General features: G+C 69.7%; 48 protein-coding genes and 1 pseudogene (1 of these 49 only partly in view). 34 read left to right on the forward strand and 15 right to left on the reverse strand.

Going from position 1 to position 56,985, the window contains the following annotated elements; translation table 11 throughout:
* From FFS49_RS27950 to FFS49_RS27960, 3 genes are all read left to right on the forward strand, one after another.
* Window positions 1-708: class I SAM-dependent methyltransferase family protein (locus FFS49_RS27950; protein ID WP_171026849.1), on the forward strand; the 708-nt coding region annotated here is incomplete at its 5' end.
* Entirely contained in the window at window positions 705-2,114 is a 1,410-nt protein-coding gene (locus FFS49_RS27955) for a phosphatase PAP2/dual specificity phosphatase family protein (protein ID WP_105816841.1), read from the forward strand. The genes FFS49_RS27950 and FFS49_RS27955, both read left to right, overlap by 4 nt.
* On the forward strand, window positions 2,114-2,566 hold the full coding sequence (locus FFS49_RS27960) for a hypothetical protein (RefSeq protein WP_105816840.1): 453 nt from the start codon (window positions 2,114-2,116) through the stop codon (window positions 2,564-2,566). Before FFS49_RS27955 ends, FFS49_RS27960 begins: the two co-directional genes overlap by 1 nt.
* 80 nt (window positions 2,567-2,646) lie before the next feature.
* Here the strand turns inward: FFS49_RS27960 and FFS49_RS27965 are convergent, their stop codons facing one another.
* Window positions 2,647-3,669, reverse strand: coding sequence for a sensor domain-containing diguanylate cyclase (locus FFS49_RS27965; RefSeq protein ID WP_039347510.1), 1,023 nt, complete (start codon window positions 3,667-3,669; stop codon window positions 2,647-2,649).
* Window positions 3,670-4,149: 480 nt separating this feature from the next.
* Here FFS49_RS27965 and bcsB point away from each other — a divergent pair, with 480 nt between their 5' ends.
* From bcsB to FFS49_RS28010, 9 genes and pseudogenes are all read left to right on the forward strand, one after another.
* A complete protein-coding gene (bcsB, locus tag FFS49_RS27970; RefSeq protein ID WP_105816839.1) occupies window positions 4,150-6,459 on the forward strand; it encodes a cellulose biosynthesis cyclic di-GMP-binding regulatory protein BcsB in 2,310 nt (769 codons plus the stop codon).
* A gap of 3 nt (window positions 6,460-6,462) precedes the next feature.
* Window positions 6,463-7,683, forward strand: a complete 1,221-nt coding sequence (gene bcsZ, locus FFS49_RS27975) for a cellulose synthase complex periplasmic endoglucanase BcsZ (protein ID WP_105816838.1) — start codon at window positions 6,463-6,465, stop codon at window positions 7,681-7,683.
* Complete coding sequence (locus tag FFS49_RS27980) at window positions 7,668-11,549, forward strand: cellulose synthase subunit BcsC-related outer membrane protein (RefSeq protein ID WP_105816837.1); 3,882 nt, start codon at window positions 7,668-7,670, stop codon at window positions 11,547-11,549. Before bcsZ ends, FFS49_RS27980 begins: the two co-directional genes overlap by 16 nt.
* A gap of 17 nt (window positions 11,550-11,566) precedes the next feature.
* A complete protein-coding gene (gene bcsE, locus FFS49_RS27985) occupies window positions 11,567-13,534 on the forward strand; it encodes a cellulose biosynthesis protein BcsE (protein WP_105816836.1) in 1,968 nt (655 codons plus the stop codon).
* Window positions 13,531-13,749, forward strand: coding sequence for a hypothetical protein (locus tag FFS49_RS27990; protein WP_039347498.1), 219 nt, complete (start codon window positions 13,531-13,533; stop codon window positions 13,747-13,749). The genes bcsE and FFS49_RS27990 overlap by 4 nt, the downstream gene beginning before the upstream one ends.
* A pseudogene (bcsQ, locus tag FFS49_RS27995) lies at window positions 13,746-14,526 on the forward strand (cellulose biosynthesis protein BcsQ). Before FFS49_RS27990 ends, bcsQ begins: the two are co-directional and overlap by 4 nt.
* Window positions 14,523-17,060 (forward strand): UDP-forming cellulose synthase catalytic subunit, encoded by a 2,538-nt coding sequence (gene bcsA, locus FFS49_RS28000; protein WP_105816879.1) that lies wholly within the window; start codon window positions 14,523-14,525, stop codon window positions 17,058-17,060. Before bcsQ ends, bcsA begins: the two are co-directional and overlap by 4 nt.
* Before the next feature lie 27 nt (window positions 17,061-17,087).
* Entirely contained in the window at window positions 17,088-18,644 is a 1,557-nt protein-coding gene (gene bcsG / locus FFS49_RS28005; RefSeq protein WP_105816834.1) for a cellulose biosynthesis protein BcsG, read from the forward strand.
* Window positions 18,626-18,823: a hypothetical protein gene (locus tag FFS49_RS28010; protein ID WP_046545421.1), complete on the forward strand. Its 198-nt coding sequence runs from the start codon at window positions 18,626-18,628 to the stop codon at window positions 18,821-18,823. Before bcsG ends, FFS49_RS28010 begins: the two co-directional genes overlap by 19 nt.
* A gap of 77 nt (window positions 18,824-18,900) precedes the next feature.
* Here the strand turns inward: FFS49_RS28010 and FFS49_RS28015 are convergent, their stop codons facing one another.
* From FFS49_RS28015 to FFS49_RS28030, 4 genes are read right to left on the reverse strand one after another with little or no spacing between them, the layout of a single operon-like run.
* Entirely contained in the window at window positions 18,901-19,785 is an 885-nt protein-coding gene (locus FFS49_RS28015) for a pirin family protein (RefSeq protein WP_105816833.1), read from the reverse strand.
* Between the two features lie 31 nt (window positions 19,786-19,816).
* Complete coding sequence (locus FFS49_RS28020) at window positions 19,817-20,209, reverse strand: OsmC family protein (RefSeq protein ID WP_105816832.1); 393 nt, start codon at window positions 20,207-20,209, stop codon at window positions 19,817-19,819.
* Window positions 20,210-20,267: 58 nt separating this feature from the next.
* The gene (locus FFS49_RS28025; protein ID WP_105816831.1) at window positions 20,268-21,848 is read right to left on the reverse strand and encodes a Na+/H+ antiporter; all 1,581 of its coding nucleotides are present in this window, start codon (window positions 21,846-21,848) and stop codon (window positions 20,268-20,270) included.
* A 25-nt stretch (window positions 21,849-21,873) separates the two neighbouring features.
* Window positions 21,874-22,134 carry a XapX domain-containing protein gene (locus tag FFS49_RS28030; protein WP_071334320.1) on the reverse strand — a complete coding sequence of 87 codons (261 nt, stop codon included), beginning with the start codon at window positions 22,132-22,134 and terminating at the stop codon, window positions 21,874-21,876.
* Between the two features lie 287 nt (window positions 22,135-22,421).
* On the opposite strand from FFS49_RS28030, the gene FFS49_RS28035 reads away from it, so the two are divergent.
* Window positions 22,422-23,108, forward strand: coding sequence for a hydrolase (locus tag FFS49_RS28035; RefSeq protein ID WP_105816830.1), 687 nt, complete (start codon window positions 22,422-22,424; stop codon window positions 23,106-23,108).
* Window positions 23,109-23,179: 71 nt separating this feature from the next.
* Here FFS49_RS28035 and FFS49_RS28040 read toward each other — a convergent pair whose 3' ends face one another.
* Window positions 23,180-24,103: a LysR family transcriptional regulator gene (locus FFS49_RS28040; RefSeq protein ID WP_105816878.1), complete on the reverse strand. Its 924-nt coding sequence runs from the start codon at window positions 24,101-24,103 to the stop codon at window positions 23,180-23,182.
* A 99-nt stretch (window positions 24,104-24,202) separates the two neighbouring features.
* On the opposite strand from FFS49_RS28040, the gene FFS49_RS28045 reads away from it, so the two are divergent.
* From FFS49_RS28045 to FFS49_RS28070, 6 genes are read left to right on the forward strand one after another with little or no spacing between them, the layout of a single operon-like run.
* Entirely contained in the window at window positions 24,203-24,370 is a 168-nt protein-coding gene (locus FFS49_RS28045) for a DUF1427 family protein (protein ID WP_039347470.1), read from the forward strand.
* A 19-nt stretch (window positions 24,371-24,389) separates the two neighbouring features.
* Window positions 24,390-26,282 carry an amidohydrolase gene (locus FFS49_RS28050; protein WP_039347467.1) on the forward strand — a complete coding sequence of 631 codons (1,893 nt, stop codon included), beginning with the start codon at window positions 24,390-24,392 and terminating at the stop codon, window positions 26,280-26,282.
* A 1-nt stretch (window position 26,283) separates the two neighbouring features.
* The gene (locus tag FFS49_RS28055) at window positions 26,284-26,736 is read left to right on the forward strand and encodes a DoxX family protein (RefSeq protein ID WP_039347465.1); all 453 of its coding nucleotides are present in this window, start codon (window positions 26,284-26,286) and stop codon (window positions 26,734-26,736) included.
* Between the two features lie 26 nt (window positions 26,737-26,762).
* Window positions 26,763-27,677, forward strand: a complete 915-nt coding sequence (locus tag FFS49_RS28060) for a glyoxalase (protein WP_105816829.1) — start codon at window positions 26,763-26,765, stop codon at window positions 27,675-27,677.
* Window positions 27,674-28,372, forward strand: coding sequence for a YoaK family protein (locus tag FFS49_RS28065; protein WP_039347459.1), 699 nt, complete (start codon window positions 27,674-27,676; stop codon window positions 28,370-28,372). The genes FFS49_RS28060 and FFS49_RS28065 overlap by 4 nt, the downstream gene beginning before the upstream one ends.
* Window positions 28,369-29,907, forward strand: a complete 1,539-nt coding sequence (locus tag FFS49_RS28070) for an alginate export family protein (RefSeq protein WP_105816828.1) — start codon at window positions 28,369-28,371, stop codon at window positions 29,905-29,907. Before FFS49_RS28065 ends, FFS49_RS28070 begins: the two co-directional genes overlap by 4 nt.
* Before the next feature lie 113 nt (window positions 29,908-30,020).
* Here the strand turns inward: FFS49_RS28070 and FFS49_RS28075 are convergent, their stop codons facing one another.
* Window positions 30,021-31,607, reverse strand: coding sequence for an acid phosphatase (locus FFS49_RS28075; RefSeq protein WP_039347454.1), 1,587 nt, complete (start codon window positions 31,605-31,607; stop codon window positions 30,021-30,023).
* 221 nt (window positions 31,608-31,828) lie between these two features.
* Between FFS49_RS28075 and FFS49_RS28080 the strand changes: the two genes are divergently transcribed.
* From FFS49_RS28080 to FFS49_RS28090, 3 genes are all read left to right on the forward strand, one after another.
* Complete coding sequence (locus tag FFS49_RS28080) at window positions 31,829-33,178, forward strand: cytochrome c peroxidase (RefSeq protein WP_039347451.1); 1,350 nt, start codon at window positions 31,829-31,831, stop codon at window positions 33,176-33,178.
* A 126-nt stretch (window positions 33,179-33,304) separates the two neighbouring features.
* Window positions 33,305-33,691, forward strand: a complete 387-nt coding sequence (locus FFS49_RS28085; protein WP_039347448.1) for a hypothetical protein — start codon at window positions 33,305-33,307, stop codon at window positions 33,689-33,691.
* 11 nt (window positions 33,692-33,702) lie between these two features.
* Entirely contained in the window at window positions 33,703-34,173 is a 471-nt protein-coding gene (locus FFS49_RS28090; RefSeq protein ID WP_046545436.1) for an NUDIX hydrolase, read from the forward strand.
* A 145-nt stretch (window positions 34,174-34,318) separates the two neighbouring features.
* On the opposite strand, the gene FFS49_RS28095 is transcribed toward FFS49_RS28090, so the two are convergent.
* On the reverse strand, window positions 34,319-36,028 hold the full coding sequence (locus tag FFS49_RS28095; protein WP_039347445.1) for a glutamine--tRNA ligase/YqeY domain fusion protein: 1,710 nt from the start codon (window positions 36,026-36,028) through the stop codon (window positions 34,319-34,321).
* Between the two features lie 248 nt (window positions 36,029-36,276).
* Here FFS49_RS28095 and FFS49_RS28100 point away from each other — a divergent pair, with 248 nt between their 5' ends.
* Window positions 36,277-36,486, forward strand: coding sequence for an ornithine acetyltransferase (locus tag FFS49_RS28100; RefSeq protein WP_011351716.1), 210 nt, complete (start codon window positions 36,277-36,279; stop codon window positions 36,484-36,486).
* Window positions 36,487-36,667: 181 nt separating this feature from the next.
* Complete coding sequence (locus FFS49_RS28105; RefSeq protein WP_105816827.1) at window positions 36,668-37,222, forward strand: alpha/beta hydrolase; 555 nt, start codon at window positions 36,668-36,670, stop codon at window positions 37,220-37,222.
* Between the two features lie 98 nt (window positions 37,223-37,320).
* Here FFS49_RS28105 and FFS49_RS28110 read toward each other — a convergent pair whose 3' ends face one another.
* Entirely contained in the window at window positions 37,321-38,541 is a 1,221-nt protein-coding gene (locus FFS49_RS28110) for a CaiB/BaiF CoA-transferase family protein (protein WP_039347854.1), read from the reverse strand.
* 278 nt (window positions 38,542-38,819) lie between these two features.
* On the opposite strand from FFS49_RS28110, the gene alaS reads away from it, so the two are divergent.
* A complete protein-coding gene (alaS, locus tag FFS49_RS28115; protein WP_105816826.1) occupies window positions 38,820-41,444 on the forward strand; it encodes an alanine--tRNA ligase in 2,625 nt (874 codons plus the stop codon).
* Between the two features lie 127 nt (window positions 41,445-41,571).
* Here alaS and FFS49_RS28120 read toward each other — a convergent pair whose 3' ends face one another.
* Window positions 41,572-42,486 carry a LysR family transcriptional regulator gene (locus FFS49_RS28120; RefSeq protein WP_039347436.1) on the reverse strand — a complete coding sequence of 305 codons (915 nt, stop codon included), beginning with the start codon at window positions 42,484-42,486 and terminating at the stop codon, window positions 41,572-41,574.
* Window positions 42,487-42,609: 123 nt separating this feature from the next.
* Between FFS49_RS28120 and FFS49_RS28125 the strand changes: the two genes are divergently transcribed.
* The 8 genes from FFS49_RS28125 (at window position 42,610) to FFS49_RS28160 (ending at window position 49,620) form a co-directional block, all read left to right on the forward strand.
* Entirely contained in the window at window positions 42,610-43,857 is a 1,248-nt protein-coding gene (locus FFS49_RS28125; RefSeq protein ID WP_105816825.1) for a YbfB/YjiJ family MFS transporter, read from the forward strand.
* Window positions 43,858-43,978: 121 nt separating this feature from the next.
* Window positions 43,979-44,515, forward strand: coding sequence for an NUDIX domain-containing protein (locus tag FFS49_RS28130; RefSeq protein WP_039347430.1), 537 nt, complete (start codon window positions 43,979-43,981; stop codon window positions 44,513-44,515).
* Between the two features lie 139 nt (window positions 44,516-44,654).
* On the forward strand, window positions 44,655-45,092 hold the full coding sequence (locus tag FFS49_RS28135; protein ID WP_027787751.1) for a thioesterase family protein: 438 nt from the start codon (window positions 44,655-44,657) through the stop codon (window positions 45,090-45,092).
* 7 nt (window positions 45,093-45,099) lie between these two features.
* Entirely contained in the window at window positions 45,100-46,035 is a 936-nt protein-coding gene (locus FFS49_RS28140; RefSeq protein WP_071334919.1) for a branched-chain amino acid ABC transporter permease, read from the forward strand.
* Complete coding sequence (locus FFS49_RS28145) at window positions 46,028-47,257, forward strand: branched-chain amino acid ABC transporter permease (RefSeq protein WP_105816824.1); 1,230 nt, start codon at window positions 46,028-46,030, stop codon at window positions 47,255-47,257. Before FFS49_RS28140 ends, FFS49_RS28145 begins: the two co-directional genes overlap by 8 nt.
* Window positions 47,254-48,006 carry an ABC transporter ATP-binding protein gene (locus tag FFS49_RS28150; RefSeq protein ID WP_105816823.1) on the forward strand — a complete coding sequence of 251 codons (753 nt, stop codon included), beginning with the start codon at window positions 47,254-47,256 and terminating at the stop codon, window positions 48,004-48,006. Before FFS49_RS28145 ends, FFS49_RS28150 begins: the two co-directional genes overlap by 4 nt.
* A complete protein-coding gene (locus tag FFS49_RS28155; protein ID WP_105816822.1) occupies window positions 48,003-48,707 on the forward strand; it encodes an ABC transporter ATP-binding protein in 705 nt (234 codons plus the stop codon). Before FFS49_RS28150 ends, FFS49_RS28155 begins: the two co-directional genes overlap by 4 nt.
* A gap of 166 nt (window positions 48,708-48,873) precedes the next feature.
* A complete protein-coding gene (locus FFS49_RS28160; protein WP_039347419.1) occupies window positions 48,874-49,620 on the forward strand; it encodes a glucose 1-dehydrogenase in 747 nt (248 codons plus the stop codon).
* A gap of 53 nt (window positions 49,621-49,673) precedes the next feature.
* Here the strand turns inward: FFS49_RS28160 and FFS49_RS28165 are convergent, their stop codons facing one another.
* The 5 genes from FFS49_RS28165 to iolC form a co-directional block, all read right to left on the reverse strand.
* Entirely contained in the window at window positions 49,674-50,168 is a 495-nt protein-coding gene (locus tag FFS49_RS28165) for a heme-degrading domain-containing protein (RefSeq protein ID WP_105816821.1), read from the reverse strand.
* Between the two features lie 82 nt (window positions 50,169-50,250).
* Window positions 50,251-51,066, reverse strand: a complete 816-nt coding sequence (gene iolB / locus FFS49_RS28170) for a 5-deoxy-glucuronate isomerase (protein WP_105816820.1) — start codon at window positions 51,064-51,066, stop codon at window positions 50,251-50,253.
* A 60-nt stretch (window positions 51,067-51,126) separates the two neighbouring features.
* Window positions 51,127-52,056 (reverse strand): myo-inosose-2 dehydratase, encoded by a 930-nt coding sequence (gene iolE, locus FFS49_RS28175; protein WP_105816819.1) that lies wholly within the window; start codon window positions 52,054-52,056, stop codon window positions 51,127-51,129.
* Between the two features lie 61 nt (window positions 52,057-52,117).
* A complete protein-coding gene (gene iolD / locus FFS49_RS28180) occupies window positions 52,118-54,001 on the reverse strand; it encodes a 3D-(3,5/4)-trihydroxycyclohexane-1,2-dione acylhydrolase (decyclizing) (protein ID WP_105816818.1) in 1,884 nt (627 codons plus the stop codon).
* A 40-nt stretch (window positions 54,002-54,041) separates the two neighbouring features.
* Window positions 54,042-56,000 (reverse strand): 5-dehydro-2-deoxygluconokinase, encoded by a 1,959-nt coding sequence (iolC, locus tag FFS49_RS28185; RefSeq protein WP_105816817.1) that lies wholly within the window; start codon window positions 55,998-56,000, stop codon window positions 54,042-54,044.
* Window positions 56,001-56,317: 317 nt separating this feature from the next.
* Between iolC and FFS49_RS28190 the strand changes: the two genes are divergently transcribed.
* Window positions 56,318-56,985, forward strand: partial view of a sugar ABC transporter substrate-binding protein gene (locus tag FFS49_RS28190; protein ID WP_039347403.1) — the 5' portion only. The gene runs 259 nt beyond the window's last position; the window shows 668 of its 927 coding nt (coding positions 1-668); the start codon lies at window positions 56,318-56,320; the stop codon falls past the right edge of the window.

The following is a 56,985-nucleotide window of genomic DNA, read 5'->3' on the forward strand; positions in this document are numbered from 1 at the left end:
TATCGCAACCGCGCGCAGGGGCGGCTCGGCATCGGCGCGCTGATCGATCGCACCTATCTCGATTCGCCGGGCTGGGTCGGCATCCGCCAGCGCAAGGTGCATCTGCAGGAACTGATCGGCGCGGCGATCGGCCGCCTGCGCGGCCACGGCGCGCCGGTGCGGATCGTCGACATCGCGGCCGGGCACGGGCGCTACGTGCTCGACGCGATCGCGTCTGCCGCCGAACGCGACGGCGCGGCGCCCGACGACATTACGTTGCGCGACTACAGCCCGCCGAACGTCGAGGCCGGGCGCGTGCTGATCGCGCAGCGCGGCCTCGAGCCGATCGCACGCTTCGAGCGCGGCGACGCGTTCGACGAGGCGTCGCTCGCGACGCTCGAGCCGCGTCCGACGCTCGCGATCGTGTCGGGCCTCTACGAACTGTTCGGCGAGAACGCGCTGATCGAACGCTCGCTGCGCGGGCTCGCGCAGGCCGTGCCGCCGGGCGGCTATCTCGTCTATACGGGGCAGCCGTGGCATCCGCAGCTCGAGTTCATTGCACGTGCGCTGAACAACCACCGCGGCGAAGCGACCTGGGTGATGCGCCGCCGCTCGCAGGCCGAGATGGACGAGCTCGTCGCGCGCGCGGGCTTCCGCAAGCTCGACCAGCGGATCGACGAAATGGGCATCTTCACGGTCAGCCTCGCGCAGCGGGTCGACGCGTCATGAGCGCGCTCGGCGGCGGCGCGAGCGGCCTCGCCGAACCGGCCTCGGCGGCCGGCGCACGCGACGCGTCGTTCGCGCTGCGCTTCGGCTGGCTCGCGGTGATGGGGGCCGTGTTCTTCTCGACCTACGGCTTCGCGAACTGGCTCGCCGCGCGCCGCGCGGCGGTGCCGACCTTCGCGTTCGGCTGGGAGCATGCGATCCCGTTCGTGCCGTGGACGATCGTGCCGTACTGGTCGATCGACCTGCTGTATGCGCTGTCGTTCTTCTTCTGGACGCGCCGCGCCGAGCTGCTCGATCACGTGAAGCGGCTGTTGACCGTGCAACTGATTTCGGTCGCGTGCTTCATCGCGTGGCCGCTGCGCTTCGGGTTCGAGCGGCCCGACGCAGGCGGCGTGGCCGGTGCGCTGTTCACGCTGCTGATGGGCTTCGACAAGCCGTTCAACCAGGCGCCGTCGCTGCACATCGGGCTGCTCGTCGTGCTGTGGGCCGTCTATGCGAAGCACCTGCGCGGCACGCTCGCGCGGGTCGTGCTGCACCTGTGGTTCGCGGCGATCGGCGTGTCGGTGCTGACCACCTACCAGCATCACGCGATCGACGTGCCGACCGGCGCGGCCGTCGGCTGTCTCGCGCTGTTCCTGTTTCCGCTGCGCGATGCCGCGGGCCGGCTGCCAGGCGCCGATGCATCGCCCGGCGCGGCCGGCCGCGCGCTCGCGCGCCGCTATGCGCTTGGCGCGGCAGCGGTCGCGCTCGTGGCGCTCGGGTGCGTGCCGCGCGCACCCGGCTGGGCGCTGGCGGCAGGGTGGGTCGCGGTGGCGCTCGCCTGTGTCGCGTGGATCTACCGGCGCGGCGCGCCCGGCGCATTCCAGAAGGACGCGCACGGTCGGTTCCCGGTCGTCATTCGCTGGCTGCTCGCGCCGACGATCGCCGGCGCGTTCGTCAATTCGCGGCTGTGGACGTTCCGGCAGCCGGCGCCGGTGCGGATCGACGAACGCGTTTCGATCGGCCGCACGCCGACCACGCGCGACGTGCGCCGCCACGGTTTCACCGCACTGGTCGACCTGACCGCCGAAATGCCGCGCTGGGCGTCGATCGATGCGTCGTCGCTCGCATACGCGAGCGTGCCGCAACTCGACCTCGTCGCGCCGACGGCCGCGCAACTCGCGCAGGCCGTCGCGGCGCTCGAACGCCTGCACGGGGAAGGGAGCGACGTGCTGGTTTGCTGCGCGCTCGGCTACGGGCGCAGCGTGCTGTGCGCGGCCGCGTGGCTCGCGGCGCGACGCGGGCTCGGCGATGCGCGTGACGCGCTGGCCGCCGTGCGTGCGGTGCGGCCGCATGCGGTGTGGTCGGACGACAGCGTGGCCGTGCTGCAGCAGTGGATCGATCGCCGTCGCGGCGCGGGAGGCGCGTGATGCGCGACCCGTCCGCGCCGTTCAGGATTGCCGCCGCGCGCGGCGCGCTCGATGCGGGCGCGTGGGCGATCGCGGCCGCGCTGGCCGCGGCCGGTGTCGGCTGGTGGATCGCGTCGGGCTGGGCGCCGGCGACAATCGCCCGCGTGCTGCTGGCCGTCGTCAGTACCGGGTCGGGGATCGCGGCGCTGTGGTACGCGGTGCGGATCGAGATCGACCGCCGGCTGTTCGCCGCGCTCGCGCGTGCGGCGGCAGGCGAGGAATCGGTCGACGACGGGCTCGCGGCGCTCGACCGCGCGCTCACGGATCTCGGCTGGATCGACGCATCGAAGGCCGGACGTGCGCTCGACGCACGCGTGCGCGGTGCGGTCGGGCTGTGCCGCGCCGGTGTGCTCGTCGCGATCGTGCAGTGGCTCGTGGTCGGGCTCGCGATCGCCGTTCCGCAGATCGGCTAGCGCCCGTTCGAGCCAGCCGTGGGCGGTCGGGGTGTCGTTCCGGCCGCCGGCTCGTCAAGAAAGCCGCCGTCGCGTACGCGTTACGCGTGCGCCGTCCGCCGTGACCGCGTGCGCTTCACTTCATACATCGCCTGGTCCGCATGCTCGATCAGCGCGTTCATGTCGGTGCCGTCGTCCGGCAGCAGCGCGATCCCGACGCTGACGCCGAGCCGCATCGGGCGCCCCTCGAATTCGAACGGTTCGCCGACCTGGCGTGCGAGCCGCGTGCTTTGCGCATGCGCATCGTCGCGGCTGCCGATGTTCGGCAGGATCACCGCGAACTCGTCGCCGCCGATGCGCGCGACCGTGTCCGAGCGCCGCACCGCCCCCTGCATCCGCGTGGCGATCTCGCGCAGCGCCGCGTCGCCCGCGCGGTGGCCGAATCCGTCGTTGATCGGCTTCAGCCCGTCCATGTCGATGTTGAGAATGCCGAGCCGGCCGTTCGCGCGCAGCGCCGTGTGCATCGACTGCCGCAGGCGGTCGTAGAACAGCGCGCGGTTCGGCAGGCCGGTGAGCGCGTCGTGCGTCGCGCGCAGGTACAGTTCGTTCGCCTCGTTGCGCGCCGCGTGGAACATCGCGGCGGCGATCAGGTCGGCCGTCAGCCGCAGCGTCCCCGCGTCGGCTGGCGAAAAGCCGTCGACTTCCGGCGACATTACCTTCAGCACGCCGACGGTCGTGTCGGCATGGGTGAGCGGCATCACGAGCATCGAGCGCAAGCCGACCCGCCGGCAGGCGTCGCGGTCGACGCGCGGGTCGGTTTCCGAATCGATGCAGTGCAGCAACGCGCCTTGCTGCACGCACAGGCCCGACAGGCTGCCCGAGCGCCGCAGCCGCAGGCCGAGCATCCCGGCGGCCGTGCCGGACGCGGCGCGGTACACCATGTCGTCGCCCTCGGCGAATTCGACCGCGGCGGCGCTCGCGCCGGTGAGCCGTGGCACCTGCTCCGCCACATAGGCCATCACGCTGCCGAGATCGAGGCCGAGCTTCGCGATCTCGGTCTGCGCGGCGATGATGCGCAGCAGCGTATCGGGGGACGGAGTGGCAGTGTGGACGATTTGATTCAAGTCGGTTTTCCGTGAACGAAAGTACATCCGGCGGCCCGGGATTGCGGTAGCATACGCGCCGCCTCGCGGCCGCGCGTTCAGGCCGGGCGGTCTGCAACGGACCGCCGCTGGCCGGCCGATCCGCGCCGGCAGTATGCCGTTCGGCCCGCCGGGCGACAACGGTGCAATTCTTGCCATTCATCCCTCTCGCGAAGCATTTCCGACCGGATTGAGGTTTTTTTCGCTTCAACGTCGCGAATCGGGGTAAGTTTTGTCCTGTTTTTGAGATAGTGTGACGAATGGGCGTGTGCCGGTGCCAGGCGCGCGTAGCACGGTGACGCGCGATTAAAGAAATCGCCGCATCGTTTCGATAAATGAATCAGGCCAGATAGATATATGAGGGGAAGCAGTGGGGATGTTCACTCACGGGCATAGCTGCTTTGCGTGCATCGATTTCGATGCGACGGACGACCGGATGATCCAGACGAAACGGAGTGCCGCATGAAGCCGGCCGTGTCGCTGCTCGTCATTTCGGCCGCGATGGTCGGCGCGTTTCATGCCGCCGTGCTGTCGGCCGCGCCGATGCCGGCCGTGCCGGTCGCTGCGGCATCCGGCGCTGCACCCGCGCCGGTGCTCGCGGCCACGCCTGCGGCGGCCAGCGCGACCGCGGCCGGCCTGCCGGCGACGACGGTGCGCCTGCCGTTCGCGTCGCTCGGCGCGTTCGATCCGCTGCGCCTGCGCGGCGCCGACGACGCACGCACGATCAACGCGGGCGTGCGGCTCGATCGCGTGGTCACCGGCGCGCGGCTGCGCCTGACCTACGCGTATTCGCCGTCGCTGGTGTTCCCGATGTCGCACCTGAAGGTGTCGGTGAACGGCGAGGTTGTCGCGACCGTCCCGTTCGACGCCGCGCAGGCGGGCCGCACGGTCACGCAGGAAATCCCGATCGATCCCCGCTACTTCTCGGATTTCAACCAGATCGGCTTGCGCCTGATCGCGCACTACACGCTCGACCATTGCGAGGATCCGGCCAACTCGGCGTTGTGGGCCGACGTGAGCCCGAAGAGCGAGCTGATCCTCGACGAATCGCCGGTCCGCCTGCCGAACGATCTCGCGCTGCTGCCCGCGCCGTTCTTCGACCGGCGCGACAACGGCCGCGTGCGGCTGCCGTTCGTGCTGCCGGCATCGCCCGATTCGGCGACGCTGCGCAGCGCGGGCGTGCTCGCGTCGTGGTTCGGCGCGCTGGCCGACTACCGGCATGCGCGCTTCCCGGTATCGTCCGGGCTGCCGGCCGACGACCAGGCGGTGGTGATCGGCACGGCCGCGATGCTGCCGGCCGGCCTCGCGCTACCGTCGATCAACGGCCCGCTGCTCGCGGTGGCCGACAACCCGGCCGCGCCGGGGCGCAAGCTGCTCGTCGTCACGGGCCGCACGGCGGCCGAGGTCGACGATGCGGTCGCGACGCTCGTGTTGGGCCGCATGGCGCTGTCGGGGCCGTCGGCGGCGGTCGCGCACGTCGATCTCGGCGCGCCGCGCAAGCCGTACGACGCGCCGCGCTGGCTGCCGGTGAACCGGCCGATCACGTTCCGCGAACTCGTATCCGATGCGCGCGAGCTGGAAGTGCGCGGCACGTCGCCCGACGCCATTCGCCTGAACCTGCGCGTGCCGTCCGACCTGCATTCGTGGAACGGCGCGGGCGTGCCGATCACGCTGCGCTACCGCTACACGGCGCCGACGGTGCAGGACAACTCGACGCTTGCCGTCGAGATCAACGACCAGCTCGTGAAGTCGTACCGGCTCGGGCCGGCCAATGCCGAGGACGCGCACGGCCGCATGCAGCTGCCGTTGCTGTCGGTGCCCGAAGGGCGCGTGACGAGCGACGTCGACATTCCGGCGTTCCGGGTCGGCAGCGGCAACCAGCTGCAGTTCCGCTTCACGCTCGACTCGCAGAAGACGGGCCTGTGCTCGAGCACCGCGACCGAGCCGCAACGTGCGGCGATCGACCCCGATTCGACGATCGATTTCTCCCACTTCGTCCATTACGCGCAATTGCCGAACCTCGCGTTCTTCGCGAACAGCGGCTTCCCGTTCACGCGCTTCGCCGACCTGTCGCAGACGGCCGTCGTGATGCCTGACCGGCCGTCGAAGCAGGAGCTCGAGGCCTACCTGACGATGCTCGGCCACATGGGCGAATGGACCGGCTTCCCGGCCCTGCGCGTGCAGGTCGCGCGGCCCGGCGACGTCGCCGCGCTGTCGGGCAGCAAGGACCTGCTCGTGATCGACGGCTCGCCCGCGTCGCCGCTGCTCGCGCACTGGCGCTCGGCGCTGCCGCTCGTGATCGGCGAGCAGGGCAGCGCGGGCGGCGAAGGCGCCGCGCGGGTTGCCTTCTCGGTGAAGGAGCGCTGGCGCAACGGCGTCGGCCTGACCGAAGGCGGCGCGCATATCGAGCAGACGGGCTCGCTGGCGGCGCTTGCCGGGTTCGAGCTGCCGGGCAGCCGGGGGCGCAGTGTCGTCGCGCTGACGGCGACCGACCAGCCGCGCCTCGGCGATCTGCTCGACGTGTTCGAGAACGCCGGGCTCGTGTCGCAGCTGCAGGGCGACCTGGCACTGGTGCGGCCGGGGCAGGTCGACAGCCTGCGCGTCGGCGAGCCTTACGTGGTCGGGTTCGTGCCGTGGTATGCACGCGTGTGGACGCAGGCGGCGCGGCATCCGGTCGTGCTGGGCGCGGTCGGCGTCGTGGCGGGGCTGCTGCTCGCGCTCGGCGTGTTCAGCGTGCTGCAGAGAATCGCCGCGCGTCGACGGGGGATGTAACGGATGGCGCGGGCAATGGCGAAGCGACGGGCAATGCGGCCGGCGCGGCGCGTCGGCGCGGCACTCGCGCTGGCGGTGGCGATGACGTGCGCGGCGGCCGGGATGGCCACGCGCGCACAGGCCGCGGGAGCCGGTGCGGCCGACGCGGGATGCGGCACGGCGTGGCCGCGCTGGGACGCGTTCAAGCGCGATTTCATCTCGGCCGACGGTCGCGTGATCGACGTCGGCTCGGACGATTCACGCACGGTATCGGAGGGGCAGGCGTATGGACTTTTCTTCGCGCTGGTCGCGAACGACCGGCGCATGTTCGACACGATCCTCGCATGGACCGAGAACAATCTCGCGCAGGGCGACCTGAGCGCGCACCTGCCCGCGTGGCTGTGGGGCCGCGCGCCCGACGGCGCGTGGCGCGTGCTCGACGCGAACGCGGCGTCGGACGCCGACCTGTGGATCGCGTATGCGCTCGTCGAGGCCGGGCGGCTGTGGCACGAACGCAGCTACACGGCGCGCGGCACGCTGCTCGCGAAGCGCGTGCTCGACGTCGAGACGGCGACCGTGCCGGGCCTCGGCCTCACGCTGCTGCCCGGGCCGACGGGGTTCAAGGTCGCAGACGGCCAGTGGCGCGTGAACCCGAGCTATTCGCCGCCGCAGGTGATCCGTGCGCTCGGCGCGCGCCTGCCCGACGACAAGCGCTGGGCCGCGCTCGCCGCCAGCACCGGCCGCGTGCTGCTCGACACCGCACCGAAAGGCTTCTCGCCGGATTGGGCGCTGTATCGCGCGGGCACGGGTTTCGGGCCCGATCGCGACACGCATGCGGAGAGCGCGTACAACGCGATCCGCGTGTATCTGTGGGCCGGCATGCTCGACCGCGCCGATCCGCTCGCCGCGCCGCTGCTCGCGCGTTTTGCGCCGTTCGCCGACTACATTGCCGCGCATGGCGCGCCGCCGGAGAGGGTCGACACGACAACCGGCGTCGCCGGGCCGAACGACGGCAACGGCGGGTTCTCGGCGGCGGCCGTGCCGTTCCTCGACGCACGCGGCCAGCGCGCGCTCGCGGATGCTCAGGCGGCGCGTGTCGATACGCTCGCGCGCCAATCGCCGCCCGGTTACTACACGAGCGTGCTGACGCTGTTCGGGCTCGGCTGGCGCGACGGGCGCTACCGGTTCGGCGCGGACGGCACGCTCGACGCCCGCTGGGGAGGCCGCTCGTGCGCCGCCCGCTGAAGCGCGCCGCGCCGCACGTCGCGGGATTCGCGTGGCTTGCGTCGTCGGTGTGCGCGGCGGCGCCGGGCACCGCCGCGGAAGCGACGATGGCGAACTCCGCGGCGCCGGCGACTGCCGCGTCCGCCGATGCGCAGCGTCAGCTCGACACCGCGCGGATGTGGGGCGCCAAGCATCGTGACGACCTCGCGCGCGATGCCTTGCGCAAGGGGCTGCTGATCGCGCCGGGCGATCCCGAACTGCTGGCCGAACAGGTGCGCGTGCTGCTGCGGCTCGGCGACGCGAAAGGCGCGCAGGCGTCGCTCGCGCGCCTGCAGGCGCAGTCGCCGAATGCGCCCGCCACGCGGCGGGTGGCTGACGAGTACCGCGTCGCGACGAGCGGGCGCGGCGAGATGGCGCAGATTCGCCTGCTCGCGCGCAGCGGCCGCGCCGACGAGGCAGCCCGGCGGATCGTCGCGCTGTTTCCGAACGGCGCGCCGTCGGGTGCACTCGGCGCCGAGTACTACCAGATCGTGTCGAATGCGCCGGGCGGACGCGAGCCGGCGATCGCCGCGCTGCGCCGCGCGGTCGCGGCCGATCCGAAGGACACGAGCGCGACGATGGCGCTCGCGCGGCTTTTGAACCAGCGCCCCGACACGCGGCCGGAGGCGAACCGGATCGCCTGGGCGCTCGCGAAGCGCGCCGACGCCGATCATACGGAGGCGATGGCGCTGTGGCGGCGCGTGCTGCAGTCGGCCGGCAGCGATCCCGCGTATCTCGACGCGCTGCATGCCTATCTCGTGCTCGTGCCGGACGATACCGAATTCGTCGATCGCGTCGCGGAACTGGATCGCCAGCGCGACGCGCAGCGCCAGCTCGAACGCAATCCCGACTACATCGCGCAGCAGCGCGGCCTGCAGGCGCTCGCGCGCGGCGACCTGGCCGGCGCCGATCCGCTGCTCACGCGCGCCGCGCGGACGCGGGCGGACGACGCCGACGCGATCGGCGGGCTTGGCCTGCTGCGCCTGCGCGAAGGGCGGCACGACGAAGCGCGCACGTTGTTCACGCGCGCCGCAACCCTTTCGACCGACCAGCGCGGCAAATGGCAGGGCCTCGCGCGCACCGCGCAGTTCTGGGGGCTGCTCGCACAAGGCCGCGCGGCGGCCGCGGCAGGCCGTCCGCAGGACGAAGAACGCGCCGCACGCGCGGCACTCGCGATGCAGCCGGGCAGCCCGGACGCGAAGCTGCAGCTTGCCGACGCGTTGCTCGCGCAGCGCGACTGGGCGCGCGCGGAGCCGTTGCTGCGCGAGTTGCTGGCCGCGCGTTCGCCGGACCTCGCGGCCGTGCGCGGCACGGCCACGCTGTACGAGAACACCGGCCGCGCGGACCAGATCGGCCCGCTGCTCGACGCACTGCAAGGCCGCGTGACGGGCCGCGACGATCGGCGCACGCTCGACGGCCTGCGTGCCGACCTGCTCGCGAACCAGGCGCGTGCGCTCGCCGACAAAGGCGAACGCGGGCCCGCCGCGCAGCGCTACGAAGCGGCCGTGCGCGCGGCGCCGGACGCGCCGTGGACGCGCTTCGCACTCGCACGCCTCTATCGCGACATGGGGCTGCCGCAGCTCGGCCGCACGGTGATGGACGACGGGCTTGCGCAAGGCGCGACGCCCGAGATGCGCTATGCAACCGCGCTGTACCGCAATTCGCTCGACGACGTCGCGGGTGCGCAGGCCGCGCTCGCGCCAGTCGACGATGCGCACCGTTCGGACGGGATGCGCGCGCTCGCGCGCAAGCTCGACGCGCAAAGCGCGCTGGCCGACGCACGCGGTGCGCTCGCGCGCGGCGACCGCACGGCGTTTGCCGCGTCGCTCGCGCAGGCGCAGGCGAGTGCGCCGGACGATCCCGACATGCTCGCCGCGATCGGCGCGCAGTGGATCGACGCGGGCGAACCCGAGCGCGGCCTCGCGCCGCTGCACGACTGGATCGCCGCGCACCCGCGCGAAGCCGACGCGGACGTGCGGCTGCGCTACGGCGACCTGCTCGGCAGCGCGGGGCGCGACGACGCGCTTGCCGCGTGGCTCGACACGCTGCGCCGGGAGCCGTCGCTTACCCCCGCTCAGACGGCGAGGATCGAGGACCAGTCGCTGCGGCTCGTGCTGCGGCAGACGGACGACGCGATCGCGCAGCAGGACTACGCGCAGGCGCGCAAGCGGCTCGATCGCGCGAGCCCGGCCGGCCACGCGGACACGCGCTATGCGCTCGAACTGGCCGATCTCGAACGCGCGCAAGGCCATTACGATGCGGCGCGCGCCGCGCTTGCGCCGGTCGTCGCGCGCATGCCGGACGATGCGGATACGCAGCTCGCGCTGGCCCGCATCGACGAGGACAGCGGCAACCGGGCCGCGGCGCTTGCACGCGTGCAGGCGGTGCTCGCCCGCACGCCGGACGACGACGTCGACACGCAACTGTCGGCCGTGCGTCGCCTGAATGCGCTGCGGCGTCCGGACGAAGCCGGGCAGGTGACCGACCGGCTGCATGCCGCGTATCCGTCGCGCCCCGATGTGACGGTCGCGGCCGGCCGCGTGGCCGAGGCGCAGGGGCGCTATGACGATGCGGCGTCGCTGTACCGGATGTCGCAGGCGCAGGAGCGCGCGACGGGCGTGAGCCCGGGCCGTGATGGACTGACGCCCGCACAGGCCGCGTTCGCGGATCTCCAGCAGCGGCGCAATCCCGAGATCGAAACCGGCTGGATGCCCGCATACAAGTCGGGCGACGAAGGCATCTCGTCGTATCGCGCGCAGCAGGTGCCGATCTACATCCAGATGCCGATCCGCTACGACGGGCACGTGTTCGCGCAGATCGATACCGTGCATCTCGACCCGGGCACGCTCGACACGAGCAACCCGAACGCGTATTCGCTCAGCACGTTCGGCAGCTACGCGGCGCTCAAGGCGCAGAACGCGCTGACCCCCGCATCGATCGCGAATCCGCCGGGCTCGCTGCACCAGACGGCCACCGGCGTCGCGCTCGGCGCCGGCTATCTGACGGACGCATGGCGCTTCGATCTCGGCACGTCGCCGCTCGGTTTCCCCGTGCATTACCTGGTCGGCGGCGTGCGCTATCGCTTCGACGCGGGCCCGGCCAGCTTCTCGGCGAATGCGTCGCGGCGGCCGGAAACGAGCAGCGTGCTGTCGTACTCGGGGATGCGCGACCCATGGACGGGTGCGGTCTGGGGCGGCGTGCGCCGCGATGGCGTGAACCTGCGCGCGTCGGTCGACGTCGGCCGCACGAACCTGTTCGCGGAACTCGGCGCGGGCGTGCTGTCCGGCCGCAACGTCGAACGCAACGCGGAAGTCACGCTGCGCACGGGCTTCACGGTGCCCGTGTACGAGCGCGCGACGATGAAGGTCAGCACCGGGCTCGTCGGCAACGCGTGGCACTACGCGGAGAACCTGCGCTACTACACGTACGGGCAGGGCGGCTACTACAGCCCGCAACGCTACCTGTCGCTCGGCGTGCCGATCGAATGGGCGGGGCGGCACGATGCGCTGTCGTGGGACCTCACCGTCACGGGCGGGATCTCGAACAGCTACGAGAAGGATTCGCTGTATTACCCGATGTCGGCGGACCAGCGGGCCGCGCAGGTGGCGGCCGGGTTCGTGTACGCGGGCAGCTCGACGCGCGGCGTGTCGTTCTCGTACGGGATCAACGGGATCGTCGAGTACCGCGTGAACCCGCACCTGAGCGTGGGCGCACAGCTGAAGGTCGACCGGTCGCACGACTACGCGCCGAGTTCGGCGCTCGTGTACCTGCGCTATGCGTTCGACGCGCGCGCGCAACGCAGCTGGCTCGTCACGCCGACGCCGGTGCGGCTTTATTCGGATTACTAGGTTACCAGGGGAACGCCGTGAATACGGAACTCGATGCCACTCGTCCCGCGCTCGGCGCCGCCGGCCTGCTGGGCCGCCTGCGTGTGCTGCTGGGCACGGGGCCGGCCGGCGGCCGCGCCGGCACGGTGAGCCGGCTCGCGATCGACGGCTTGCCCGATACGTGGACGCAACTGGAAGCCGGCGGCCTGTACGCAATCTACGCGGCCGGCGGCACGCCGGCCTGCGACGCGCTCGTGTGGGAGAGCGCGCGACAGGCGCGCACGCGCGACGTGACGGTCGTGCTCGCACGCGACGCGGCGCACGTCGCCGAACAGATGCAGGCGCGCGGCTTTGCAGGCGGCGCGCAGCCGGCCGGCTGGCCGCGCAACCTGAACGTGCTGGCGATGCCGCCGGTGACCGAGCCGGCCGGCGGCGACGGTGCCGACGCCGGCGTGATTGCCGACGCACCGCGCCGCGCGGCGCCGGGTCCGTTCGCACGGCTGACCGGCGGCCTGCGCGCGCTGAAGCGCTACGGTTTTCGCGCGCGCTCGCTGTATTTCATCGAGGGCGCGCAGCGCTGGTTCAGCTGGGACGACCCGATCGCGCTTGCCGACGAGGCGCACGCACTCGCCGACTGGTGCCGCACGCGCCGGATCGCGCTGGTGCTGCTGCTCGATCCCGAAGCGACCCGTGCGGGCGGTGAAGCGCGCTCCGACGATGCGCCGCTCGTCCGCGATGCGGATCGCACGCCGCGCAGCGGTTTCCACGGTATCTGCTCGGGCGTCGCGCAGTTGCAGCGCACGCACGGCGAGCTGCTGTGGGTCGTCGATTTCTGGCGGGCGGGCGACACGCTTGCGGCCGGTGAAGTGCGGCCGCTGCGCTTCGCGCCGGGCGGCCGTCTGTCGGCGAACGTCGACGGCGGCGCGACCGAGCCCGCGCACCGGATGAAGATCGCGAGCGACGAGGATCGCGTCGTCGTCAGCCGCGCGGTGCTCGAAGGCACGAACCGTGCGCCGGACGGCTGGGAGATCGTCGAAGACAACGCGGCCGTCGTCGCCGCGTGCGCGCATGCGCAGGCGGCAACCGCGGTGCTCGTGTTCCGCTCGCATGCGCAGCTCGAAGCGCTGTGCGCAGAGGTTCACGCGCTGCGCCGGCAGTGCGGCGGTGCGCTGAAGATCGCGGTCGTCGAGCGCGGCGAAGTGCTGCGCCAGCAGTTCGAGGTGCTCGTGCTGAGCGTCGGCGCGAGCCGCGTCGTCGCGCGCGATTTGCCGGTGTCGCGCATGCAGGCCGCCGTGCACGCGTTGCGCGGCCAGCTCTATGCGCGGCCCGTCGCGGCCGACTATCGTGCGGCGCTCGCGGCCGCGCTCGGCGATTCGGTGCTCGGCTACCTGCCGGTCGGCGCGTTCTGCCTGCGGATTCGCGCGGTGCTCGATCGCGGCGCCGTGCTCGCGCTGCCGCACACGCTCGCGAAGATCGCGCTGCTGCCGGGCGTGTCGCACGTCGACGCGCTGCGGCATTGCAAGCCGCGCCGCGCAGGCGACGTCGTGACGGCCGATGCCGCGCACCTGTACGTGTTCCTGTTCGCATGCGAACCGGCCGATGCGGAGGACGCGCTCGCGCGCATCTTCGACGTGCCGGTCGACACGCTGTCCGACCGCGTCGTATGCCTCGGGCACGGCAGCATCGACACCGAGCTCAATGCGCTGAAGGCGGAGAACCGGCGCGCGCCGATCGCCGACTACAGTGACCTGTTCGCGGCCACGCAGCCGGCGGGCGCGACGCGTACATCGCCCGCGCGCACCGACCTCGGCGCGGCGTTGCCCGACGCGAGCGAAGTGAGCAGCGCGATCGACGCGATCGATACGATCGTCGCGCTCGAGGCGATCGGTGCGACACCGACGGCCGCGGCTGTCGATGCATCGGCGCCGGAGCCCGTCATTCCCGCCGCGCGCAAGCGCAGCGCCGTCCGCAGCGCGATGCCGCTGCGCAAGGAGGGAGTCGCATGATTGCCGAAATCGTCATCGGTTTCATCGTCGGCATCGTGATCGCGGTGCCGGTATGGATCGTCGCGCAGCACCTCGGCATCGGCCGCGGTTTTCATGCGCCGCGCGGCATCGACCGCCGTGACGCGGTGCCCTGCGAACTCGTGCCGGTCGCGCTGCGCGGACGGCTGCTGCCCGATGCGGAGCGCGGCGAGCGCGGTAGCGAGGCGGCCCGATGAAGACGATCGCCATTACGTCGACGACGGGCGGCGCAGGCCGCACGACGCTCACGGCCGCGCTCGCGGTGCTGCTCGCGCGCCGCGGCCGGCCGGTCGTCGCCATCGAATTCGATGCACAGAACCTGATGGGCGCGACGCTCGGCCTCGACTCGCTGGCCGAGCATGGCCTCGCGCAGAGTGTGCTCGGCGGCGGCGAGCCGTGGCATGCGCATACCTGGCGCAACGCTGACGGCGTGCTGTTCGTCCCGTACGGGCGGGTCGATGCGGCCGGCGCCGCCGCGTGCGATGCGCGGCTCCCGGGCCGATCCCGCGTGGCTGTCGCGCGCGCTCGACGAGATCGGGCTGCCGGCCGACGGTGTCGTGCTGATCGACACCGCGCGCTATCCGTCGACGCAGGCCGAACAGGCGATTCGCCGCGCGGACCTGACGCTCGTCGTCGTGCCGCCCGAGCCGACCGCGTGTGCGACGACGGCTGCGCGGCTCGGTGCGCTGCGCGCCGGCGGCGGCGAACTGCAGATCGTCGTGAACCGGCTGAATCCGGCGCGCGACATGCAGCGCGACGCGCTCGGCATGCTGCGCGCGGTCGCGGGGCCGGCGTCGATGCTCGAGCAGCGCATCCACGTCGATGCGGCCGTGCCCGAAGCGCTCGCGCGCGGCAGCTGGATCTTCGACGACGCGCCGTATTCGCAGGCGTCGCACGACCTGAACGGCGTCGCGAACTGGGTCGATACGTGGCTGGCGGCCGGCGTCGCCGGTCGCCGCGGAGCGGCGCGATGAACGCAGGCTTCGCGCTGCGCCTGCGTGCGCTCGGCCGTCGTGCGGCCGACTGGCTCGCACGCGGCATCGGATTGCCGGCGCAACGCACGCTGGTCGACTGGGTCGTGCGGCTGTTCTTCCATGCGCCGCCGCCGGGCCGGCCGGATCACGTGCGCCGCTGGGTGCGCGTCGCGTCCCTGCGGCTCGCGCAGGAGTGGGGCGTGCTGCAGCCGCTCAGCCCGCGCGAATGGCTGTGGCGCGCGATCGTGCGTGCGCCGCGTGCGGCGGACGGCCGGCCCGCGCGCGATCCGCTCGCGTGGTTCGACAAGTATGTCGTGCCGGTATACGTGGCCGGGCGCGCGGTCGGCCGACGCATCGATGCGATGCTCGCGCGCCTGCCGTGGGTGCGCTGGGGCGGCTGGCTCGATGCGCATGCGAACGGCGTCGGCCGGCATCGCTGGCTCGCGCCGCTGCTGCTGGTCGCCGGCGCGCTGCTGTGGGCCGCGGCCGGGATGTCGCCGCTGATGCCGGGCGCACAGTTCGCGTTCTTCGCGATCGTCGCGGTGCTGGCGCTCGCGCTGCGCCGCCTGCCGGGCCATCTGCCGACGCTCGCGCTCGCGTCGCTCGCACTGCTCGCGACGGTACGCTACGTGTGGTGGCGCACCACGCAGACGCTCGATTTCCGCAGCCCGGTCGAGGCCGTCGCCGGCTACCTGCTGTACGGCGCGGAAGCCTATACGTGGATGATCCTGCTGCTCGGCTTCGTGCAGACCGCGTGGCCGCTCGACCGGCCGATCGTGCCGCTGCCCGACGATCCCGACACCTGGCCGACCGTCGACATCTACATCCCGACCTACAACGAGCCGCTGTCGGTCGTGAAGCCGACCGTCTTTGCCGCGCAGAGCATCGACTGGCCGAGCGCGAAGCTGCGCGTGTATCTGCTCGACGACGGCAAGCGCCCCGAATTCGAGGCGTTCGCGCGCGAGGCCGGCATCGACTACGTGACGCGCGACGACAACCGCCACGCGAAAGCCGGCAACATCAACCGCGCGTTGCCGAAGACGCATGGCGAATACATCGCGATCTTCGACTGCGATCACGTGCCGACGCGTTCGTTCCTGCAGACGACGATGGGCGTGTTCCTGCGCGACCCGAAGTGCGCGCTCGTGCAGACGCCGCACCATTTCTTCTCGCCCGATCCGTTCGAGCGCAACCTCGGCACGTTCCGCGAGATCCCGAACGAGGGCAACCTGTTCTACGGCCTCGTGCAGTCGGGCAACGACCTGTGGAACGCGACGTTCTTCTGCGGTTCATGCGCGGTGCTCAAGCGCAGCGCGCTGGAAGAGGTGGGCGGCGTCGCGGTCGAGACCGTGACCGAGGATGCGCACACGGCGCTCAAGCTGCACCGGCGCGGCTATACGTCGGCGTACCTGCCGACCGTGCAGGCGGCCGGCCTCGCGACCGAAAGCCTCGCGGGTCACGTGAAGCAGCGCACGCGCTGGGCGCGCGGGATGGCGCAGATCTTCCGCATCGACAACCCGTTCCTCGGGCGCGGGCTCGGCCTCATCCAGCGGATCTGCTACGGCAACGCGATGCTGCACTTCTTCTACGGGATCCCGCGGCTGGTGTTCCTGACGATCCCGCTCGCGTACCTGTTCTTCCACCTGTACTTCATCAACGCATCGGCGCTCGCGCTCGCGAGCTACGTGATCCCGTATCTCGTGCTCGCGAACGTCGCGAACTCGCGGATGCAGGGGCGCTACCGCCATTCGTTCTGGGCCGAAGTCTACGAGTCGGTGCTCGCGTGGTACATCGCGCTGCCGACCACCGTCGCGTTCTTCAGTCCGAAGCACGGCAAGTTCAATGTGACCGACAAGGGCGGCAAGATCGACGAAGGCTACGTCGACTGGTCGACGTCGAAGCCGTACCTGGTGCTGTTCGGGCTGAACGTGCTCGCGATCCTCGCCGGCCTGTGGCGGCTCGCGGTCGACCAGGGCGACGAGGCATCGACGATCCTGATCACGCTCGGCTGGACCGTGTACAACCTCGCGATGCTCGGCGCGGCGCTGGCCGTGGCGCGCGAAACCAAGCAGGTGCGCGTCACGCACCGGATCGCGATGCGCGTGCCGGCCATGCTGCTGCTCGCCGACGGCTCGACGGCCGCGTGCTTCACGAGCGACTACTCGACCGGCGGCCTCGGCCTCGAAGCGGTGCCGGGGCTCCCGCTTGCCGTCGGCGACACGCTGACGGTGTGCGTGACGCGCGGCGACCGGCCGTTCCCGTTCCCGGTGCGCGTGAGCCGCGTGACGCCGACCCATGTCGGCGTGAGCTTCGACGAACTCACGCTCGAACAGGAGCGCCAGCTGGTGCAATGCACGTTCGGCCGCGCGGATGCTTGGCTCGACTGGCACGAAGGCCAGCGGGTCGACACGCCGCTCGGCGGGCTGAAGGAAGTGTTGCGGATCGGCCTCGACGGCAACGTACGGATGTGGAAGGGTGCGGCGCGCGGCCTGCTGGCCATGCTGGCGCCGAAACTCGATCGGGCGCGCGACTGACGCGGCGCTCATCATGGAGTGGGTTAGATGACGTTCTGGAATCTGTATTTCATCCTGAAGTTCGCTCTGTTCGCGACCGGGCACCTGCAGCCGATCTGGCTCGCGAACCTCGCGTTCGCGGTGGCGCTCGCGGCGAGCGCACCGATCCGGCGGCGCGCGTGGCGCATCGTCCGGCAGGTCGTGGCGATCGCGATCGCGGTGCCGCTGCTCGCGCGCGAGATGCATGCACCGCCGCTCGCCCGGCTCGCCGAGGCCGCGCGCGAAGTGAGCACGTTCCGCCTCGAGTACTGGATGGAGCTGCTGCCGCGCCTGCTGCCGCCGGTGCTGCTGCTGACGGTGGCCGGCGCGCTGATCGTCTACTTCATCGTCAATCGCTGGCTGCGCGTCGCGACGTTCGTGCTGGCCGTGCTGATCGTGATGCCGCTGTGGCAGGCCGGCAGCGGGCTGATGGCGCGCGTCGTCGCGCCGCTTCCGCAGCAGGCGAACGCGACGGGCACGACGCTCGCCGGCCAGCCGGAGGATCACAACGCCGCGCTCGCGACGTTCCGCACGCAGGAATCGCAGCGCCAGGTCGCGTTCGGCCATCTCGGCAACGATCCGGCCGCGCAGTTCGACGTGATCGTGCTGCACATCTGCTCGCTGTCGTGGGACGACCTCGACGCCGCGAAGGTGCGCAACCATCCGATGCTGAGTCACTTCGACTACCTGTTCAACAACTTCAGCACGGCCGCGAGCTACAGCGGCCCGGCCGCGATTCGCGTGCTGCGCGCGAGCTGCGGGCAGGAGGCGCATGCGGACCTGTACAAGCCCGCGCCGCAGCAGTGCTACCTGTTCTCGCAACTGGCGAGCGCGGGCTACAAGGTGCAGTCGCTGCTGAACCACGACGGTCACTTCGACAACTTCCTGCAGGTGATTCACGACAACATCGGCGTGCCCGACGCGCCGCCGGTGTCGAACGCGGCCGCGCCCGTCGCGATGCACGCGTTCGACGGCTCGGAGATCAAGAGCGACTACGCGACGCTCGCGAACTGGTACGCGCAGCGCGCGTCGGTGCCCGGCCCGGTCGCGCTGTACTACAACACGATCAGCCTGCACGACGGCAACCGCGTCGTCGGCAGCGCGCTGACGAGCATCGACTCGTATCCGCAGCGCGTGACGAAGCTGATGGACGATTTCGATCACCTGGCCGACCTGATCGCGCAGTCGGGCCGCCGCGCGGTGATCGTGTTCGTGCCCGAGCACGGCGCCGCGCTGCGCGGCGACAAGAACCAGGTCGCGGGGCTGCGCGAGATTCCGACGCCGCGCATCGTGCACGGGCCGGTCGGCGTGCGGCTCGTCGGCTTTGCCGGCAACCACGGCGCGACGACCGTGATCGACCAGCCGACCAGCTTCCTCGCGCTCGCGCAACTGCTGTCGAACCTCGTGTCGAACAGCCCGTTCAAGCCGGGCACGACGCTCGCGCAGTACGCGGCCGACCTGCCGCGCACGCGGATGGTGGGCGAGAACGAGGGCACGGTGACGATGCAGGCGGCCGCGGGCTACTCGGTGAAAACTCCGGATGGCGTATGGATCGACGAACAGTAATTCTCCCCGCCGACAGCGACGATGATCGCCTGTCGCAACCGAACGACGTGCTCGGCCTCGCGCGGCATCTGCCCGCGCTCGATCCCGAGCGCTACGTCGACGAGCAGGCGCGCCGCGCGTTCATCGAATCGCTCGACCGCTGGCCGACGCTCGCGAAGCTGATGGGTTTGAAGCGGTAAACGCACAACGGCCGGCATGTGGGCCGGCCGTTGCGTTGCTTGCCTGCGGGCGAACCCGCTTGCTGCGCCTCGTTACGTTACTGCGCCTTGCGTTCCGGCTGGCGCGTCCACTCGTTTTCTTCGCCCGGCACCTTGCCGAAGGTCTGATCGGCCCACGCCGCACGGGCCGCATCGATCTTCGCGCGCGCGCTCGACACGAAATTCCATTCGATGAACCGCTCGCCCGGCAGATGCGCGCCGCCGAGCAGCATCACGCGTGCGCCGTTCGTGCTCGCCAGCGCCACGGTCGCGCCCGGCTCCAGCACGGCCATCGTCGCGGCCGTGAGCGGCGTACCGTCGATCGAGAGATCGCCGTCGACGAGATACACGCCGCGCTCCTCATGTTCCGCATCGAGCGCCAGCGTGCCGCCTGCCGCGAATTCCGCATAGGCATAGAGCGTGGGCGAGAACACGGCGACCGGCGACGTGAGCCCGAACGCGGTGCCCGCTATCACGCGCACGCTCGCACCGTCGCGCCTGAACGACGGCAGCGTGTCGGCCGCATGATGGACGAACGCGGGCGCGGTGTCTTCATGCTCGACCGGCAGCGCGACCCAGGTCTGGATCCCGTGGACCGGCTGATCGCGCGGCCGGTCTTCGTCGGGCGAGCGCTCCGAGTGCACGATGCCGCGGCCGGCGGTCATCCAGTTCACGTCGCCCGGCACGATCTTCTGCCGGAAGCCGAGGCTGTCGTGGTGCATCAGCGAACCGTCGAACAGGTAGGTGACGGTCGCGAGGCCGATGTGCGGATGCGGCAGTACATCGATGCCGCTGCCGGCCGGCAGCACGGCCGGCCCCATCTCGTCGAAGAAGATGAACGGGCCGACGAGGCGGGCGGCGCGCGCCGGCAGCACGCGGCGCACGACGAGGTTGCCGATGTCGCTTTCGCGCGGCGTGAGCAGGGTCTTGATCGAGGCGGACATGGTGGGGATCGTGTAGTCGGGGCGGCGCGCGTCAGGCGATCGCCGTGTCGATGGTGATCGGGTGCGTGAGGATCTTGTGCACCGGGCACGCGTTCGCGATCTGCAGCAGGCGTTCGCGCTGTTCGTCGGACAGGTCGCCTTCGAGCGTGATGCGGCGCACGATCGTGCTGCCCGCGCTGCCCGATTCGTGCGCGAGTTTCACGTGCACTTCGGTGAGCGGCCAGTCCTTGCGCTGCGCGTACATCTTCAGCGTGATCGCGGTGCATGCGCCGAGGCTCGACAGCAGCAGCGCGACGGGCGTGGGCGCGGTATCGCCGCCGCCGAGCGATACGGGTTCGTCGGCACGCCACTGACGGACGCCGTCGGTGAAATGGACCAGGTAATCGACGGAGCCGATGCTCGCTTCGACGGACAGTTCGCTCATTGCAATTCCATGTGGGGAAGGGGGATCGGCTGGCGTGCGGCCATGCATCGCCGCACGCTCAGGGTTCGAGCAGGCGCTGCAGCCGCAGTTCCTCGAAATCCAGCTCGGATTCTATGCGGTGCAGCACTGCGTCGTCGACCCGGCCGTCGCGATGCAGGTCGAGCAGCGCGTCGCGCGACACGCCCACCAGCTCGAGCTCGACGCGCAGCATTCGCGCGCGCACGTCCGCAGGCTGCGCGCCGTCGCGGTGCGCGCGTTCGTTGAACGCGACGCGGCTGCGGTATTCGGTCAGCAGCCGGTCGAGCGATGCGCGTTCTAGGGTCGAGCCGCGCTGCTCGCGCGCGTCGAGCTCGGCGAGCGCCGCGCCGAACGTATGCGCGCGCACCGCATGCTCCGACATCGTGCGCCGCGCAGCCGGGCGCAGCTTCAGCACGCGGATCAGCGGCGCGAGCGTGCCGCCCTGCACGACCAGCGTGGCGATGATCAGCAGGAACGTGCTGAACAGGATCAGGTCGCGGCCGGGGAAATTGGCGGGCAGCGCGATCGCGGCCGCGAGGCTCACGACGCCGCGCATGCCCGACCAGCCGAGCACGACGGCTTCGCGCCACGACCACGGCGCGTGGCCGGCACGCGGCGCGCGCAGGCGGCCCGGCAGCCACATCGCGACGAACACCCACACGATGCGCGCGGCGATCGCCGCGGCGGTGGCGGGTAGCGCGACGCGCAGGCCGGCCATCAGCACCGCGCCTTCGTGGTTCACGCGCGCGAGGATCGCATGCAGCGCGAGGCCGATCAGGATGAACACGAGCGCGTCGAGCACGAACACGATCGCTTCCCAGGTCGCCTTCGCCTTGATCCGCATGTCGGCGTCGAACACGCGATGCTGGCGCACACCGAGCACAAGGCCGCAGGTGACGACCGACAGCACGCCGGAGCCGTCTACGGCTTCCGCGATCCCGTAGCTGCCCCACGCCATCGCGAAGGTCACGACGATGCCGAGCATCGGATCGCGCAGGCGCGGCAGCACCCAGCTCATCGCGTGGCCGCACGCGAGGCCGACCGCGATGCCGATCAGCGTGAGCGAGAAGAACAGGCCGGTGGCGCTCGCGGCCGTGATCGACACGGCGAGCGCGGCCGACACGGCCATCTGGTACAGCAGCAGGCCCGACGCATCGTTGACGAGGCTTTCGCCTTCGAGCACCGCGACGAGCCGCGCGGGCAGTGGGTGGCGCTGCAGGATTGCCTTCGCGGCGACCGCATCGGGCGGCGACACGATCGCACCGAGCGTGAAACACGCGGCCCATGGCAGCGCGGGGTTCACCGCATGCACGGCGAACGCGACCGCGACGGTCGTGAACACCACCGCGCCGAGCGCGAGCGATGCGATCGACGCAAGCTCCTGCCGGAATTCCTTCCACGCGGTGTAGAACCCGCTCGACATCAGCAGCGGCGGTAGCACGGCCGCGAGCAGCAGCGCCGGGTCCATGTCGGGCACGCGCTTGCCGGCCACCGCGACCACGCAGCCGCCGAGCAGCAGCACGACGGCCGGTGGAATCGAAATCCGTTCGGCGAGCCACGTGAGCGCGCCGGCACCGCAGATCAACAGCAGCAGGTAATGGAACAGCTCGACGTTGGTCATACGCGGGAGGTGATGAGCGATTGCATCACGACGGCTTGCGGTCGTTCGTGGTGCCGCCGGGCAGCGCGCCGAACATGTGCTGGCTGCACTTCGCGTCGCGCCATGCGGTGTTCAGCCGGTGGCCCGCGAGCATGCGTCGCGCGACCGGCAGGATCTGTTCGCCGGCGAGCATGCCGAGCAGGCCGGTGAGCGCGATGATCGGCGGGGCCGGCGAATTCACGCCGATCGTGCCGTAGATGGCGCCGGCGAGGACACCGGCGAGCAGCGACAGGACATAGGCTTTCATGATGGGCGTCTCGTGGTCTCGTGATCGAACGACGGGTGGCGACGAGTACATCGTCGAGGTCCCTCGAAGCGTATCGGGTTTACGTGCAGAAAAAAAGGGCGGATTGCCCTTGGGCGACCACCTATTCTGGAATCCGAGTGATTCCATTTTTTGGATGTTCGTATCAGAGGATTGCGGTTTTAATGAATCGAGACGGACGAAGCAGATCAAGCGTCGTACCCAACTCGAATCCTCCCGCGTTCGCGGCGAGGCAAGATTTCCCTTTCCGCTCCAAGGATGATCACGCCATGAGCAACCCGAAGCTCGAAGTACTTACTCCGCAGAACAGCCAGCTGATCTTCATCGACCAGCAGCCGCAGATGGCATTCGGTGTGCAGTCGATCGATCGCCAGACGCTGAAGAACAACGTCGTCGGCCTCGCGAAGGCCGCGAAGGCGTTCAATATCCCGACCACGATCACGACGGTCGAGACCGAGGCGTTCTCCGGTCATACCTATCCCGAACTGCTCGACGTCTTTCCGAACCAGAAGACGCTCGAACGCACGTCGATGAACTCGTGGGACGACCAGAAGGTGCGCGACGCACTGGCCGCGAACGGCCGCAAGAAGGTGATCGTGTCGGGTCTGTGGACCGAAGTCTGCAATACGACGTTCGCGCTGTGCGCGATGCTCGAAGGCGGTTACGAGATCTACATGGTGGCCGACGCTTCGGGCGGCACGTCGCAGGCCGCGCACGATTTCGCGATGCAGCGGATGGTGCAGGCCGGCGCGGTGCCCGTGACCTGGCAGCAGGTCATTCTCGAGTGGCAGCGCGACTGGGCGCGTCACGACACGTACGACGCGGTGATGGCGGTCGTGAGGGAGCATTCGGGCGCGTACGGGATGGGCGTCGACTACGCGTACACGATGGTTCACAAGGCCGCGCAGCGTACCGCGACGCCGCACGAGTCGATCCCGGCCGTGCCGGCGAAGTAACGGGCGACCGGCTGCGCGCGATGCCTCCGATGCAGGCGGCGGCCCGCGGCGATCCGCCGGCCGCCGCCCGCTCAGGCCGCGGGCACTGCCCACGGCGCGTGCGAGAAATGTTCGGCGAGGAAATCGAGCAGCACCGTCACGCGCGCGGCACGCAGCATGCCGGGCGGCGTCATCAGGTTGACGTTGACGTCGGCGATCCTCCAGTCATGCATGACTTCTTCGAGTATGCCGCGCTGCAGTTCGTCCCACACCAGGAACTCGGGCTGAAGCGCGAGGCCGTGGCCGGCGATCAGTGCGGGGACGATCACGTCGGCGTTGTTGGTGCGGATGCGTCCGTGCACGTTCACGCCGAATTCGTCGCCCGAGGCCGGGTGGCGAAAGCGCCAGTGCTCGGGCGTCGGCAGGTTGGTGTAGGTGAGGCACACGTGCTTCTCGATGTCGCGCGGATGCGCGGGCCGGCCATGCCGGGCCAGATACGCCGGCGACGCGACGAGCGGACGGCGCACCGCGCACAGGCGGCGCGAGCGCAGCGACGAATCGCTCAGCTCGGCGATCCGGATCGCGACGTCGAACCCGCCGGACACGATGTCGACGATGTGGTCGGTGAGCACGAGGTCGATGTCGACGCGCGGATAGCGTTCGAGAAACGCCGGCAGCACCGGCGACAGGTGGTGCAGCCCGAACGACATCGGCGCATTCACGCGCACGAGGCCGTGCGGTTCGAGCGCTTGCGCGGACGCCTCGCTCTCGATCAGTTCCGCATCGGCGAGCAGGCGGATCGCACGGTCGCGCAGCAGTTCGCCGGTCGGCGTGAGCGACAGCTTGCGCGACGTGCGGTACAGCAGCATCGCGCCGAGGCGCTTTTCGAGGCGCGCGATCGCCTTCGAGACGGTCGGTTGCGACACGCCGAGGAGCTCAGCGGCTTTGGCGAACGAACCGAGCTCCGCGACGCGCGCGAAGACGGCCCAGGCTTCGAGATCAGGAAGGTGTTGCATGGTCGGGCAGAGTGGCAGGGAAGCGAAGTGGATACGGCGGCGCAGCATGCGGCCGGCGCGATGCGGCTCATTCTAATCCGGCCGGGGAGAATAATCGTTATGGAATCTTATCTATTGTCGCTGTCGGCCGGCGTGCTGGTCGGCGTCGTGTACAGCGTGATCAAGGTGCGCTCGCCGGCGCCGCCGCTCATTGCGCTGATCGGCCTCGCCGGCATGCTGATCGGCTCGCAGGCCATCGGCGCCATCCGGCACTGGCTCGGCTTCTGATCGTATCGAGGACATTTTAATGAGTGCAACTGATAATCAGCCGGATCTGATCCTGCACAACGGCCGCATCACGACGCTCGACCGTGCGAACCCCGTCGCCACCGCGGTCGCGATCAAGGACGGCCGCTTCGTCGCGGTCGGCAGCGACGCGGAGATCGTGCCGCTCGCGGGCCGTGCGACGAAGGTGGTCGACCTCGGCTGCCGCCCGGCGCTGCCGGGCCTGACCGACAACCATTGCCACGTGATCCGTGGCGGCCTGAACTACAACATGGAGCTGCGCTGGGACGGCGTGCGCTCGCTCGCGGTCGCGATGGAGATGCTCAAGCAGCAGGTCGCGATCACGCCGGCGCCGCAGTGGGTGCGCGTGGTCGGCGGCTTCACCGAACACCAGTTCGCCGAGAAGCGCCTGCCGACGATCGACGAGCTCAACGCGGTCGCGCCCGATACGCCGGTGTTCATCCTGCATTTGTACGACCGTGCGCTGCTGAACGCGGCCGCGCTGCGTGTCGTGGGTTATACGAAGGACACGCCCGAGCCGCCGGGCGGCACGATCCTGCGCGATGCCGCGGGCAATCCGACGGGCCTGCTGCTCGCGAACCCGAACGCGACGATCCTCTACGCGACGCTCGCGAAAGGCCCGAAGCTGCCGTTCGAGTATCAATACAACTCGACGCGTCACTTCATGCGCGAGCTGAACCGGCTCGGCGTGACGGGCGTGATCGATGCAGGCGGCGGCTCGCAGAATTACCCGGACGATTACGAAGTGATCCGCAAGCTGCATGACGCGGGCGAGATGACGATCCGCATCGCGTACAACCTGTTCACGCAGAAGCCGAATGCGGAGAAGGAAGACTTCGTCAACTGGACGAAGAGCAGCAAGTACCACGACGGCACCGATTACTTCCGTCACAACGGCGCGGGCGAGATGCTGGTGTTCTCGGCAGCCGACTTCGAGGATTTCCGCGTCGCGCGCCCGGACCTGCCGGCCCAGATGGAAGACGATCTCGAAGGCGTGGTGCGCGTGCTTGCGCAGAACCGCTGGCCGTGGCGCATGCATGCGACCTACGACGAAACGATCAGCCGCGCGCTCGACGTGTTCGAGAAGGTCAACGAGGACATCCCGCTCGAAGGGCTGAACTGGTTCTTCGATCACGCGGAAACGATCTCCGAGAAGTCGATGGACCGGATCGCGGCGCTGGGCGGCGGCATCGCGGTGCAGCACCGGATGGCGTACCAGGGCGAGTACTTCGTCGAGCGCTACGGCGCGCAGGCGGCCGAAGCGACGCCGCCGGTCGCGAAGATGCTGTCGAAAGGCCTCAAGGTGTCGGCCGGCACCGACGCGACGCGCGTGGCGTCGTACAACCCGTGGGTGTCGCTCGCGTGGCTCGTGACGGGCAAGACGGTGGGCGGGATGCGCCTGTATCCGCAGCGCAACCTGCTCGATCGGGAAACTGCACTGCGCATGTGGACCGAGTACGTGACGTGGTTCTCGAACGAAGAGGGCAAGAAAGGGCGTATCGCGGTCGGGCAACTGGCCGACCTGATGGTCCCGGATCGCGATTTCTTCACGTGCGCGGAGGACGATATCGTCGATACGACGGCGCTGCTGACGGTGGTGGGCGGCCGGATCGTGTGGGGGGCGGGGCCGTTCGCGTCGCACGACGCGCCGATTCCGCCGGCGATGCCGGACTGGTCGCCGGTGCGCGCCTACGGCGGCTACGGTGGCTGGGGCGCGACGCAGCGCGATGGCGCACCGCTGCAGCGCGCGGCGGCCGCCGCGGCGATGTGCGGTTGCGCGAGCGCGTGCGGCATGCACGGCCATGCGCATGCTAGTGCGTGGAGCCGCGCGTTGCCGACGTCGGACGCGAAGGGTTTCTGGGGCGCGTTCGGCTGCTCGTGCTGGGCGGTCTGACATGACGGCGCGCACAGCCCATGGCAACCCGGCATGGATCCGCGCGCTGCTGTCGCAGCCGTGGGTCCTGCCGCTCGCGCGTCTGGCGCTCGTTTCCGCGTTCCTCATCGGCGGCGTCAACAAGGCGATGCACTTCGGCGACGCGGTGGCCGAGCAGGCGCATTTCGGCCTGCAGCCGGCCGCGTTGTGGGCGGCGCTGGCGATCGTGGTCGAGATCGTCGGCTCGTTGTGCGTGGTGTTTCGCCGCTTCACGTGGCTCGGCGCCGGCGCGCTCGGCATGCTGACGCTGGTCGCGATGGTCGTGGCGAACGATTTCTGGAACCATTCGGGTGCCGAAAATTTCATGGCGCTCAACAGCTTTTTCGAGCATCTTGGGCTGATCGCGGCCCTCGTGCTTGCGACCGTGCTCGACGATGCACGGCAACCGGCCGATGACGGCCGCTCCATCCGATGACAATGCAACAACCAGGGAATCCCGTGATGAAATCCATTCGTTCCGTGCTGCTCGCCGCGCTGCTCGCGGGCGGTCTTGCCGTCGCGCCGGTGGCGTTCGCGAAGCCGCCGGTGCCGCCGGCGGCCACGCCGACGGTGGCCGTCGGCCCGCAATACGACACGACGCACGTGTGCGTGGCACCGGAAGACTTCGACCGCTTCACCGACAGCTTCGTCGCGACGTTCGGCGGCAGGAAATCGAAGCAGGGCGTGTTCCAGGTCACGCCCACGCCGAGCCAGACGATGTCGCAGCTCGTGCTCACACCGGTCGGCACGATCTCGGTGTTCGGCTTCAAGACGCCGATCCCGTATCCGTTCTGCTCGGAGCGCACCGGTTATCTCGTCACCGACATGGACGTCGCGATGAAGACGGCGCGCGCGCACGGCGCGGACGTGATCGTCGACACGTTTCCCGATCCGATCGGGCGCGACGCGATCATCCGCTGGGCCGGCACCCTGAACATGCAACTCTATTGGCATACCGAAGCGCCGCGTTACGACGTGCTCGAGACGGTGCCCGAGAACCGCGTGTACGTATCGCCGGAAAGCGTGCACAAGCTGGTGCACGATTTCGTGAAATTCTCGAACGGCAAGGTGGTGTCCGACACCCTCAAGGCGCCGGGCATCGAGATCGGCCGGCCGAACGACACGTACCGCCGCATCCGCATCGAATCGGGCTTCGGCAAGATGACCGTGCTCGTGACCGACGGCCACCTGCCTTACCCGTTCGGCCGCGAGATGACCGGCTACGAAGTGCACGATCTCGGCGCGACGCTGGAGAAGGCCAAGGCAGCCGGCGTGACCGTGCTCGTGCCGCCGTTCACGTCGGACGGCCGCGACGCGGCGCTCGTGCAGTTCCCGGGCGGCTACGTCGCCGAAATCCACGCGAGCGCGGCGCGATGAAGCACGAGGACACGATCCTTGCCGCGGTGGCCGGCTTCGTCGACACGCTGAGCTTCGTCGCGCTGTTCGGGCTGTTCACGGCACACGTGACGGGCAACTTCGTGCTGATCGGCGCGGGCATCGCGGGCTTCGGCCAGGGTGTCGTGTTGAAGCTCAGTGTGTTTCCCGCATTCGTGTGCGGCGTGATCGCGAGCAGCCTGATCGCGCGGTCGATGTCCGGGCGGCCCGCCTGGCAGGGCACGCGCGCGCTGCATGCGGTCCAGGCCGTGCTGCTGCTCGGCTTCTGTGCGGCGGGCGTGTGGGCGACGCCCGTCACGCAGCCCGACAGCCTTTCGGCGCTCGTGGCCGGCATCGTCGGCACGTTCGCGATGGGCGTGCAGAACGCGCATCCGCGCGTGATTGCGCGCGCCGGCGGCGTGCCGAACACGGTGATGACCGGCAACGTGACGCAGGCGATCCTCGACGCGGTCGACCTGCTGTCGGCCGGCACCGCCGATGCCGCGCGCGCGGCGGCACGCGCGCGCTTCGGCAAGATGCTGCCGGCGATCGTCGCGTTCGCGCTCGGCGCCGCATGCGGCGCGCTCGGATTCCGCTTCGTCGGGTTCCTCGCGCTGCTCGCGCCGGTCGGCGCGCTCGCGACGCTTGCCCTGTGCGCGGCACCAACGGCGGGTACCACCACACAGGAGCGCGCATGATCGAGCGGGGCGGGAGGAGACATCACGGCCGGCATACCGCACGGGCCGCGCGCGTGTCGATCGTCGCGGGGCTGCTGCTCGCGGGCGCCGACGCGGCATGCGCGCAAACGGCGGCGGCATCGACGCCGGCTTCCACGCCGGTGCAGGAGCCGGTGCCGGCCGCGTCATCGGCAACGCCAACGACATCGGCAACGACAACCGCTGCCGCCGCATCGACCTGCACGGCCAAGCGCCCCGTGGTGCTGTTCAACCGCTGGCAGGAAGACTGGTCGGTGCTCGCGAATCCGTGCGTGCCGCGCGCGCCGCTCGACGGCCTGAAATACATTCCGCTCGGCAACGATCCGGCGTCCTATCTGTCGCTCGGCGTGAACCTGCGCGAGCGTCTCGAGACCAATGACGCGCCGCTGTTCGGGATCGGCTCCGCGCAATCGGATACCTACCTGATCCAGCGCATCGAAGTGCATGCCGATGCGCATCTCGGCCAGCACTGGCAGTTCTTCGTGCAGTTGCAGGACGCCCGCGCGTTCGGCAAGAACACGGTGTCGCCGGTCGACAAGAACCCGCTCGATCTCGAGCAGGCGTTCGCGACCTACACGGGCGCGCTCGGCGGCGGCACGTTCAAGTTCCGCGTCGGCCGGCAGGAGATGGCGTTCGACTTGCAGCGTTTCATCGCCACGCGCGACGGCCCGAACGTACGGCAGGCGTTCGATGCGGTCTGGGCCGTGTACGAGTACCAGAAGTGGCGCTTCATCGGCTATGCGACGCAGCCGGTGCAGAACCGCAACGCGTCCGATTTCGACGACGTGTCGAATCGCGACCTCACGTTCAGCGGTGTGCGCTTCGAGCGGCAGTCGGTCGGGCCGGGCGACCTGTCCGGCTATTGGTCGCGATACAACCGCAACAACGCGCGGTTTCTCGACGCGAGCGGTCCCGAGCATCGCGACGTGTGGGACGTGCGCTACACGGGCACACTGGGGCGCTTCGACTGGGATCTCGAAACGATGCTGCAGACCGGCACGGTCGGCAACGCGACGATCGGCGCGTGGGCCGTCGGTTCGATCGCCGGCTACAAGCTCGATGCGCCGTGGTCGCCGCGCATCGCGCTGCAGGTCGACGCGGCGTCGGGCGACCGGCATCCGCACGACGGCCGGGTGAGCACCTTCAACCCGCTGTTTCCGAACGGCTATTACTTCACGCTGGCCGGCTATACGAGTTATGCGAACCTGATTCACGTGAAGCCGTCCGTGACGCTGAAGCCGTCGGCGAACCTGTCGCTGCTCGGTGCGCTCGGCTTCCAGTGGCGCGAGACGACCGGCGACGCCGTCTATCAGCAGCCGAACATCCCGGTGCCGGGCACGGCGGGCAAGGGCGGGTTGTGGACCGGGATGTACGTGCAGCTGCGCGCGGACTGGACGATCGCCGCGAATCTGATCGGTGCGATCGAGGCCGTGCATTTCCAGGTCGGCGACGCGATCCGCCAGGCGGGCGGGCACAACGCCGACTACGTCGGCGTCGAGTTGAAGTACGGCTGGTGACGGCGGCGCGCGGCAACCCGCACGCGGCATGAAAAAGGGCAGCCCCGCGGGGCTGCCCTTCGTTCGTCCGGGCCGGCGACGTGGCCGGCCCGTTCGCGGTGATGGCGATGCGGTTACAGGTTCGGCGACAGTTGCAGCGCGTTCGTCAGGTCGCCCATCGGCTGCGCACCGTTCGCCTTCAGCGCGTCGTCGCGCTGTTGCAGGCCCGCGAGGCGCGGCAGCGAGAAGCGGCGCGTGATGAAGCGCAGGATCGAGCCCGTGTCGTATTGCGTATGGTCGACGAAGCCCTTCTTCGCATACGGCGACACGATCAGCGCCGGGATGCGGGTGCCCGGGCCCCAGCGGTCGGCATTCGGCGGCGTCGCGTGATCCCAGAAGCCGCCGTTTTCGTCGTACGTGACGACCACGACCATATTCTTCCACTGCGGGCTTGCCTGCAGGTGCGCGATCACGTCGGCGATGTGCTGGTCGCCCGACGTGACGTCCGTGTAGCCCGGGTGCTCGTTCAGGTTGCCCTGCGGCTTGTAGAACGTGACCTGCGGCAGCGTGCCCGCATCGATCGCCTTGATGAACTCGGCGCCGTTCGCGCCGCCGTCGAGCAGGTGCTGCGCGCGGCTCGCGGTGCCCGGCGCCTGGTTCGCGAAGTAGTTGAACGGCTGGTGGTGCGGCTGGAAGTTCGGCGTCGACAGGTCGGCGCCGTAGATCACGTTCGACGTGCCGTTCTGGCTCGCCTGCAGCGCCTGGCCCCACGCGCCGCTGTACCACGCCCACGACACGCCCGCGTTGGTCATCAGGTCGCCGATGTTGGTCGCCGTCTGCGGCGGCATCGTCGACGGATTGGCCGGGTCGGCGAGCAGCGGGTCGCCGCCCGTAGCCGCCTTGTTGCCGCTCGGCTGATACGCCGGCTGCATCGTGTTGATGCCGTAGAAGTCGGGCGTCAGCGCACCGTCGTTGACGAACTTCGGCGGGCCGCTCAGCGCGGAGGCCGGCGAGTTCGTCGCGACCTTCAGCGACTTGCCGTCGGCGTTCAGCACGGCGATCTTGCCGGCCGCCGGGCTCTTGTCGGCGTTCGGGTAGTACGGCGCGCACGCGCAGACCAGGTACTGGTGGTTCAGGAACGAGCCGCCGAACGCGCCCATGAAGAAGTTGTCGGCCAGCACGTACTGCTGCGCGATCTTCCACAGCGGCAGCTTCGACGGATCGGCGGTGTAGTGGCCCATCGTCAGGCCGCCCGCGTCAGTCCATGCGGCGTACATGTCGTTCTTGCCGCCGTTGATCTGCATCTGGTCCTGATAGAAGCGGTGCACGATGTCGCGCGTCGCGATGCTCATCGACTGGTTGAAGCCGTTCGGATCGTCGATCGCGAACGGCGCGTTCGGCAGGTTCGCCGTCATCGCCTCGGTCACCGCCGGCGTGATGCCGGTCGCGGTCAGGCCGCCCCAGATCTTCGGCAGCGTCGCCATCGTCGAGCCGTCGCGATCCTTTTGCACCGAGTTCGCAGCCGTCGCGTTCTGCAGGCCGTTCGCGCCGGGGAAGTTGCCATACAGGTTGTCGAAGCTGCGGTTTTCCGCGTAGATCACGACAACGTTCTTGACGGCCGACAGGCCTTGCTGCGTGACATCGTCGCCGCCGCAGGCGGTCAGGCTGAGCGCGGCCGCGAGGGCGATCGGCGTATAGCGAATCCAGGCGTGCTTCTTCATGCGATGTTCTCTCTTTCGTTGTTTGTCGCGTGTGGGAACCGGGTTGACGTACGGCCGGTGCAGGCACTGCGAGACACCGACCGGCTGCGCGCATTATCTGGAACCGATTTGACAGCCGGGTGTAGGGGCGCTTTCAATTGACTGTCGGTTGAACGTCATGCAACGGTCATGGAACTGACATAAGCTCCGGCCGATTGCCCACCGCTACAAGAAGAACGACGATGCACAGCCTTCTGAAACCCCTCGCGTTCGCGCGATCGTTGACCCCTGCCGCGGCCGCGCTGGCGCTGGCCGCAGGGCTGGCGGCGCTCGCCGGTTGCGATGCGCGTCCCGGCGCGAATACGCCGGCCGCGTCCGTCGTGCCGGCGGCGCAAGCGGCCCCGGCCGCTCCCGCGGTCGCGCCGGCCAGCCAGCCGCAGACGCGCGCGCAGGTATTCGAGGGCGTCAAGCAGATGACGGCGCTCGGCAAGCAGCTGTTCTTCGATCCTTCGCTGTCGGGCTCCGGCAAGCTCGCATGCGCGTCGTGCCACAGCGCCGAGCATGCGTTCGGGCCGCCGAACGCGCTGTCGGTACAACTCGGCGGCGACGACATGCACCGCACGGGTTTTCGTGCCGTGCCGTCGTTGAAGTACCTGCGCGGTATCCCGCCGTTCAGCGAGCACTTCCACGATTCGCCGGACGAAGGTGACGAAAGCATCGACGCGGGTCCGACCGGCGGGCTGACCTGGGACGGTCGCGTCGACACGCGCGATGCGCAGGCGCGCATTCCGCTCACGTCGCCATTCGAGATGAGCAGCTCGCCGGCAAGGGTCGCGAAGGCAGTTCGCGCCGCACCTTATGCGGATGCGTTCCGCAAGGCATTCGGCGACCAGGTGCTCGGCAACGATCAGGCGACCTTCGACGCGGTGCTGCGCGCGCTCGACGCCTTCCAGCAACAGCCGGCGCTGTTCGATCCGTACACGAGCAAGTACGACGCATACCTGGCCGGCCACGCGCAGCTCACGCCTGCTGAACTGCGCGGGCTGCAGCTGTTCAACGACGAGAAGAAGGGCAACTGCGCGAGCTGCCACATCAGTCAGCGCACGCTCGAAGGTGGCCCGCCACAGTTCAGCGATTTCGGGCTGATCGCGATCGCGGTGCCGCGCAACCGCGCGCTGCCCGTCAATCACGACCCGCGTTTCCACGATCTCGGCGCGTGCGGCCCCGAGCGTACCGACCTGAAGGGCCGCGACGAATTCTGCGGCTTGTTCCGCACGCCGTCGTTGCGCAACGTCGCGCTGCGCAAGACGTTCTTCCACAACGGCGTGTACCACTCGCTCGAGGACGTGATGCGCTTCTACGTCGAGCGCGACATCCATCCGGAGAAGTTCTATCCGGTCGTGAACGGCAAGGTGCAGATCTACGACGACCTGCCCAAGCGCTACTGGCCGAACATCAACCGCGAAGCGCCGTTCGATCGCAAGCGCGGCGACCAGCCGGCGCTGAACGCGGCCGAGATCAAGGACGTGATCGCGTTCCTCGGTACGCTGACTGACGGATATCAGCAGACGGCCGCGCCGGCCGGCCACTAGAAGGCGGCGTCGACGGCACGCATGCTATCCTCGCTCGCTGACAGGCGCAGTGTGCGTGCCGGATGGCCGGCCCCCGGTTTGCCGGCATGCACCGCGCCGTTCGATCGAACATCCAAGGAGAACAACATGTCGATGCGTGCATCCCTTTCCGTCGTCACGCGCGTGCTGGCCGGCGCCGCGTGCGCAGCCGCGATGCTGCCTGCCCATGCGCAGAACAACCTGAACTTCCTGAACGACACGCCGCTCAGCTACTTCAGCAAGACCGACCGCGCGTCGCTGTCCAAGGCGGTCGTGCAGGTGCGCGACGAAGGCAAGGACGGCGAGACCACGACGTGGCAGAGCACCGGCCGCGGCACGCAGATCGATGCGAAGCTCACGCCGACCACGACCGAGACGGACGGCAAGACCTGCCGTGAAGTCGCCACCGAGATCACCGCGAAGGGCCAGACGATGACGCTCAAGCCCGTCTATTGCAAGACCGACGCGGGCAAGTGGCAGCTGCAGAAACGCTGAGCACGCGCGTGATGAAGCGGGGCGCCGCGCCGCGCACGGTGTCGTGCGGCGTCGTGATCCTCGATGCGGCCGGCCGCGTGTTCCTCGCGCACGCGACGGATACCACGCACTGGGACATCCCGAAAGGGCAGGGCGAGCCGGGCGAGACGCCGGCCGACGCGGCGCTGCGTGAACTGCTCGAGGAAACCGGCATCGTGTTCGGCGCCGATCGGCTGCTCGATCTTGGCCGCTTCGCGTACCGGCACGACAAGGATCTGCACCTGTTCGCGGTGCGCGTGGCCGACGACGAAGTCGATCTCGCGCACTGTACGTGCACGTCGCTGTTTCCGAGCCGTCGCGACGGCTCGATGATTCCCGAGATGGATGCGTATCGCTGGACCCTGCCCGCCGACATCGACGCGTATGCGAGCCGCAGCCTCGCGCGGCTGTTTCGCACGAAGCTGTCGCTGGTGGAGTTGCATCGGCGATTGATGGGTAGTTGAACGAGGGCGGCGGCTTCCGATGCGCCATGACCCGGCTTCGCTTCGACGCGCGCAACAAAAAACCGGCCCAGGGGCCGGTTTTTTTATGGTCACGCGGCGGCGGCTTGCGAAGCCGCGGGCCGCGTGCCGCGTGCGAAGCATGCCGTCAAGCCGGCTTGCCCCAGCTGTCGCGCAGTCCGACGATCCGGTTGAACACCGGCTTGCCCGGTTTCGAATCGACCCGATCGGCGACGAAGTAGCCGTGACGCTCGAACTGCAGGCGCGTTTCCGGTGCGATGTCGTCGTTGCCCGGTTCGATGTATGCCTGCACGATCTTCTTCGAGTCGGGATTCAGCGCCTCGAGGAAATTCGCGCCGCCCGCGTCCGGATGCGGCTCCTTGAACAGGCGGTCGTAGATCCGCACTTCGGCCGGCTGCGCGTGCTTTGCGCTGACCCAGTGGATGTTGCCCTTGACCTTGTACGTGTTCGCGCCTTCGGTGCCCGACTTGCTGTCCGGGAAGTAGTTGCAGTGCACGGCCGTCACGTTGCCGTCGGCGTCCTTGTCGAAGCCCGTGCATTCGATCACGTAGCCGTAGCGCAGGCGCACCTTGTTGCCCGGGAACAGGCGGAAATAGCCCTTCGGCGGGTTCTCGACGAAGTCCTCGCGCTCGATCCACAGCTCGCGCGAGATCGGGAACGTGCGCACGCCGCGATCCGGGTGGTGCGGGTGCACGGGCGCCGTGCACGCTTCCTCGAGGTCTTCCGGATAGTTGTCGATCACGAGCTTCAGCGGATCGAGCACGGCGACGGTACGTGCCGCCTTGTCGTCGAGGTCGTCGCGCAGCGCGCCTTCGAAGATGCTCATGTCGATCCACGAGTCGATCTTCGTCACGCCGATCCGCTCGCAGAACAGGTGGATGCTCTCCGGCGTGAAGCCGCGGCGGCGCACGCCGACGATCGTCGGCATCCGCGGGTCGTCCCAGCCGTCGACGTGGCCTTCGGTCACGAGCTGAAGCAGCTTGCGCTTGCTGGTGATCGCGTACGTGAGGTTCAGTCGCGAGAATTCGATCTGTTGCGGCAGCGGGCGCGTGAACTTGCCGGCTTCCGCGAGTTCGTTCAGCACCCAGTCGTACAGCGGGCGGTGATCCTCGAACTCGAGCGTGCACAGCGAATGCGTGATGCCCTCGAGCGCATCCGAGATGCAGTGCGTGTAGTCGTACATCGGGTACACGCACCATGCGTCGCCGGTGCGGTAGTGGTGCGCGTAGCGGATCCGGTAGATCACCGGGTCGCGCATGTTCATGTTCGGCGAAGCCATGTCGATCTTCGCGCGCAGCACGTGCTCGCCTTCCTTGAACTCGCCGGCCTTCATGCGGCGGAACAGGTCGAGGTTTTCTTCCGGCGTGCGATCGCGGAACGGCGACGGCTTGCCGCCTTCCGTCAGCGAGCCGCGGTTCGCGCGCATTTCATCGGCGCTCTGGCTGTCGACATAGGCCTTGCCGCGCTGGATCAGCAGCTCGGCGAACTCGTACAGCTTGTCGTAGTAGTCGCTCGCGAAGTACTGGTGATCGACCGCGTCCTTGCGCCAGTCGAAGCCGAGCCAGCGCACCGCGTCGACGATCGAATCGACGTACTCGACGCTTTCCTTTTCCGGGTTCGTATCGTCGAAGCGCAGGTGGCACACGCCACCGTAGTCGCGCGCGACGCTGAAGTTCAGGCAGATGCTCTTCGCATGGCCGATGTGCAGATAGCCGTTCGGCTCGGGCGGAAAGCGCGTCTCGACGCGTCCGCCCCATTTGCCGGTGCGGTTGTCGTCGTCGATGATGTTGCGGATGAAATTGGAAGCCGCGGGGGCGTCGTTACGTTCGGTGCTCATGCGGATGGCGTCAGGTTGTGTCGGCGCGCGCGTCGCGCCGGTTTAATCCCGTGATTCTACCTGACCGGGGTCCGTCCCGCGCGGCTTGCGGCATGCCGGGGGCGGGTTTCGACCGATTATCTCGATATTGTGTCGGCTGTAACACGACGTAAATCGGATTGCCCGGGCCGTTTGGCGTTGCCTATGATGGCTTCACCGATTCAATGCCGCCGTTCGGGATGCCGCGCGGCGGGAGGACACTAAAAACCATGATGAAAAAGACCACGTTTATCGTTCGTACCGCCGTGATCGTCGCGGCCCTGTCGCAACTCGGCGCGTGCGCCATGACGCATACGCAGCGCAATGCCGGTATCGGCGCGGCCGCGGGCGGCGCGCTCGGCTACCTCGTGACGGGCGGCCCGCTCGGCACGGTCGCCGGCGCCGCGGCAGGCGGCATCGTCGGCGCGAACGTGCGCTGACCGCCAGACATGACGCAAGCCGCCTGCAAGACGGCGGCTTGACGTCCGGTCGCGACGCGGCGCTCAGCGCGTCCCGACCCACGCACATCCTTCCGATATCAGACAGGCAGCATCAGGGAGGAACGGGTGTGCGACACTGCGCCGACGCACCACAACGATTTCACTCGTCGACGCACTTTTCATGAGCCGTTTACCCGTTCTCGTCCTGCCGGGCTACGCCAATTCGGGCCCGCTTCACTGGCAGAGCCGCTGGGAGCGTGCCGACGCACGCTTCTCGCGCGTCGCGATGCCCGACTGGGACCGCGCGTTCCGCAACGGCTGGTGTCTCGCGCTCGATCGCGCGGTCGAGGCCGCGCGCGGACCGGTGCTGATTGCCGGCCACAGCCTCGGTACGCTGACCACCGCATGGTGGGCGACGCGCTACGCGCGCCCGGCGGCGCTCGCCAAAGTGCGCGGCGCGCTGCTCGTCGCGTTGCCCGATCCCGACGGTCCCGCGTTTCCGGCTGACGCGTACGGTTTCGGGCCCGTGCCATACGAACGGCTGCCGTTTCCGACCTGCGTCGTCGCCAGCAGCGACGATCCGTATGGCTCGCTCGCGTTCGCCCGAAACTGCGCGAACGCATGGGGTAGCGCCTTCCAAGATATCGGCCCGCGCGGCCACATCAATGCGGACAGCGGGCTCGGCGACTGGCCCGATGCGCGCGGCTGGCTCGACGCGCTCGCCCGTCGCGACTGACGGCTCGATCGACAGCTCGATTGATCGACCGCGCGGGGCAGGGCAGCGATTGACGCCGATGCCACGCGGTCCGTCCGCACCCGCGCCACCCGCCGCGTTCAGATTGCCTGTTTCGCCCGCAGCGTGGCGATTTTCGCGTCGTCGTAGCCGAGCATGTCGCGCAGCACGTCGTCGGTCTGCGCGCCGAGCAGCGGCGGGGCCGTGCGTGCTTCGGGCGGCGTCGCGCTCATCCGGATCGGGTTGCGCACGAGCTTCGCGTCCGCGCCGCACGGGTGCGGCAGCGACACCTGCATCCCGCGCGCGACGACCTGCTCGTTGTCGAACACCTCGTCGAGATCGTTGATCGGGCCGCACGGCACGCCGGCCGCTTCGAGCGCGCCGATCCAGTCGGCCTTGTCGCGCGCCTTCACCATCTCCGCGAGGATCGGCACCAGCGTGTCGCGGTGGCGCACGCGCGACGGATTCGTCGCGAAACGCTCGTCATCCGCCAGTTCGGGCCGGCCGCCGGCCTCGACGAACTTGCGGAACTGCCCGTCGTTGCCGACCGCGACGATGATCCACCCGTCGCGCGTCTGGAACGTCTGGTACGGCACGATGTTCGGATGCGCGTTGCCCCAGCGCACCGGCGGCTTGCCGCTCGCGAGGAAATTGGTGTTCATGTTCGCGAGCAGCGCGACCTGCACGTCGAGCAGCGCCATGTCGATGTACTGGCCTTCGCCGGTCCGGTCGCGATGCGCGAGCGCGGCGAGCACCGCGATCGTCGAGTAGAGGCCGGTCGCGAGGTCGGCGATCGCGACGCCGGCCTTCTGCGGGCCGCCGCCCGGCTCGCCGTCGCGCTCGCCGGTGATGCTCATGAAGCCGCCGATCCCCTGGATGATGAAGTCGTAGCCCGCGCGGTGCGCGTACGGGCCGGTCTGGCCGAAGCCGGTGACCGAGCAGTAGACGAGGTCGGGCTTCACCGCGCGCAGCGAGTCGTAATCGAGCCCGTATTTCTTCAGCTGGCCGACCTTGTAGTTCTCGAGCACGACGTCGCTCTGCGCGGCGAGCTCGCGCACGATCTGCTGGCCCTCGGGCGTGGCAATGTCGACCGTCACCGAGCGCTTGTTGCGGTTCGCCGCGAGGTAGTACGCGGCCTCGGCGGTATCCGCGCCGTCGGCGTCCTTCAGGTACGGCGGCCCCCAGTGGCGCGTGTCGTCGCCGGCGCCCGGGCGCTCGACCTTGATCACGTCCGCGCCGAAATCGGCAAGCGTCTGCGCGCACCACGGGCCCGCGAGCACGCGGGTGAGGTCCAGCACGCGGATATGGCTCAGGGCACCCATCGTCGAATCGTCTCCTTTCATGGCTCGCCTGGTCGGGCAAGGCCGGTTGGCATGCCGAGCATCTTAAGGCGAATCGGCTGCGCGGGTGGCCTGGCGCCCGTCATTGGCGGAAACGGGCCCCGCCCGGGCCGGCCGGATGGCCGAGCCGCTTTCCGGCGCTTTGCCCGGAAGCGGGCCCCGATCCCGTATAATCGATCGTTTCCGAATCCATGCCGCCGCGCGCCCCGACAAGGGCGCCGGCGTTTGAAGCCGTCTTTGCCAGACTGTCCCCGCACGCCATGAAAGCTGCCGAAATCCGCGAGAAATTCCTCAAATTCTTCGAATCGAAGGGCCACACGATCGTCCGCTCGTCGAGCCTCGTGCCCGGTAACGACCCCACGCTGATGTTCACGAACTCGGGCATGGTCCAGTTCAAGGACGTGTTCCTCGGCACGGATCCGCGTCCGTACTCGCGCGCCACGACGGCGCAGCGCAGCGTGCGCGCGGGCGGCAAGCACAACGACCTCGAGAACGTCGGCTACACGGCGCGCCACCACACGTTCTTCGAGATGCTCGGCAACTTCTCGTTCGGCGACTACTTCAAGCACGACGCGATCAAGTTCGCGTGGGAGCTGCTGACCACGGTCTACCAGCTGCCGAAGGACAAGCTGTGGGTCACGGTCTACCAGGAAGACGACGAAGCCTACGACATCTGGGCGAAGGAAGTCGGCGTGCCGACCGAGCGCATCATCCGCATCGGCGACAACAAGGGCGCGCGCTACGCGTCGGACAACTTCTGGACGATGGGCGACACCGGCCCGTGCGGCCCGTGTACCGAAATCTTCTACGACCACGGCCCGGACGTGTGGGGCGGGCCGCCGGGGTCGCCCGAGGAAGACGGCGATCGCTACATCGAGATCTGGAACCTCGTGTTCATGCAGTTCAACCGCGACGCGCAGGGCAACATGACGCGCCTGCCGAAGCAGTCGGTCGACACCGGCATGGGCCTCGAGCGTCTCGCCGCGGTGCTGCAGCACGTGCACAGCAACTACGAGATCGACCTGTTCCAGAACCTGATCAAGGCCGCCGCGCGCGTGACCGAAATCAGCGACCTCACGAACAACTCGCTGAAGGTGATCGCCGATCACATCCGCGCATGCTCGTTCCTGATCGTCGACGGCGTGATTCCCGGCAACGAAGGCCGCGGCTACGTGCTGCGCCGGATCGTGCGCCGCGCGATCCGCCACGGCTACAAGCTCGGCCGCAAGGGCGCGTTCTTCCACAAGCTGGTGGCCGACCTCGTCGCCGAGATGGGCACGGCCTACCCGGAGCTGAAGGAAGCCGAACAGCGCGTGACCGACGTGCTGCGCCAGGAAGAAGAGCGCTTCTTCGAGACGATCGAGCACGGCATGTCGATCCTCGAAGCCGCGCTGGCCGACGTCGAGGCGAAGGGCGGCAAGGTGCTCGACGGCGAACTCGCGTTCAAGCTGCACGACACCTACGGCTTCCCGCTCGACCTCACGGCCGACGTGTGCCGCGAGCGCGGGATGACGGTCGACGAGCCGGCATTCGACGACGCGATGGCGCGCCAGCGCGAGCAGGCCCGTGCGGCCGGCAAGTTCAAGGCCGCGCAGGGCCTCGAATACACGGGCGCGAAGACCACGTTCCACGGCTATGAGGAAATCGCGTTCGACGACGCGAAGGTCGTCGCGCTGTACGTCGACGGTTCGTCGGTCAACGAAGTGAAGACGGGCCAGGACGCGGTCGTCGTGCTCGACCACACGCCGTTCTACGCGGAATCGGGCGGCCAGGTCGGCGACCAGGGCGTGCTCGCGAACGCCGCGACGCGCTTCGCGGTGGCCGACACGCTGAAGGTGCAGGCCGACGTGATCGGCCATCACGGCACGCTGGAGCAAGGCACGCTGAAAGTGGGCGACGTGCTGCGCGCGGAAATCGACGCGCATCGCCGCGCCCGCACGCAGCGCAACCACTCGGCCACCCACCTGATGCACAAGGCGCTGCGCGAAGTGCTCGGCGCGCACGTGCAGCAGAAGGGTTCGCTGGTCGACGCGGAAAAGACCCGTTTCGACTTCGCGCACAACGCACCGATGACCGACGACGAAATCCGTCGCGTCGAGCAGATCGTCAACAACGAAATCCTCGCCAACGCGCCGGGCATCGTGCGCGTGATGCCGTACGACGAAGCGGTGAAGGGCGGCGCGATGGCGCTGTTCGGCGAGAAGTACGGCGATGAAGTGCGCGTGCTCGACCTCGGCTTCTCGCGCGAACTGTGCGGCGGCACGCACGTGCACCGCACCGGCGACATCGGCTTGTTCAAGATCGTCGTCGAAGGCGGCGTCGCGGCCGGCATCCGCCGCGTCGAGGCGATCACCGGCGACAACGCGGTGCGCTACGTGCAGGAACTCGACGCACGCGTGAACGAAGCCGCGGCCGCGCTGAAGGCGCAGCCGTCGGAGCTCACGCAGCGTATCGCGCAGGTGCAGGACCAGGTGAAGTCGCTCGAGAAGGAACTCGGCGCGCTGAAGTCGAAGCTCGCATCGAGCCAGGGCGACGAGCTCGCGCAGCAGGCGGTCGAAATCGGCGGCGTGTTCGTGCTGGCCGCGACGCTCGACGGCGCCGACGCGAAGACGTTGCGCGAAACGGTCGACAAGCTGAAGGACAAGCTGAAGAGCGCGGCGATCGTGCTGGCAGCCGTCGAAGGCGGCAAGGTCAGCCTGATCGCGGGTGTCACGCCCGACGCGAGCAAGAAGGTCAAGGCCGGCGAGCTCGTGAACTTCGTCGCGCAGCAGGTCGGCGGCAAGGGTGGCGGCCGTCCGGACATGGCGCAGGCAGGCGGCACCGAGCCGGCGAACCTGCCGGGCGCGCTGGCTGGCGTGAAGGGCTGGGTCGAAGAGCGGCTCTGATCGCTCCGACCGATGTGATGCCGCCCCGTTGCGGCATCGCGTGAAATGACAAAGACCCGATCGGCATGCGCCGGTCGGGTCTTTTTGTTTTTGCGCGTCGATCCGGGCGGCGACGCGCGAACACGGGTCAGGCCGTCACGGTCACCGCGGGCTTCGTCGCATCGGCGGGCGGCCGTCCGGCTTCCGTGAGTGCATCGCGCAGCGCGGCGAGGGCAGCCGACGCATAACCCTGCCGCCACGCGAGCAGCGTATCGATACCTTCCAGTTCGGGGATCACGTGCGCGGCGATGTTGCCGGTTTCGGGCTGCAAATCGAGCACCGAACGCGGCGCGACCGCGATGCCGGCACCCGCCGCGACACATGCGACGATCGCGTGATACGACCCGAGTTCGAGCACGCGCGCCGGCTTGACGCCGTGCCCTGCGTACCACTGCTCGACGTACTTGCGATACGTGCAGCCCCGCTCGAACGCGATCAGCGTCGGCAGGATCACGTCGCGCGGCGTGCGCACCGGCGGGTGGCCGCGCGGCGTGAGCAGCACCAGGTCCTCGCGGAAGACCGGCACCGTCTCGAACGTGTCGGGGAGCGTCTCCGGCGCGGGCGGGCGCGCGAACAGCGCGGCGTCGATTTCGAAATCGCGCACGCGGTCGATCAGCCAGCCCGTCGTGCCCGTCAGCAGCTCGAGCGACACGTCGGGCCACGCGTGGTGATAGCGCGCGAGCACGGTCGGCAGGCGGCTCGCCGCCGTGCTCTCCATCGTGCCGAGCCGCAGCCGCCCGCGCGGCGTGTCCTCGCGCACGGCATCGCGCGCCTCGTCGGCGAGCGCGAGCAGGCGCTCGGCATACGGCAGCAGCGTGTGCCCGGCCGGCGTCAGCACGAGGCGGCGGCCGTCGCGCACGAACAGCGCCGCACCGAGTTCCTCCTCGAGCTGCTTGATACGCGTCGTGACGTTCGACTGCACGCGATTGAGCTTGGCCGCCGCGCGCGTCACGCCGTTCTCGCGCACCACGGCCCGGAAAATCGCCAGCGCCGCCAGGTCCATGATTCTCTCCGAGCGATGATTGGATTCTCAATTATTCATTTTTCGAGAACGTTTGGTCAAGCTAGGATGGAAGCATTCCGATTTCCGATCCGGCCCGCGCGTTGAACGCCGGCCCTTGCTGCCATGTCCCGCTCCGATGCCCCGACCGCCGCCGCCGGCGCGCCTCCCGTCGATGATGCCGACCGCCGCGCCCGCGCGGCCGCGCTGGCCTGCATGGTCGGCCTCGCGGTCGTGCTCGGCGTCGGCCGCTTTGCGTTCACGCCCTTGTTGCCGCTGATGCTCGCGGACGGCTCGATCGGCCTGAAGGCCGGCGGCTGGCTCGCGTCGGCGAACTACGCGGGCTACTTCGTCGGCGCGGTCAGTTGCGCGGCGCTGCGGGTGGCGCCCGCGCGCATGGTGCGCGTCGGGCTCGTGACCACCGTGCTGCTCACCGCCGCGATGGGTATCGGCCACCTGCTGCCGGTGTGGCTCGCGGTGCGCTTCGTCGCGGGCGTCGTCAGTGCATGGACGTTCGTGTTCGTGTCGCAATGGGGGCTGCGGCGGTTGGCCGAACTGCATGCGCCGGAGTGGAGCGGGGTGATCTACGCCGGGCCCGGCGTCGGCATCGTGGTGACGGGGCTGATCGGCAGCGCGCTGGCCGGCCAGCGCGCGGCGTCGGGCTGGCTCGGGTTCGCCGCGCTGTCCGCGGTGCTGTCGGTCGTGATCTGGCGCACGTTTGTGGACGCCCCGGCGCAAGCCGTGCCGCCGCCGGGCGGTGCCGCGCCGCATGTGGCCGCCGCCACCGCGCCGAACCACGCGCACGCGCGCCGCCATCGCGCGGACGCCGCATGGCTCGTCGTGCTGTACGGCATGCCGGGCTTCGGCTACATCATCACCGCCACGTTCCTGCCCGTGATCGCGCGCGCCGCGCTGCCGGCCGGCTCGCCATGGCCCGACCTGTTCTGGCCGATGTTCGGCGCGGCGCTGATCGTCGGCGCGATCACCGCCGCGCGGCTGCCCGCGCACTGGGACAACCGGCTGCTGCTGGCGGCCGGTTGCGCGACACAGGCGCTCGGCATTGCCGCCGGCATCGTGTGGCCGAACGCGGCCGGCTTTTCGGTCGGCAGCGCGCTGCTCGGCCTGCCGTTCACCGCGATCACGCTGTTCGCGATGCGCGAGGCGCGGCGCTTGCACGGCGAGCGGGCGGCCGGGCTGATGGGCTATGCGACCGCGTCGTACGGGGTCGGGCAGATTCTCGGCCCGCTCGTCGCGGCGCCGCTGGCCGCGCGCTTCGGGTCGTTTTCCCCTGCGCTGTGGGTTGCGGTAGCCGCGCTGCTGCTGGGCGCCGCCGGCTTCGCGGCGACCGCCGTGCGAGGGCGCCGGCAACCCTGATGTCGGCGGGGCCGGATCGTCTGCGGCCCGGGCAAACTCGCTAGAATGAAGCCTTTCCCGCGCCGAGCGGGTGCGCGGGCAGCCGGCAGGCGGCCGTCCGGCGCCTGCCAGATCCCCATCGATGACCACCGCCGATTACCGCTTTTGCCCGCGCTGCGCGAGCCCGCTCACCGAGCGCGCCGATCCCGACCATGAAGGCGGCCGCATTCGCCAGGCGTGCCCCGACGACACCTGCGGCTATGTGCACTGGAACAACCCGCTGCCCGTCGTCGCCGCGATCGTCGAGCTCGACGGCAAGATCCTGCTCGCGCGCAACGCGGCCTGGCCCGAAGGCATGTTCGCGCTGATCACCGGCTTCCTCGAGAACGGCGAGACGCCCGAGGACGGCATCGCGCGCGAGGTCTTCGAGGAAACGGCGCTGAAGGCCGAGCACGTGTCGCTCGTCGGCGTCTACGAATTCATCCGCAAGAACGAGCTGATCATCGCGTACCACGTGCGTGCATCGGGCACGGTCGCGCTGTCGCCGGAACTGCTCGAATACAAGCTCGTCGATCCGCCGCTGCTGCGCCCGTGGCGCGCCGGCACGGGCGTCGCGCTCGCCGACTGGATGCGTGCGCGCGGCCTCGATTTCGAGTTCGTCGACCGGCCGGGGCAGTGACGGGCCGGCCCGTGAGCCGCGTTGCATCCGCCGTGCCGCGAGCGATCGCGGCGCGGCGTTCCGCTTCCTGCCGGTGCGCCGTGTCCCGCGGCGGCCGCGCGTCGTCCACCACGCTTCCATCGTCCTGACCGCCATCGCCATGTCCGACAAGCCGCAACCGCGTCCGCGCGACGCCTATCGCCACTTCCTGCCGATCACGACCCGCTGGATGGACAACGACGTCTACGGGCACGTGAACAACGTCGTCTACTACAGCTACTTCGACACGGTCGTGAACGAATACCTGATCCGCGCGGGCGTGCTCGACGTCGAGCACGGGCAGACGATCGGCCTCGTGGTCGAGACGCAGTGCAACTACTTCGCGCCGCTCGTGTTCCCGCAGTCGGTCGACGCCGGGTTGCGGGTCGTGAAGCTCGGCACGTCGAGCGTGCGCTACGAGGTCGGGCTGTTCGCGCAAGGCGATGCATCGCCCGCCGCGCAGGGGCATTTCGTGCACGTGTACGTCGATCGCGGCACGCGCCGGCCGGTGCCGCTGCCCGATGCGCTGCGCGCCGCGCTCGAGCCGCTCGCGGCCTGACCGCGCGGTGCACGCGTTCGCGCTCCAGGCCTTCAACGGCCTCAGCTACGGCCTGCTGCTGTTCATGCTGTCGGCCGGACTCACGCTGATCTTCAGCGTGCAGGGCGTGCTCAATTTCGCGCATGCGAGCTTCTACATGCTCGGCGCGTACGTCGGCTACAGCATCGCGGCCGGCGCGGGTTTCTGGCCCGCGCTGGTGCTCGCGCCGCTCGCGGTCGGGCTGCTCGGCGCCGGCTGCGAGCGCACGTTGCTGCGCCGCGTGCAGGCGCGCGGCCATACGAGCGAACTGCTGCTGACCTTCGGCCTCGCGTACTTGATCGGCGAGGGCGCGAAACTGGTGTGGGGCCTCGCGCCGCTGCCGGCGCCCGTGCCGGCGCTGTTCGACGGCGCGCCCGTGACCGTATTCGGCCTCGCGCTGCCGCGCTACCGGCTGTTCATGATGGGGATGTCCACGGCGATGCTGGTCGCGCTCGGCGCGCTGCTGCGCGCGTCGCGCATCGGGCTCGTCGTGCGCGCGGCGCTCACGCACCGCGCGGCCGTCGAGGCGCTCGGCTACGACGTGCCGCGCGTGATGACGGCGCTGTTCGGCGCGGGCACCGCGCTCGCGGCGCTGGCCGGCGTGATCGGCGCGCCGCTCGCGGTGATCGAGCCCGCGCTGGCCGAAACCGTCGGGTCGGTCGTGTTCGCGGTCGTCGTGATCGGCGGGCTCGGCTCGCTCGGCGGCGCGTTCGCGGCGTCGCTCGCGGTCGGCTTCGCGCAGACCTTCGCGGCCGCGAGCGACACGTCGCTGCGCGACCTCACGGAATGGGCCGGCATCGCGCTGCCCGACAGCGTGGCCGCGGTGTCGATCGCGCAGCTGGCGCCGCTGGTGCCGTACCTGCTGCTCGTCGCGGTGCTGGTCGCGCGGCCGCGCGGGCTGTTCGGCGAGCGTGCCGATGCGTAGCCGCACGCTCGCCGGCGTCGTGCGCTGGTCCCTGTTCTCGGCATGCGTCGTGCTGCCCGCGTGGCTGTGGCCGCATGGCGCGGTGCTCGGCTATCTCGCGCAGACGGCCGCGCTCGTCGTGCTCGCGCTGTCGTACAACCTGCAGCTCGGCACGACCGGGCTGCTGTCGTTCGGGCACGCGGCGTTCGCGGGCCTCGGCGCGTTCGCGGCCGCGCACTGGTTCAACCACGTCGGCGGCCCGCTGCCGCTGTTGCCGCTCGTCGGCGGCGTGGCCGGCGCCGGTTTCGGCTTCGCCGCCGGGCTGCTCGCGACGCGCCGCTCGGGCACCGCGTTCGCGATGATCACGCTCGGGCTCGGCGAATGCGTCGCGGCCGCCGCGTGGAGCGTGCCGGCCTGGTTCGGCGGGATCGGCGGCGTGCCGATCGACCGCGCGAGCGGCACGCCGTGGGGCGCCTGGCATTTCGGCGCACCTGTCCACGCGTATGCGGTGATCGCCGCGTGGTGTCTCGCATCGGCGTGGGCGATGCACGCACTGACACGCACGCCGCTCGCGCGGCTCGCGAATGCGGTGCGCGACAACCCGGTGCGCGTCGCCGCGCTCGGGTCCGATCCGCGCCGCGTGCGGCTCGCGATGGTCACCTGCGCGTCGTTCTTCGCCGGCGTCGCCGGCACGCTGACGCTGATCGACGTCGAAATCGCGACGCCCGACAGCGTATCGATGGCGCGTTCGGCGACCGTGCTGATCGCCGCGGTGATCGGCGGCACCGGTGCGTTCTTCGGGCCGGCGGCCGGGGCCGCCGTCCTCACGGTGCTGAGCATCGTCGTCGCGGGCGTGTCGCGTGCGTGGGCGCTGTATCTCGGCGTGCTGTTCGTCGTGATCGTCGTGGCGGCGCCGCGCGGGATCGCCGGGATCGTGCAAGCGCTCGCGCATGCGTTGCGGCGCGGCGCGCCGGCGGCCGAGCGGTGGCGCATGCTGTGCGCGGTCGGTGCGTGGGTGTTCTGGGGCGTCGCGCTCGTCTGCGCGGCCGAGCTCGGCTATGCGTGGCGCTTCGCGCAGGACGACGGCGCGGGCTTCGCGTTCGGCGCCTGGAGCATCGACGCCGATACGCCGGCCGGCTGGGCCGTCGCGTGCTCCGCGTTCGGCATCGGGACGCTGCTGTGGGGCTGGCGCGCGCGGCTCGTGCCGGGCGGGCCGGCCGGCAAGCGGGAGGACGGGCGATGAACGGCAACGCGATCGCGCTGCACGGCGTGGTGCAGCGCTTCGGCGCGCAGACGGTGCTCGACGGCGTCGAGCTGAGCATCGCGGCCGGCGAGCGTCATGCGCTGATCGGGCCGAACGGCGCGGGCAAGTCGACGCTGTTCGGCGTGATCGCCGGCGCGGTGCGGCCGACGCGCGGGCGCGTCGTGCTGCACGGCGTCGAGCTGCGCGGGCGCGGGCCGGTCGTCGCGAGCCGGCTCGGCATCGGCCGCAGTTTCCAGCAGACGAGCGCGTTCGCGCGGCTGACCGTGTTCGACAACCTGCGCTGCGCGGCGCTGCATGCACCGGCCGAACGGCGGCGCTGGTGGAACCGGCTGCGCGAATCGGCATCGGTCGATCTCGCGGCCGCTCGCGTGCTGCACGACATCGGCCTCGATGCGCACCGCGACACGCTCGCCGGCGAACTGAGCTATGCGGAACAGCGCGCGCTCGATCTCGGGATCGCACTCGCGAGCGGCGCGCGCACGCTGCTGCTCGACGAGCCGACGGCCGGCATGAGCCGCGCGCAGGCGGCGCGGATGATCGCGCTGATTCGTGCGACGACGCTGGGGCGCACGGTCCTGCTGATCGAACACGACATGGATGCGGTGTTCGGCTTCGCCGAACGCATCACGGTGCTCGTGCGCGGCACGGTGGTCGCGACCGGCGCGCCGGATGCGATCCGCACCGATCCGGCCGTGCGGGCCGCCTATCTGGGCGAGGGCGGCCCATGAGCGCGTTGCTCGACATTCGCGACCTGCGCGCGTGGTACGGCCTGCAACCCGTGCTCGACGGCGTCGATCTCGCGCTCGCGCCGGGCGAGACGCTCGCGCTGCTCGGCCGCAACGGCTCGGGGCGCTCGACGCTCGCGAAGGCCGTGATGGGGCTCGTGCGCACGGCCGGCTCGGTGCGCATCGGCGGCGCCGAATGCGTGGGCGCGCGCACGTTCGAGATCGCGCGGCGCGGCGTCGCTTACGTCGCTGAAAGCCGCGACGTGTTCCCGCTGCTGACGGTGCGCGACAACCTGCGGCTCGGATTGCGCGGCGTCGGCGGCGCGGCCGAACGCACGGCGCTCGAACGGCTGTTCGACCGCTTTCCGTTGCTGGCCGCGCGCGCGGACGTGAAAGCGGGGCGGCTGTCGGGCGGCGAGCAGCAGGTGCTCGCGCTGGTGCGGGCGCTGGCCGGCCGCCCGCGCGTGCTGATCGTCGACGAACCGGCGGAAGGCCTCGCGCCGCTCGCGGTCGACGAAGTCGGTGCATGCCTCGCCGCGTTGCAGGCTGACGGCGTCGCGATCGTGCTGATCGAGCAGCGGCTGCAGTTCGCGCCGCGGCTCGCGCGGCGCGTCGCGGTAATGGGGCGCGGGCGGATCGTCTACGACGGTGCGCTCGACGGCCTGGGCGGCGACGTCGCGAACGCATGGCTGAGCGCCGGCTGACGGCGCGCGAGCGATTGTTCGGAAAACGCTGCCAGTCAATTCGTGGCGAGCCGCTTTATCGCCGCCATGCCGCACCGTAAATTGCCGGTCATACCGGTTGCACATCGACTCAACAACCCGGCAGCCGGCACCCTCCATCGAAAGTCTTGGACTGAGGAATGAAATCATGAGCAAGCTGGCAAACAAAGTCGCGATCGTCACGGGCGGCTCGAAGGGCATCGGCGCGGCGATCGCGAAGGCACTGGCCGCGGAAGGCGCGTCGGTCGTCGTGAACTACGCGAGCAGCAAGGCGGGCGCCGATGCGGTCGTGAGCGCGATCGTCGAAGCCGGCGGCCGCGCGGTCGCGGTCGGTGGCGACGTGTCGAAGGCAGCCGACGCGCAACGCATCGTCGATACCGCGATCGACACGTATGGCCGTCTCGACGTGCTCGTCAACAATTCCGGCGTGTATGAATTCGCGCCGATCGAAGCGATCACCGAAGAGCACTACCGCCGGCAGTTCGACACGAACGTGTTCGGCGTGCTGCTGACCACGCAGGCAGCGGTCAAGCATCTCGGCGAAGGCGCGAGCATCATCAACATCAGCTCGGTCGTGACCAGCATCACGCCGCCGGCCAGCGCCGTGTACAGCGGCACCAAGGGTGCGGTCGACGCGATCACCGGCGTGCTCGCGCTCGAACTCGGCCCGCGCAAGATTCGCGTGAACGCGATCAACCCGGGGATGATCGTGACCGAGGGCGCGCACAGTGCGGGGATCATCGGCTCCGATCTCGAAAAGCAGGTGCGCAGCCAGACGCCGCTCGGCCGCCTCGGCGAGCCGGACGACATCGCGTCGGTGGCCGTGTTCCTCGCATCGGACGATGCGCGCTGGATGACCGGCGAGCACCTCGTCGTGAGCGGCGGGTTGAACTGATCCGGCAAGGGCGGTGCAGCGGCGCGCGTGCGCCGATGGTGCCGCCCGTCACGTTACGCGTGCATCGCGAGCGCGTAGCGGCCGACGTGCCACTGCAGGCTCTCGACGACGAGCGCGTGATTCCGTTCCGAGTCGAGCCCCGCGATCGTCATCGCACCGACGATGCCGGCGCCGGCGATCCGCAACGGCACGCCGCCGCCGTCGAGCGCATAGTCGTCGTCCGACAGTCCCTGCGACTGCAGCGACCAGCCGGCGCGGCGAAAGCGCTCGCCGACCGCGAGCGAACTGAGGCCGAAGCGCAATACCGTGTTCTGCCGCCGGCGGATCGCGTCGCTGTCGCCGGCGGCGCTGCCGTCGAGCGCGCAGTAGAACAGCGGCGCCTGCTCGCCGACGATGCTCACCGCGATCGGCAGCCCGCGGCGCGACGCAAGGTTGACGGCGATTTCACCCATCCGGCGGGCGACCGCCGCATCGAAGCGCGGCAACGCCGGGCTCGACGCGTCGTCGTCGAAGGGGTGGGGTTCGAGGCGAAAGAAGGTCGTCACCATGGCGGCTCCGTGGCGTTGCCGGCGCTGGGTGCGCGCGCCGGGCGTCGCATCGTCACGGGCCGCGCGCGGGCCCGCGTGTCCATCACTGCTTCGGTGCGTCTAGCATCCACTCGTGCGCGGGATCGTTCTTGAACGCCCACGCGCGGCTCGGCCCGGCCATCACGTTCAGGTAGTACAGGTTGTAGCCGTGCGGCGCGACCACCGGGTGGTAGCCGCGCGGCACCATCACGACGTCGTGGTCCTCGACCGCGCACGCTTCGTCGAGGCTGCGGTCGTCCGTGTACACGCGCTGGAACGCGAAACCCTGCGGCGGATCGATCCGGTGGTAATAGGTTTCCTCCAGCGACGTTTCGTCAGGCGCCGCGTCGCGGTCGTGCTTGTGCGGCGGATAGCTGCTCGAATGGCTGGCCGGCGTGACGACCTCGACCACGAGCAGCCGGTCGGCCGCCGGGTTGTCGCCCATCAGGATGTCGCACACGTAGCGCGTGTTGGTGCCTTGCCCGCGTACCGAGCGGCGCATCCGCTCGCCGTCGAGGCGTTGCACGGGCTTGTCGCCGCTCGCGTACGGCGCGGTGCACAGCGCGACTTCCGCATCGCGCGTCGCGACCAGCGTGACCGTCTTGCCGCCCGGCACGTACAGCGCGTCCGGCGACACGTCCTCGAACACGCTGTCGCGTTTGCCGAGCGCGTCGTAGGTTTTACCGTCGACCTCCGCGCGTGCCGTGCCGGTGAGCACGACGACGCACAGTTCGCGCGCGCCGGTGTCGAGCGTTTCGGTGTCGCCGGCCTTCAGGCGCAGCGCGCGGAAGCCGACGTGCTTCCAGCCGGCCGACTCGGGCGTGACGTTGCAGATCTCGCGGTCGGCAGAAGCTTTGACCAGCAGGGGAGAAATCGTCATGGGGTGGGGCTCCGTATCAGGGTAGGGCTCACGCGTTCATGCGTTCGCGCGTTCGCGCGTTCACGCGCTCAACCGGTCGACGATCGCGCGCAGCGATTCGTAACCCTTCTTCGCATACGCATAGCTCGGCGCGACGGCCGGATCCTGCTCGGCCTCGACGACGAGCCAGCCTTCGTAGCCGGCGTCCTTCAGCGTGCGCAGCGTCGCCTCGTAGTCGAGCGCGCCGTCGCCCGGCACCGTGAAGGTGCCGTTGATCACGCCGTTCAGGAAGCTCCAGCCGTCGTTGCGCGCCTGCGTGACGACCTGCGGCCGCACGTCCTTGCAATGCACGTGAACCACGCGCGACACATGCTTCTTCAGCAGCGCGACCGGGTCGGCCGCACCGCCGAAATACGCGTGGCCGGTGTCGAACAGCAGGAACACCTTCGCCGGGTCGGTCAGCGCCATCAGCCGGTCGACGTCGTCGGGCGACTCGACGTACGCGCCCATGTGGTGATGGTAGGCAAGCTTGATCCCGTACGTGTCGAGCAGGTGCGCGCCGAGCGCGTCGAGGCGCGCCGCGTAGCGCCGCCAGGCCTCGGCGTCGACGAAGCGCGGGCGCTTCGCGACCGGCGTGTCGATGTTGCCCTGGATCGTGCCCGCGCATTCGCCGTAGACCACCACCTTCACGTCGTTGACCTGCAGCTTCGTCATGTGCGCGCGGCAGCGCTCGATCTCGGCGGCGACCGCATCGGCGTCGCTCGTGCCCGGTTCGACCTCGGCAAGGAATCCCGAATACCAGCCGGACACGCACACAAGGCCGAACTCGGCGAGCTTCGCCTTCAGCTCGGGGCCCGTCTTCGGAAACTTGTTGCCGAGCTCGAAGCCCGCGTAGCCGATTTCGGCGCCTTCCTTCAGCGCCGTTTCGAGCGGCGTCTCGCCGCCGAGCGACGGCAGGTCGTCGTTCATCCACGACAGGGGATTGATACCGATGCGGACGTTCCAGCTCATGACGTGTTTCCTGGGTTCGAATGTTGTTGTTTCGGCGCGGCCGATGGAAAGGGTGGGCGGATCAGCGCCGCTGCCGGGTCTTCGCATCGAGATACGCGCGGTGCGCGGCATCGACGCCGGCGCGTTCGGATACTTGCGGCACCGCGACTTCCCACCATGCGCCGCCGTCATCGGTCGTGCGCCGGTGCGTGGTGTCGATCACGAGCACCTGGCTCTTCTTCGCCGCGCGGGCGCGCTTCATCTCGCTGCGCAGTTCGCCGATGTCGCGCACGTGCACGGCTTCGGCGCCCATCGCGCGCGCATGCATCGCGAAATCGATCGTCGAGCGCTCGCCGCCTTCCGGCACGCAGTCGTCGAGCATGTTGTTGAAGCTCGCACCGCCGCAATTCAGCTGCAGCCGCTCGATGCAGCCGTAGCCGCGGTTGTCGAGGATCACGACGATGATCTTGCGGCCGAGCATCACGGACGTCGCGAGTTCCGCGTTGAGCATCATGTACGAGCCGTCGCCGACGATCACGATCACTTCGCGTTCGGGCCGCGCGAGCTTCGCGCCGAGTCCGCCCGCGACCTCGTAGCCCATGCACGAGTACGCGTAGTCCATGTGGTAGTTGCCCGGCACGCCGCTGCGCCACAGCTTGTGCAGCTCGGCCGGCAGCGTGCCGGCCGCGCACACGACGAGGTCGTCGCGCGCGCTGTCGCGGCCCGCGTCGGCCGCGGAGTCGCGCACCGCGCCGATCACTTCCGCGTCGTACGGGAGCGTGTCCTTCGGCACGCGCGTCGTGAGTTCGGTCACGCGCGCGTTCCATGCGGCGGCCTGGTCGCGGTTGCTTGCGGTCCACACCGGATCGGCTTGCCAGCCGGCCAGGGCGGCCGACAGCTGGCCGAGGCCCGTGCGCGCATCGGCCACCAGTTGGCGGCCGCGCTTCTTGCCCGCATCGAACGGCTGCACGTTCAGGCTCAACAGCGTCGCGTTGCCGTAGAGCGCATGCGAGCCGGTCGTGAAGTCCTGCAACCGCGTGCCGACCGCGAACACCACGTCGGCCTGCGCGGCCGCGCGGTTCGCGGCAGGCGAGCCCGTCACGCCGATCGACCCGAGATTCAGCGGATGGTCCCACGCGAGGCTGCCCTTGCCGGCCTGCGATTCGGCGACCGGCACGCCGTGCGTATCGGCGAACGCGCGCAGCGCATCCCACGCCTGGCTGTACAGCACGCCGCCGCCCGCAACGATCAGCGGCTTCTTCGCGGCCTTCAGCACGTCGAGCGCATCGGCGAGTTCGAGCGCGTCGGCCGGCGGCCGGCGCATCCGGATCACCGGCGGCGCGAAGAAATCCTCGGGCCAGTCGTACGCGAAGGTCTGCACGTCCTGCGGCAACGCGAGGCACACGGGGCCGCACTGTGCGGGATCGGTCATCACCTGGATCGCGCGCGGCAGCGCGACGAGCAACTGCTCGGGCGACGTGATCCGGTCGAAGTAGCGCGTCACCGGCCGGAAGCAGTCGTTCGCGCTGACGTCGCCCTGTTCGAAATCCTCGACCTGCTGCAGCACGGGGTCGGGCAGCCGCGACACGAACACGTCGCCGGGCAGCAACAGCAACGGCAAGCGGCCGACGTGCGCGAGCGCGGCGGAGGTCAGCATGTTGGTCGCGCCGGGGCCGATGCTCGACGTCGCGGCCATCATCCGCTGACGGAAATTCGCTTTCGCGAACGCGACGGCCGCATTGGCCATCCCTTGCTCGTTGTGCGCGCGAAAGGTCGGCAGCCGGTCTTTTTCCGCGTGCAGCGCCTCGCCGAGCCCGGCCACGTTGCCGTGGCCGAAGATCGCGAACACGCCGCCGCAGTACGGCAGGATCCCGGTGCGGCCGTCGGGCTGGACGACTTCGGCGCGCAGGGCGGCCAGGTAGCGCACGAGCGCCTGGCTGACGGTCAGTCTCACGGTAGAGGTCATGTCGGTCGGTGAAGAGGAGGGGGGCATCGCAGGCATCACGTCAGGCCGCGTCGGCGCGGGCAGCCGCGGCACGGCGGCCGAGCCATGCGTCGACCAGCTGCGCGAAGTTGCCGGCGACTTCGTCGATCAGCGCCTGGTCGTCGATCCGGCCGGCGAACCAGTTCAGCGATGCATCGGCCCACAGCGTGCGCCCGACCATGAAGCCCTTGACGATCGGGTTGGTCGCCGAGCGGAAGCTGTCGACGAGGTATTGCAGCGGCTGGTTCAGCCCGAGGATCACCGCGCCGCGGCAATACGGGTCGCGCTCGGCGATCAGCGCGGCGAGCCGCGTCCAGCCGTCGGCGGTGAGCGGCGTGAGCTTCCACCATTCGGGCTTCACGCCGAGGTTGTAGAAGCGCGCGATCGTGCGCAGCACCGCGTCGTCCTCGGTGCCGGCCGGCGTGACCGCGCGCGGCGGAATCATTTCCAGCAGCAGTTCGTTGCCGCTGGCGCGCGTCGCTTCCCACAGTTCCAGCACCCGCTGCTCCTGTTCGACGCGCAGGTCGACCGGGTCGTCCGGGTGATAGTGCACGAGGCACTTCACGACCTGTTCGGTCGGCCAGTGCGTGAGCGACGAGCCGACCGAGCGCGTTTCGTCGAAACGCAGCGGCCGCGAGCCGGGCAGCTCGACCGGGCGGCCGACCCACCAGCCGCGCCCGGTCGCCGACGCGAGCGCGTCGCTGCCGTAGCCGCCGCCGTCGATCAGCACGCCGACGTGGCCCTCGATATGACGATCGCGCTCGACCTGTTCGACCGCGCGCACGAGCAGGCGCTTCAATGTCTTGATCCGCGCTTCGTCCGCGCCGGCCTGCACCGCGAGTTCGTAGAACTGGCTGCGATGGTCGAACGCCATCACGCACAGATCGTCCCATTCGCGGCGCGGCACCGTCACGCGATGCAGGTGCGCGAGCGTGTGGTCGGCGTCGACCACCGGGTTGCGGCTGCCGTCGAACCAGTGGGCAAGCTCGGCCGGCGTCGGCATCGCGGCGGAGCACGCATGGCGCGACACGACGATCGCGCCGCATGCATTCGCGATGCGCGTCGATTCGGCCCAGTCGCGCCCGCGCAGCAGCCCCGACAGCAGGCCCGACAGGAACGCGTCGCCCGCGCCGAGCACGTTGAGCACCTCGACGCGTTCGCCGAGGAAGGTCGGCGCATCGTCGATGCGCTCGGGAATCTCGCCTTCGATCACGCAGCAGCCGAGCGCGCCGCGCTTGACGACCAGCGTCGCGTTCGTGATCTCGCGTACCGCCTGCAACGAGCCGATCACGTCGTGCGGCACGCCGCCCGCGATCAGGAACTCCTCCTCGGTGCCGACCAGCAGGTCGAATTCGCCGAGCGCCTGCTGCAATTGCCGCGTCACCTGCGCGTCCGGCACGTAGCGGTTTTCGCCCGCGCCGCGCGCGGTCAGCCCCCACAGCACCGGCCGGTAGTCGATGTCGAGGATCCGCACGACGCCATGGCGGCGCGCATAGCCGAGCGCGGTCAGCGACGCCTCGCGCGTGCCCGGCGTCGACAAATGCGTGCCGGTGATCGCGAGCGCGCGGCAGCCGGCGATGAAGTCCTCGCTGATCTCGTCGGCGCGCACGGCCATGTCCGCGCAGTTCTCGCGCACGAACAGCAGCGGGAACGTGTCGCGATCCTTCAGCCCGAGCAGCACCAGCGCGGTGAGGCGCTCGCGGTCGGTCTGCAGCTGGCTCGTGTCGCAGCCTTCACGCTCGAGCGTCTCGCGCAGGAAGCGGCCCATCTGTTCGTCGCCGACGCGCGAGATCATCGCGGTCTTCAGCCCGAGCCGGGCCACGCCGAACGCGACGTTGCCGGACGAGCCGCCGAGATACATCTGGAAACTGCGCGCGTCTTCCAGGCGGCTGCCGTACTGCTGCGCATAGAGATCCACGGCCACGCGGCCGAGGCAGGCGAGATCGATGGGGCGGTCACTCGGAAAGTTCAGCAGGCTCATATCACGTGTCACGCTCGCGGCCGGCGTTCGGCGATGCCGGCAGATTAGGGGACCGAACCTCTGGCGGCGATCCGCCCCGTGTGCTGCACGACGCGGGGCTGCCTGCCGCAAGGAATCGGGCTACGGAACGGAGTCTAGACTTTTTGGAAATCCAGTTCCCTAGGTGAAATCACGTAGAAATAAATTTCCAAATTTTCGAGGAAGTGATCTACAGTTCCATCCGGATGCTTCAGTCCCGATCGGACCAGATCGGACTCGGCCCGGCGGCGCGCAACGCGCCGTCTTCCGCCCCCCGGAGATGAGGAGACAGATTGATCATGAAGACCAAGCTGATGGCCGTCGCGGCCGCCGCGATCCTGGCAGCGCCGCTCGCGCATGCCGAGAAGATCGGTGTGACGATGGCGTCGTTCGACGATACGTTCCTGACCATCCTGCGCAACAGCATCGCCGATTCGGCGAAGAAGGACGGTGCGACGGCGCAGATCGAGGACGGCGGCAACGACGTCGGCAAGCAGTTGAGCCAGGTCCAGAACATGATCGCGCAGAAGGTCGACGCGATCATCGTGAATCCGGTCGATACCGACGCGACGCCGAAGATCACGAAGATGGTGACCGCGGCGAAGATTCCGCTCATCTACGTGAACCGCAAGCCGGTCGATTTCGACAAGCTGCCGGCCGGCGTCGCGGTCGTCGCCTCCGACGAAAAGCAGTCGGGCACGCTGCAGGCGCGCCAGGTGTGCAAGCTGCTCGGCGGCAAGGGTGACCTCCTCGTGCTGATGGGCGAGCTGTCCAACGAATCGGCGCGCGCCCGCACCAAGGACATCGAGGACGTGATCGCGACGAAGGATTGCTCGGGCATGAAGATCGTCGACAAGCGCGAAGGCAAGTGGAGCCGCACGCAGGGCCAGGACATCACGATGAACTGGCTGAGCTCCGGCACGAAGTTCGACGCGATCGTCTCGAACAACGACGAGATGGCGATCGG

Origin of the sequence: Burkholderia sp. 4NA327C6 (genome assembly GCF_005502655.1) — a bacterium.
GTDB lineage: Bacteria > Pseudomonadota > Gammaproteobacteria > Burkholderiales > Burkholderiaceae > Burkholderia > Burkholderia contaminans.

Bases quoted from the DNA above. Each gene is read 5' to 3' on its own strand.
- FFS49_RS27955 (WP_105816841.1), top strand. From the start codon at position 705: ATGAGCGCGCTCGGCGGCGGCGCGAGCGGCCTCGCCGAACCGGCCTCG.
- FFS49_RS27960 (WP_105816840.1), top strand. From the start codon at position 2,114: ATGCGCGACCCGTCCGCGCCGTTCAGGATTGCCGCCGCGCGCGGCGCG.
- bcsB (WP_105816839.1), top strand. From the start codon at position 4,150: ATGAAGCCGGCCGTGTCGCTGCTCGTCATTTCGGCCGCGATGGTCGGC.
- bcsZ (WP_105816838.1), top strand. From the start codon at position 6,463: ATGGCGCGGGCAATGGCGAAGCGACGGGCAATGCGGCCGGCGCGGCGC.
- FFS49_RS27990 (WP_039347498.1), top strand. From the start codon at position 13,531: ATGATTGCCGAAATCGTCATCGGTTTCATCGTCGGCATCGTGATCGCG.
- bcsA (WP_105816879.1), top strand. From the start codon at position 14,523: ATGAACGCAGGCTTCGCGCTGCGCCTGCGTGCGCTCGGCCGTCGTGCG.
- bcsG (WP_105816834.1), top strand. From the start codon at position 17,088: ATGACGTTCTGGAATCTGTATTTCATCCTGAAGTTCGCTCTGTTCGCG.
- FFS49_RS28010 (WP_046545421.1), top strand. From the start codon at position 18,626: ATGGATCGACGAACAGTAATTCTCCCCGCCGACAGCGACGATGATCGC.
- FFS49_RS28015 (WP_105816833.1), bottom strand. From the start codon at position 19,785: ATGTCCGCCTCGATCAAGACCCTGCTCACGCCGCGCGAAAGCGACATC.
- FFS49_RS28020 (WP_105816832.1), bottom strand. From the start codon at position 20,209: ATGAGCGAACTGTCCGTCGAAGCGAGCATCGGCTCCGTCGATTACCTG.
- FFS49_RS28025 (WP_105816831.1), bottom strand. From the start codon at position 21,848: ATGACCAACGTCGAGCTGTTCCATTACCTGCTGCTGTTGATCTGCGGT.
- FFS49_RS28030 (WP_071334320.1), bottom strand. From the start codon at position 22,134: ATGAAAGCCTATGTCCTGTCGCTGCTCGCCGGTGTCCTCGCCGGCGCC.
- FFS49_RS28035 (WP_105816830.1), top strand. From the start codon at position 22,422: ATGAGCAACCCGAAGCTCGAAGTACTTACTCCGCAGAACAGCCAGCTG.
- FFS49_RS28040 (WP_105816878.1), bottom strand. From the start codon at position 24,103: ATGCAACACCTTCCTGATCTCGAAGCCTGGGCCGTCTTCGCGCGCGTC.
- FFS49_RS28045 (WP_039347470.1), top strand. From the start codon at position 24,203: ATGGAATCTTATCTATTGTCGCTGTCGGCCGGCGTGCTGGTCGGCGTC.
- FFS49_RS28050 (WP_039347467.1), top strand. From the start codon at position 24,390: ATGAGTGCAACTGATAATCAGCCGGATCTGATCCTGCACAACGGCCGC.
- FFS49_RS28055 (WP_039347465.1), top strand. From the start codon at position 26,284: ATGACGGCGCGCACAGCCCATGGCAACCCGGCATGGATCCGCGCGCTG.
- FFS49_RS28060 (WP_105816829.1), top strand. From the start codon at position 26,763: ATGAAATCCATTCGTTCCGTGCTGCTCGCCGCGCTGCTCGCGGGCGGT.
- FFS49_RS28065 (WP_039347459.1), top strand. From the start codon at position 27,674: ATGAAGCACGAGGACACGATCCTTGCCGCGGTGGCCGGCTTCGTCGAC.
- FFS49_RS28070 (WP_105816828.1), top strand. From the start codon at position 28,369: ATGATCGAGCGGGGCGGGAGGAGACATCACGGCCGGCATACCGCACGG.
- FFS49_RS28075 (WP_039347454.1), bottom strand. From the start codon at position 31,607: ATGAAGAAGCACGCCTGGATTCGCTATACGCCGATCGCCCTCGCGGCC.
- FFS49_RS28080 (WP_039347451.1), top strand. From the start codon at position 31,829: ATGCACAGCCTTCTGAAACCCCTCGCGTTCGCGCGATCGTTGACCCCT.
- FFS49_RS28085 (WP_039347448.1), top strand. From the start codon at position 33,305: ATGTCGATGCGTGCATCCCTTTCCGTCGTCACGCGCGTGCTGGCCGGC.
- FFS49_RS28090 (WP_046545436.1), top strand. From the start codon at position 33,703: ATGAAGCGGGGCGCCGCGCCGCGCACGGTGTCGTGCGGCGTCGTGATC.
- FFS49_RS28095 (WP_039347445.1), bottom strand. From the start codon at position 36,028: ATGAGCACCGAACGTAACGACGCCCCCGCGGCTTCCAATTTCATCCGC.
- FFS49_RS28100 (WP_011351716.1), top strand. From the start codon at position 36,277: ATGATGAAAAAGACCACGTTTATCGTTCGTACCGCCGTGATCGTCGCG.
- FFS49_RS28105 (WP_105816827.1), top strand. From the start codon at position 36,668: ATGAGCCGTTTACCCGTTCTCGTCCTGCCGGGCTACGCCAATTCGGGC.
- FFS49_RS28110 (WP_039347854.1), bottom strand. From the start codon at position 38,541: ATGGGTGCCCTGAGCCATATCCGCGTGCTGGACCTCACCCGCGTGCTC.
- alaS (WP_105816826.1), top strand. From the start codon at position 38,820: ATGAAAGCTGCCGAAATCCGCGAGAAATTCCTCAAATTCTTCGAATCG.
- FFS49_RS28120 (WP_039347436.1), bottom strand. From the start codon at position 42,486: ATGGACCTGGCGGCGCTGGCGATTTTCCGGGCCGTGGTGCGCGAGAAC.
- FFS49_RS28125 (WP_105816825.1), top strand. From the start codon at position 42,610: ATGTCCCGCTCCGATGCCCCGACCGCCGCCGCCGGCGCGCCTCCCGTC.
- FFS49_RS28130 (WP_039347430.1), top strand. From the start codon at position 43,979: ATGACCACCGCCGATTACCGCTTTTGCCCGCGCTGCGCGAGCCCGCTC.
- FFS49_RS28135 (WP_027787751.1), top strand. From the start codon at position 44,655: ATGTCCGACAAGCCGCAACCGCGTCCGCGCGACGCCTATCGCCACTTC.
- FFS49_RS28145 (WP_105816824.1), top strand. From the start codon at position 46,028: ATGCGTAGCCGCACGCTCGCCGGCGTCGTGCGCTGGTCCCTGTTCTCG.
- FFS49_RS28150 (WP_105816823.1), top strand. From the start codon at position 47,254: ATGAACGGCAACGCGATCGCGCTGCACGGCGTGGTGCAGCGCTTCGGC.
- FFS49_RS28155 (WP_105816822.1), top strand. From the start codon at position 48,003: ATGAGCGCGTTGCTCGACATTCGCGACCTGCGCGCGTGGTACGGCCTG.
- FFS49_RS28160 (WP_039347419.1), top strand. From the start codon at position 48,874: ATGAGCAAGCTGGCAAACAAAGTCGCGATCGTCACGGGCGGCTCGAAG.
- FFS49_RS28165 (WP_105816821.1), bottom strand. From the start codon at position 50,168: ATGGTGACGACCTTCTTTCGCCTCGAACCCCACCCCTTCGACGACGAC.
- iolB (WP_105816820.1), bottom strand. From the start codon at position 51,066: ATGACGATTTCTCCCCTGCTGGTCAAAGCTTCTGCCGACCGCGAGATC.
- iolE (WP_105816819.1), bottom strand. From the start codon at position 52,056: ATGAGCTGGAACGTCCGCATCGGTATCAATCCCCTGTCGTGGATGAAC.
- iolD (WP_105816818.1), bottom strand. From the start codon at position 54,001: ATGACCTCTACCGTGAGACTGACCGTCAGCCAGGCGCTCGTGCGCTAC.
- iolC (WP_105816817.1), bottom strand. From the start codon at position 56,000: ATGAGCCTGCTGAACTTTCCGAGTGACCGCCCCATCGATCTCGCCTGC.